This window comes from Streptomyces sp. B1I3, assembly GCF_030816615.1.
Taxonomy (GTDB): Bacteria; Actinomycetota; Actinomycetes; order Streptomycetales; family Streptomycetaceae; genus Streptomyces.
Genome location: NZ_JAUSYD010000001.1, coordinates 2502385 through 2560055 on the forward strand (window position 1 = coordinate 2502385; position 57671 = coordinate 2560055).

The window sequence follows — 57671 nt, forward strand, 5'->3', positions numbered from 1 at the left end:
GCCGCGGTACCAGCTCGCCATCGAGGCGCTGGTCAGCACCACGGCCGATCCGGCCAGGCTGCAAGGGCAGTTGCCCGAGCACCAGCGGATCTGCCGGCTCTGCATCGAGATCAAGTCGGTCGCCGAGGTATCGGCCCTTCTCTCGATCCCCCTCGGCGTTGCCCGAATCCTCGTCGCCGACCTGGCCGAGGCCGGACTCGTCGCTATCCATCAGCCCGGCGGCGACGAGGCCGCCGGCGGCCAACCAGATGTGACACTGCTCGAAAGGGTGCTCAGTGGACTTCGCAAGCTCTAGCGGCGGAGCGGCCCGCTCCACTACCTCGGCGAAGATCGTGGTGGCAGGGGGCTTCGGCGTGGGTAAGACCACGTTTGTCGGTGCCGTTTCGGAGATCAACCCGCTGCGCACCGAAGCCGTGATGACGTCCGCGTCCGCGGGCATCGACGACCTGACCCACACCGGGGACAAGACCACCACCACGGTGGCCATGGACTTCGGACGCATCACCCTGGACCAGGACCTGATCCTCTACCTGTTCGGCACCCCCGGACAGGACCGCTTCTGGTTCATGTGGGACGACCTGGTCCGCGGCGCCATCGGCGCCGTCGTCCTCGTCGACACCCGCCGCCTCGCCGACTGCTTCCCCGCCGTCGACTACTTCGAGAACAGCGGCCTCCCCTTCGTCATCGCCCTCAACGGCTTCGACGGACACCAGCCCTACACGCCCGACGAGGTGCGCGAGGCGCTGCAGATCGGGCCGGACACCCCCATCCTGACGACGGACGCCCGTCACCGCGCCGACGCCAAGAGCGCGCTCATCACGCTCGTCGAGCACGCCCTGATGGCCCGCCTGCGCTGATCCCGCCGCCGCACGGCGAAGGCCCCGCACTCCTCCAAGGAGTACGGGGCCTTCGTGGCGTCCGGGCCGGGAGAGGACCTTACGGGCGGGAGCGGCCTGACGGTCGGGGTCCCGCCGCCGCACGGCGAAGGCCCCGCACTCCTCCAAGGAGTACGGGGCCTTCGTGGCGTCCGGGCCGGGAGAGGACCTCACGGGCGGGAGCGGCCTGACGGGCCTCGGCTGCCGGGTGCGGCGGCCTGAGGGCTGTTCTCTCAGCCCTGCCAGCTGTGCGGGGCACGGAAACCGGGGGTGCGCTCCAGCCGGCGCCATCCGGCGGTGTCACGGCCCCGGCGGGCGGGTGCGTCGGGCTGGGCCGCGGCGCGGGCGAGCAGGACCGCGGTGATGGCCGCGAGTTCCTCGGGGCCCGCCTGGCCCTTCTCGACGCGCAGCACTGACTCGGCGGGGGTAACGCTCATGGGGTCTCCGTCTTCTGGGCAGGTGGTCACGGGCGCCGGCAGGGTCGCTTCGGCGGCCGCGCCTACTGCGGCGGGTTGCCGTGCTTGCGGGACGGCAGGTCGGCGTGCTTGTTGCGGAGCATCGCGAGAGAGGCGATCAGGACCTCACGCGTCTCGGCGGGGTCGATGACGTCGTCGACCAGCCCGCGCTCCGCGGCGTAGTAGGGGTGCATGAGCTCGGCCTTGTACTCCTTGACCATGCGGGCCCGCATGGCTTCGGGGTCCTCGGCGTCCGCGATCTGACGGCGGAAGATGACGTTGGCGGCACCTTCGGCGCCCATCACCGCGATCTCGTTGGTGGGCCACGCGTAGGTGAGGTCGGCTCCGATGGACTGGCTGTCCATCACGATGTACGCGCCTCCGTAGGCCTTGCGCAGGATCAGCGAGATCCGCGGCACGGTGGCGTTGCAGTACGCGTACAGGAGCTTCGCCCCGTGACGGATGATCCCACCGTGCTCCTGATCGACGCCGGGCAGGAAGCCGGGTACGTCCAGGAGAGTGACGATGGGGATGTTGAAGGCATCACACATCTGGACGAAGCGCGCGGCCTTCTCGGACGCCTCGATGTCCAGGACACCGGCCAGCGACTGGGGCTGGTTGGCCACGATGCCGACGACCTGTCCGTCCAGACGGGCCAGGGCGCAGACGATGTTGCGGGCCCAGCGCTCGTGGACCTCGAGGAAGTCGCCGTCGTCGACGAGCTCCTCGATGACCTTGTGCATGTCGTAGGGGCGGTTGCCGTCGGCCGGGACCAGGTCCAGCAGGACGTCGCCGCGCCGGTCGGCCGGGTCGTCGCTGGGCACGACGGGCGGGTTCTCGCGGTTGTTGGACGGGAGCATGCCGATCAGGTAGCGGACCTCGGCGATGCACGTCTCCTCGTCGTCGTACGCGAAGTGCGCGACGCCCGAGGTCTCGGCGTGCACGTCCGCGCCGCCGAGCCCGTTCTGGGTGATCTCCTCGCCGGTGACGGCCTTGACGACGTCGGGTCCGGTGATGAACATCTGCGAGGTCTCACGGACCATGAACACGAAGTCGGTGAGGGCGGGGCTGTAGGCCGCGCCGCCCGCGCACGGGCCGAGCATCACACTGATCTGCGGGATGACCCCGGAGGCACGGGTGTTGCGCTGGAAGATGCCGCCGTATCCGGCGAGCGCGCTCACGCCCTCCTGGATCCGTGCGCCGGCGCCGTCGTTCAGCGAGACCAGCGGCGCCCCGGCCGAGATGGCCATGTCCATGATCTTGTGGATCTTGGTGGCGTGGGCCTCGCCCAGCGCGCCGCCGAAGATCCGGAAGTCGTGCGCGTAGACGAAGACCGTGCGGCCCTCGACCGTGCCCCAGCCGGTGATGACACCGTCGGTGTAGGGCTTCTTCGTCTCCAGGCCGAACCCGGTCGCCCGGTGCCGCCGCAGCTGCTCGACCTCCTTGAACGAACCCGCGTCCAGGAGGAGCTCGATGCGCTCCCGCGCCGTCAGCTTCCCCTTGGCGTGCTGCGCCTCGGTCGCCCGCTCGCTCGGCCCGCGCCGGGCCTGCTCGCGCAGCGCCAGCAGTTCGGCCACCCGGCCACGCGTGTCACTCGGCTCGCCCGGGATTTCGTCCACAACGGTCATGCATCGACCCTACGAACCCGACCGCACGAATCCCGCCGTCCACATCGGACAGTCTCCTGCCCCGTTTCCTGGTGGCACCTGACAGAAGCCGCGCGCCGTGCAGCCTATCCACCAGCTCACGGGGCTGTTCGATTGTGGAGCTCCAACAAAGCGCGGAATATGGCGCGGGTCACATCCGGATGCGCGCGCCACGCCGGGATCCACCGGAGCGGGGGTAGGCGGCACCCCAGAATGGCAGAGGGCGGCGCCGGTTCCGGCGCCGCCCCCTCGCCCGTTCAGTTCCCGCAGTGGAAGCGTGCGCCACCCCAGTCGGCGTGGTCGTTGCCGTTGCCGTCACCGCCGTCGGTGACCACGAGGTCGACGTACCTCGCTCCGGTGACGTCGGCCGTGAGCCGCCATGCCGGGTCCGCCGCCCGCAGCACTGGTGACGTCACCTTCTCCGTGCCGTCTGCCGTGACGGAGAACGTCACGCTGCCACGCGAGGTCTGCGCGTCGTCCACCCCGACGTCCGCGGTGAAAGACGTGCACTTCCCGCCCAGGTAGTAGCGGACCGCGGCCGGGGCGTGTGTGCCGAGCCCCTTCTCGTACGTGACGCCGCCTATCCTCAGCGGGCTGCCGTCGCCACTGCCCGTCCCACCGTTCGACAGATCACGCTCCACCGGTCCCCAGCCGTTCTCGGACGCCGTCCACTCCAGGTCACCGGCCCAGCTGTCGGTGACCGGCGGCGGGGGCAGGGTGCGCACGGTGGTCTGCGCGCCGAGGGTGCGCGGGGTGCCGCCGACCGTGTAGGAGGCGTCGGCGTCCAGGGTGTACGCCCGGTACGCGGCGTCCGCCGGCGGGGTGACGTCCCAGGCGCCCGTGGCCTCGGCGCCCGGGGCGACCGAGTCGAACGCGACGGCGCCGGCGGGACGTGCCGTCCAGCCGGCCGGCAGGTGCAGCGCCATCTCCACCCCGGTGGCGGCGGTGGTCTCGTGGTTGGTGAACACCACCTCGACGGTGCCGGCCTCGCCTGGCACGAGCGTCTCCGCCTCCGCCGCCACGGCCAGGGTCGCGCAGGCGGCCCGCTCACCGGCGGGGGCGGCGCCGAGGTCGGTCACGGTGAATCCGTCGAGGACGAAGTCGGCGCCCTCGGGGGCGTCCCCGCGCTTGCGCAGTCCGGTCCAGGTGTCCCCGCAGCCGGCCGTGAGCGTCTCGGAGAAGTGACCGGTGGTGAGCTGACGGCCGATCGGCGTGTTCCGGGTCTCGGTCGAGCCGGGTACGCCGTCGGCACCGATCCGGTCGTAGCCGTCGACCCATGCGTAGGCCCCGGCGTGGCTGGACACGTAGTCGAACTCGACCTCGTACCGGTGGCCGTCGGCCATCGGTACGGTCCAGGGCGCGGTGCGGTGGACGAGTCCCGCGTTCTCCTCGTGGGACTTGAGGGACTCCTTGCCGCCGAGCACGTCGTCGACGCGCTTTCCGTTCCAGCCGGCCTGCGTGTACGGAGCATGCAGCTGGGAGATGCTGGTGCGGGGGTCGGTGGAACCGCCCGCGTCGCCCTTGATGAACGGCCCCCAGCCCTGGTCGACGTCCTCGAAGTCCTCGTACACGACGGTGTCCGGCCTCGTCGCCGGGGCGTTGGGGACGACGCGTACGTCGTCGGCCCGCACACGGGCGGTGCTGCCTCCGTCCGCCTGGATCCGGAGGGTGGTCCGGCCGCCCGCCGGGGCGGTGAAATTGACCTTCGCCCGCTGGAAGTAGGTGCCGTGCCGCTCGGAGGCGGCGACGTAGTCCCTGGCCGTGGACCGCGTGACGGTGACGGACTTCCCGCCCGCCGAGAGGGTGGTGCGCCGGCTCTTTCCGGGCTCGACCTCGATGAGGGCCGAGGCGGTGTAGCGTGCGCCGGGCTCCAGGCCGGTGATGCTCTGGGCGAGCGCGGCCGTTGCGCCGCCGGCCAGCTCCGCGCCGGTGCGGCCGAGGCTGTCGGTGTCGCGGGTCACGGTGCCGGTCCGGGACCACGCGTCGAGCCCGGCGTCGTTGAAGCCGGGGTCGTCGACGGGGGTGCCCTGGCCCCACCGGGGGTCGGCCGTCTCGGGGGCCTTGCCGGGGTGGAGGACGTACGGCTGTCCGGCGGCGGCCGTCAGCGTGATCCTCCCGTCGACGGGCCGGACCGTGCCGATCTTGACGCGGCCGTTGCCGGTGAGCTTGTAGACGGTGTACGCGCCCTTCCCGGGCACTGCCCAACTCGTCGTCCCACCTTCCTTGTTGTAGTGGTACAGCTTCTTGCCGCCGTCCCACGGCAGGAGGTAGCCGCTGCCGCTGAAAACCTTGCGGCCGTGGTCGTGGAAGGTCCGTTTGCCGTTCTCCACCGAGCCGCGCACCCCGCCGGTGAAGGTGATGTCGTTGCCGTCCCAGCGGATGATCCTCTGCTGCTGGAGGTACTTGGCGGGCAGGTTCCGCTGCCAGATGTTGTCGTAGAAGGCATTCCAGTCGGTCTCGCCGGTCCAGCCCTCGAATTCCTCGAGAGCGCTCTGGCCGAGGACCGGGTCGTCGTTCCAGGTGTCCTTCTCGTTGTTCCGGATGAACCGGATGATCTTGGAGTTGAGGCCCTTGTTCGTCTTCCCGCCGTAGTCCAGGTCGTTGGCCCAGTGCGACCAGAGGGTGCCCCGTTCGAACTTGTCGGACCACTCACTGGCCACGTTCCAACCCTGCTGCTGCATGGTCCGCAGGGTCTGGTCGGCGATCCAGCCGTGCGAGTGGTAGACGTCGACGTAGAGCAGGCTGAGGTTGTCGTCCGTCTCGTCGCGAAGTTGCCGCAGGCGCCCGGCGAGGTCGCCGCTGTTGATGTCGCGGCGCTGGTCGATGTAGTAGCTCTGGTTGAGCCAGTTCCAGCCGGGTCTGCTCCTGTCGACGAGCTGTTCGTCGAAGGCGTGCGCCTCGGGGTAGGACTCGGTGGCGTTGATGTGGACGCCGAAGGTGGCCCCCCACTTCCTGCCCTCCTCGAGCAGGGCGTTGAGGTCGTGGAGGCCGCCGGCCCGCTTGTTGTAGTTCCCGCCGTAGTCGGGGTGGGCGGAGTCGTGCCCCTCGGAGGCGTACCCCTTGAGCACGGCGAGCTGGCCGAGGCCGTCCGTGGCGAGCGAGATCCGCTTGACGTCGTCGAGGGTGCGCAGGAAGGGATGGGTGGCCTGGCCGGCGAAGTTGAACGGGATGTGGGTGACGACCCTGCCGGCGGTGTCCTGGCCGCCCGGCGCCATGATTCCGATGGTCCGGAAGGCGACGGCGCCGTCCTGCCAGTCGACCTTCGTGTCCCCGTTGGCGTCGGGGGTGACGACGACCTTGGCCCAGGGCAGGCCCGTCCCGCTCGCCGGCTCCGGCGCGCCTTCGCCCCGGTAGGTCCACTGCCCCGACCCGACGCCGACGCGGACCGAGCCGTCGGCTTCCTCGCGGGCCCGGTGCAGGAAGCGGGAGTCGTCACCGCCCGTGGGGCCGGAGGGCTTGTCGTACGAGGAGTTGGACTCGATGGCCGCCGCGAGTGATCCGGTGCTGACGATCGCGTAGGCGGCGCCGAGCGGTGCGGGGTCGGACGGGGTGTCCGGGGTGACGCGTGCGAAGACGTCGGCGGTCTTCGTGGAGTCCGGGTCGAGCCGGGTGAAGGCGGTCGCGGCGCCGGGGTCCGTCGAGGCGACGGACATCAGGTCGTGGCCGGGTATGTCGATGGTGCCCACCCGGAAGGCCTCGGTGTCCCGGACGGCGGTCACCGCGAAGGTGGTGGTGCGCCCGGCGACGGAGAGCTCGGCGTCGATCCCGACGCCGGGCAGGCCGGTGAAGGCGAGGGTGTAGTGGGCGGCGGTGGCCGTGAACCGGGGCTCCTTCCCCAGGTGCACCGGGTACTCGGTTCCGTTGAGCGTGACGGTGGTGACGGGCCGTGTACTGCCGGACAGCCGGGCTCCACCGGCCCGCTCGGTGTACGACAGGACGCGCGGGAAGTCGGCGGCGACGGCGACCGACAGCTGCCGGGACGTGAGGACGGCACCGGCGGGGCCGTCGGCCGCGGTGGCGGGAGGCGGGTCCACGGCCGTGGCGGGCAGGGCGGCCCCCGCGAGGGCCAGGACAGCGGCTGAGGCAACGGCGACTGCGGCTGCCGAACGGAATCTGGGCGACATGGGAACTGAGTAACGCCGGGTCCGGCCTCGTGGTCAACGGCTTCCGGCCCCGCGGGCCGTACCAGTCCAACAGCCCCGCGCTTCAGTCCAAGTCCGGTTCCGGAACACGCCTGGCGGGTGGCCAGGCGTGCAACGGCCGGACCGGCACGGTGGCGGAGGCGGGCCGCGGGTCGGGCCTGGCGCTCCGCACGTTCAGTTCCTGTTCACGCCGCGCACGCGTCGATCGACCGAGAGTCGCCAAAAGCCGGGCCACGCCGTCGAGTTGTAAAGAAAGCCGCCCTCTTGAGAGCGCTCTCAGCCGTAACTCTTGACGCTTGCCGCCGGGGTGGCGAGAGTGGTGCGCACCGCAGACGGCCCCCACCGCGTCACCTCCCCCATGATTCCGTCCGCGGCCCCCCACACCTCGGGAGTCCCTCCGTGATTTCGCGCAGAATGTTCCTCACGGGCGCCGCCGCCTCCGCGACCGCGCTCTCCTACCCCCTCTGGGGCAGCACGCTGAGTCCGCGCACGTCGGCAGCGCCCGCCACCTGCGAACTGGCTCTGGAGAACCGTTCGCTGCCCGGCACGGTCAACGCCTACGTGACCGGCCACGAGCAGGGCACCGGCCGCTGGGTGCTGCTGCGTGCCGACGGCAGCGTCTACCGCCCGGACTCGCCCGGCGCCCCGCAGACCCCGCTGCCGGTCGACTGTGCCATCCCGCTGAAGGCCGCGGGCGCCGGCCCGGTCGTCCTGACGCTTCCGCAGATGTACGGAGCACGGGTCTACTTCGTGCGTGACGACAAGCTGGACTTCTACCTGAACCCGGGGCCGTCACTGGTCGAGCCCGCCTTCGCCACGCCCACCGACCCGAACTACGGGCGCACCTGGTCGTTCTGCGAGTTCACGTTCAACCCGCAGCAGATCTACACCAACATCAGCTACGTCGACCTGGTGACGGCCCTGCCGATCGGCCTGACCGTGGAGGGCGACGCCACGCACACGGTGGCACCGCTCCCGGACGGCGCGGTGCAGCGGATAGCCGACGACCTCACCGCCCAGGCCGCCGCCGACGGGCAGCCCTGGGACAAGCTGGTCACCCGTGGTTCCGACGGGCGGGTTCTGCGCGTCGTCTCCCCACAGAACCTGATGGCGCCGTTCTTCGACCGGCCCGACCAGATGCCCTTCCGCGACCTGTTCACCGCGCAGATCGACGAGGTCTGGGCGAAGTACCGCACGGAGGACCTGCGGATCGACCTGCAGGGCGGGCGGGGCACGCTGGCCGGCCGGGTCAGCGGCGACACCCTGACGTTCGAGGGCGGCCACACGTTCACCAAGCCCACCTCGAAGGACATCTTCACCTGCAACCACGGGCCGTTCACGAACAACCCGGGCGACTCCGACGACAAGAAGGCGATCCTCGCCAGGCTCGCGGCCGGCTTCAACCGGTCGATCATGCTGAGCCACCCCAGTCAGCCGAACGGCACCACGGTGGCGGACTACTACAAGGGGGCCGTGACCAACCACTGGTCGCGCGTGGTCCACGCGAACTCCCCGATCGGATACGCGTTCCCGTACGACGACGTCCGCCCGGACGGCGAGCCGGACGTCTCCGGAGCCGCCCACGACGGGAACCCGCGCCGCTTCACGGTGAGCGTCGGCTCCTGACGCACCCCGCGGTCACCACCGGGCCCGCCCGCGTCCGACCGGACGCGGGCGGGCCCGCCGTGCGTGCTCGTCGCGGGCGGCTCAGCAGCCGCCGCAGTTGTAGTACGTCACGTCCCAGTGGCTGCCCTCGTCCGCGTAGATGTTGCCGGAGCCGGACTTGTACTGGGGCGCGCCGTCGCCGCGCAGGCCGATGTAGGTGAAGGCGCCCTTCACGTAGTTGGTCAGGCAGGTGGTCTTGCCGAAGTCCAGCTTGTAGCCGTTCCAGTGCGAGTAGGTGCCGCTCGCGTGCCCGGTCTCGGTGCCACCGGTGATGTTGAGCCCGCAGCCCGTGGCGCTCTTGAGCGTCTGGGCACCCTGCGCGCTGGCAAGGTTGAGCTGGTCGAAGGACGTACAGGTGGAGACGTTCCGGTTGGAGCAGCCGCCGGACGACGACCAGGTGATCCCGGACGACGTGAAGCGGGAGGTCGCCTGGGAGTGGGTCAGCTTGGTGACGGCATGTGCCTCGGTCACGCCGCCGCCCAGGACACCGACGCCCGGCGCGAAGAGCGCGCCGAGGACGAGGGCGAGGGCGGTCAGGGCCGAGCGGAGTCGTGGGCGGGTCAGCATGGAATTCCTCCTGCTCATGACAATTCGGGGGCAGGCCGATCCTGCCCTGTTCTACGCGCGTCCGCCAGGGGGCTGCAGGGATGCATGCGACCCATGGGGCGACTTTCGGACCGGCCTGGACCCTTGCTGTTGAATTTTGAACTACATCGGTCTACAGTAAATGTCGTTGAAGGTTAAACGAACACTTCGACGGTCACTCGTCTGAATCCGTCCCCCGAGGAGGAGCCATGGCTCTGTTCAACCGCAAGAACAACGACGCCCCGTCCACCACCGCCACCCTCGCGGTGGACCCGGCGCTGGCCGCCCTGACCGGTGAGTACACGATCGACCCGGCCCACAGCAGCATCGGCTTCACCGTGCGCCACGCCATGGTCACCAACGTGCGTGGCTCCTTCGGTGAGCACGAGGGCACGCTCAAGCTGGACGGCTCCGACCCGGCCAATTCCTCCGCTTCCGTCGACGTCAGGATCGCCAGCGTCGACACCGGAATCGCCGACCGTGACGGCCACCTGGTCAGTGGGGACTTCTTCGACGCCGAGACGTTCCCCCTGATGACGTTCCGTTCCACCCAGGCCGAGCAGCTCGGCGGGAACACCTACCGGCTCACCGGCGAGCTCACCATCAAGGACGTCACGCGCCCGCTCGCCATCGACCTGGAGTTCAACGGCTCCGCCACCGACCCCTACGGCAACCAGCGCGTGGGCTTCGAGGGCAGCGCCGAGATCCTGCGCTCCGACTGGGGCCTGACCTACAACGCGGCGCTGGAGACCGGCGGCGTGCTGGTCGGCGACAAGGTCAAGCTGAACTTCGACATCTCCGCGATCAAGGCCGCCCCGCAGGCCTGAACCGCCGTACGACGCCGGTCCCCACGACCACGTCGAGTGTCGAGTGTCGAGTCACGGAAACGTACTTGCCGGAAGTACGTTCCCGTCAGCGACCGCAGCCTGTGTCACCGCCTCCGGCGGAGCTTCAGCGCGTTGTCCGTGCGGGTGGTGGGGTTTCCGTCGGGGTCGTTCTGGACGCGCTCGTGCTCGCCGCTGAGCAGCACCTCCCACTCCCCCTCCGGCAGTTCGAGGGACTCCAGGACCTCGTCCGTCGTGGGCAGGTGCACCTCGGGGTGGGGGTTCTTCTCCCAGGCCGGGAAACCCGCGTGGCCGACGACGAGGAACACTCCGCCGGGAGCCACCGCAGAGGCGGCCTGCCGCAGGATCCGCTCGCGCGGCAGGTCACCCATGGAGTGCAGGAACTGGGCGGAGACCAGGTCGTACTCCCCCGCGGGGAAGGAGACGCCCAGGTCGTGCCACTGCCAGTCGATCCGGTCGGCCACCCCCGCCTCCGCCGCGTGGCCGGCCGCCCTCTCCAGCGCCACCCGGGAGATGTCCGTGGCCGTGACCTGCCAGCCCCACCGGGCGAGCCAGACCGCGTCGGCGCCCTCGCCGCACCCCAGGTCGAGCGCGCGCCCCGGCTTCACACCCTCCACCTCGCGGACCAGCACGCTGTTCGGGTTGCCGCTCCAGATCCGGTCGCTCTCGCGGTACCGGTCGTCCCACATCTCGGCGTCGGTGCGCGAGGTGCTGTCGTTGCTCATCGGGTCTCCTGAAATCCATGACGGCGGTCTCCGAGCACACGCTCGGTGACCAGGCGCTCGGCCTCGGCCGAGAAGGGTGCTCGGCGGGCCTCGACCGCCCGGCGGGTGTCCTCGGTGACGAGGTCCGTGTTGATGGCGGCTGCCGCCTTCAGTCCGGCGGCGGCGGAACCGATGACCTGCTCCATGAGGTCGGCGACGTTCCCGGCCACCCACACCCCGGGGACCTCCGTGGCTCCGGCGGGGCCGGCCGCGATGTAGGTGCCGATGACCTGGCCGCCCGTCTCCATCGCGGTGGGCTCCAGCCCGAGGCTCTCCAGGACGCCGGACCGCGCGGTGAAGCGTGGCTGGATCACGACCGCCTCGCGCGGGATCACCGTGCCCCCGGCGAGCCGCACTCCGATGAGCCGGTCGCCGGTCACCTCCAGTCCGGTCACCTCGCCGTCCACCACGGAGATGCCGCGCGCGGCCAGCTGCTCGTACTCCTCGTCGCCGAAATCGGGCCGCTCGTGCCGGAAGAGCGTCACGTCGTCGGTCCACTGCCGCCACAGCAGGGCCTGGTGCACGGCCGTCGGGCTGACGGCCACGATGCCGACCGGCCGGTCGCGGACCTCCCAGCCGTGGCAGTACGGACAGTGCAGCACGTCGCGGCCCCACCGCTCGGACAGGCCGGGAACGGGCGGGAGCTCGTCGGCGAGCCCGGTGGTGACGAGCAGCCGGCGTGCCTCCACGACCCCGCCGTCCTTCCGCACGACCCGGAATCCGCCGCCCGGCAGCTTCCGCGCGGTCACGGCCTCACCCTGGACGATCTCGGCCCCGTAGCCGGCCGCCTCGGCCCGGCCGACGGCCAGCAGCTCCAGCGGCGGGACGCCCTCCCGGCCCAGGTAGTTGTGCGCGTGGGACGCGGGCGCGTTGCGGGGACTGCCCGAGTCGATCACGAGCACGGAGCGCCGCGCCCTCGACAGGGCCAGGGCCCCGCTCAGACCGGCCGCCCCGCCGCCGATGACCACCACGTCGTAGCGCTGAATCTTGTCGCTCATGCGAAACACCTCCATCTACGGGAGATGGTGCGCCCGCGATCCTGATTCGACAAACATGCTTGCCGATTCGGCAAACTGTCACCACGCGTCGCGGAGGACGTTCGCGTCCGATGTCATGCGAGGGCCCGGGCAGGGAAGGCGAGCAGGCATGGACATCACGGCTTTCACGCATGGACGGCGATGGGCCGCACTGCTGGCGGTCGTCCCCGTCGTCGCGGCGTGCGGCGGGGATCCCGGCGCGCGGCCGGACGGGGCACCACCCGCTCTCGCGCGGGGGACACACCTGGTGATCACCACCGACAACGGGGTGCGCCTGCGGCCGGCCGGCGGCGACCGGGCGACGCTCGCCGCCGAGCACACGACCGGCCACTGGTCCCACGGGGACGGCACCTCGGTCCTCGACCTGTCCTGCTCCCGGCACGAGGACCACGCCGGAGACTGTCCCCGCATGCCCGTGATCGGCGTTCCCGCCGGCGTCTCCGTCACGGTCACGGCCAGGAACGCCGGCATCGACGTGGCCGGCATCCCGGCGGGGCTGGACCTCACCACCGTGAACGGGGACGTGACCGTCGCCCGGTCCGGCGAGAGCGACGCGACCGTCCGGCTGGTCACCCGCAACGGCTCCGTCCGTGCCGGCACGCTGCGTTCGGCGAGCCTGCACGCCGAGACCGTCAACGGGGACGTGACGCTCGGCAGCGCCACCTCGCCCTCCCGTCTCACCGCCCTCACGACCAACGGCTCGGTACGGGTCGCCCTGCCCGGCGGAGCGCCCGCCTACGAGGTCGCCGCCACGACGCGGAACGGCCGGACCGCGGTGTCCGTCCCCGTCTCCACGCAGCGGGGCGGGCACGACATGACACTGACCACCGTCAACGGGGACGTCACCGCGACGCGCGACTGACGCCGCCGGACGGCACAGGCGGCACGCGGGACACGGGCGCCCGGACACGGCTCCGCGCGGACAGCCCCTGACCGGCTGCCCGCACGGGCCTGGGGGGTCCAGGGGGCGTTGGGCTCAGAAGCCGCCGCCGCCGTCGAAACCGCCGCCGCCCCCGAAGCCACCTCCGTCCCCGAACCCGCCGAAGCCGCCACCGTCGCCACCGCCGAAGCCGGAGGCATCGAAGTCGGAGCCCGAGACGTCGCCACCGCCCCAGTCACCGCCCGTGCCTCCGCCGAAGTCACCGCCGCCGTACTCCGCCGCGTAGGCCGGGGTCGACAGCATCGAGCCGAGCATCGTGCCGACGAGCAGGCCGGGCAGCAGGCCGCCGCCGAAGTAACCGCCGGCCCAGGGGCCGTACGCCGGGCCGGCCTCCCAGTACGGGCGGCGGCGTCCGTCGCCGACATCCACCGTGCGGCTCATCGGGTCGTCGCCCTCGCGGAGCCGGACCTCGTCCGCGGCGCAGACCGGGACCTCGCGGGACGCGCCGCCGGACGGTGTCCACAGGACGTCCGCGACCGAGGGGCCGTGGCGCGGATCGAAGAAACAGGGCGGCCGGCGGGCGGGCAGCTCACGGTGCTTGCGACGGGCGTCCAGCACGGCGAGGGAGAAGCGGCCGTCCTCCAGGGCCTTGGTGACCCCGCGCACGTCGGAGGGGTGCCGGGCGTCGCCCATCCTGGACTTTGCGTCCTCGTACGAGTTCAGCGCGCGCTCGTAGTCCGCACGCATCGCGTCGTCGGCGCCCGCTTCGGCGGGGTGGAAGTCGAGCCGGTCCAGGGTCTCGCCGTACGCGGTGATGTCCTCGTCCACCACGATCCGGAGCTTCTCGAGCGAGGCCTGCTCCTCCTCCTCCTTGCGCTTGCGGGTGCGGCGGCTGACGGTGAGGGCGGCCGCCCCACCGGCCACGACGACCCCGCCGAGCACGACCAGGCCGGCCAGTGGGACGCCGCTCGCGGCGCCGTTCTCCGCCCCGCCGCCGGACCAGGAGGCGGGGGCACTGCCCCTGGCCTGTTCGACGGCCCGGTCGACGAAGGCGTTGAGCTGGGTCGCGGCGTCGGAGTCCGTGCCGGGGGCCTTCACCGCGGTGGTCAGGTTCTGGACCGCCCGGGTCGGCATCACCTGCGGGTCGGCGCCCGCGTTGAAGCCGTCGCCGAGGCGGACCGCGTAGACACCCGTGATTCCGGTGTCGGCGCGCAGGTTCCGCAGGAGGTTCTCGGGCGGGAACTGGGACGTCGCGGGCAGCACGGCCACGAAGACCGGCTTGTCGGCGTCCTTGATCTTCTTCTCCAGGGCGGCCTCCTGGGAGGCCGACAGCTGTCCGGCCGCCGCCGGGTCGACATACACCGGGCCCTGGCGCAGGGCGCGGGCCGCGTCGTCGATCGTGGAGGTGGCGACCTGGGCAGCGGGGGTCAGGGCCAGCACGGCCGCCGAGAGCATCAGCAGCAGGCAGGCCCACAAGGGGGCGAACAGCCTCTTCCGCATACTCCGAAAGTAACCCGAACGGGCGACGAATGCGTCACCCGCCCGGGTCCCTTTCGTGCGGTTACGCGGCGCGGTAAGCCGTGCGCAGCTTCGCCACCGCCCCGGTCAGGTCGCCGGTGAGCAGCAGGTGGTCGGCCTCGGCGAACGGCCCGGACACCGCCTGCGTGAGCTTTCCGCCCGTCCGCTGCTGGACCAGCAGCCGGGCCTGGTCCACGATCGCCCGGCCCGCCGGGGTCTTCCCGAGGCCCGCCTTCTGCGCGAGATGGGCGGCGACGGCGAGGGCGCCCAGGGTGAGCTCCCCGCCGGTGGGGGCCTTCTTCAGCGTGGTGAGACCCCAGCCGTACGGGAACTGCGGGTCGTACGCCGCGTCGCCGACGTTGATCGGCAGTTGCGACTCGGACTTCGGCCAGGTCACCGGGAGCTGGCCGGTGAAGGCCCGCTTGCCGTAGAGGACGTCGGCGACGCCGTCGCCCTCGGTGCCCGGCAGCCAGGAGGCCACCAGTGCGTCGATGTCGCCGAGCCGGTCGCCGATGAGCTGGGGGCGGCCGGAGACGACGAGGACGGCGCACTTCATGGCGGCGCAGACCGTGTCGACGGCCTTCTTGTCGGCCTCGGTGAGCTCCAGGTCGTGGCCGTTGCCCACGTCCCCGATGCCCTCGGCGTACGGCTTCTCGCCGACGACCACGACGCCGGCGTCGTACCCCTGCGTCGGGGCGGACGCGTCCTTGGAATAGGTGGCCGAGGAGGCGTTCTTCTCGATGCCCTCCAAAATCGTCGTGCCCGTCGTGGTGGCACCCGAGGCACCCTGCCAGCTCACGGTCCAGCCGCCGGCCTGGTTGCCGAGGTCGTCGGCGTTCGAGCCGGCGACGTACACCTTCTGCGACGCCTCGAGCGGGAGGACCGCGCCGTCGTTCTTCAGGAGCACCTGCGACTTGGCGGCTGCCTCACGGGCGACCGCGCGGTGTGCGGCCGAGCCGACCTCGTCCAGGTGCGACGTGTCCGCGTACGGCTTCTCGAAGAGTCCGAGGCGGAACTTCTGGGTCAGGATCCGCGAGACCGCGTCGTCGATCCGGGCCTGCTTGATCCGGCCGGCGGTGACCTCGTCCTGGAGCGTCTTCGTGAAGTCCTGGTACGCGGTCGGGACCATGATCATGTCGAGTCCGGCGTTGATCGACGTGCGGACGTCGCTCGGGTAGTCGCCGGGGATCTGGTCGATGGCCTGCCAGTCGCTGATGACGAAACCCTCGAAGCCCATCCGGTCCTTGAGCACCCCGTTGATCATCTCTGCGTTGGCGTGCATCTTCACCGGACCGGCGTCGTCACCGACGATGTCCAGCGAGGAGTACGACGGCATGACCGTGCCGACGCCCCGCTTCACCGACTCGGCGAACGGCGCGAGGTGCACCGCCTCGAGCTCCTCGCGGGTGACCTTGGTGACGCCCTGGTCGATCGTGTACGAGCCGGTGGTGGACGAGCCGAACTCCGTGCCGCCGTCACCGACGAAGTGCTTGGCGCTGGCCAGCACCTTGTCGTTCCGGCCGAGGTCCTTGCCGGAGGGGTGGCCCTGCATGCCGGTGATGACCGTCTCCATGGACTCGACGAGGGCCGGGTCCTCACCGTATGCCTCGTAGGAGCGGCCCCAGCGTTCGTCACGGGTGACGCACAGGCAGGGGGCGAAGTCCCACGGGATGCCGGTGGCGCGCACCTCGCTCGCGGTGACGGCGCCGGTCTTCTCGGCGAGCTTCGGGTCGCGGCCCGCGCCGATGCCGATGTTGTGCGGCATGATCGTCGAGCCGATGACGTTGTTGTGGCCGTGCACCGCGTCCACGCCGTAGATCAGCGGGATCTGGAAGCGGGTGGCCTGGGCGCGCAGCTGGTAGGCGTCGACCATCTTCGCCCAGGCGGCGGCCGTGTTCGGGGTGGGGACGGATCCGCCGCCGGAGAGCAGCGAGCCGAGGTCGTACGTGGCGATGTCGCCCTGCGACTTCAGCGCGTTGCGCTCGGCCTGGGTCATCTGGCCGGCCTTCTCGGCGGGCGACATGCGGGACAGCAGGTCCGCGACGCGCTTCTTCACCGGAAGCTTCGCGTTCTGGTACGGGAGTCCGTGGGCGTCGATGACGACCTGCGGGTTCTCCTTGGGCGGCTTGGCCCCCGTGACGGTGAGCTCCAGCGGGACCGTCTCCGCCGATTCGGCGCCCTTGTCCTTCGTGGTGGCCACGGAGACGGTGTGCGAGGTGCCGGACGCGGTGCCCGCCGGGAAGGTGTACGTGCCCGTGACGGGCGTGTAGTCCTTGCCGGCCTCGGCGCTGCCGCCCTTGGTCGTGTACGCGACGGTGACGGGCTCCTCGATGGGGACGGAGCCGGTGGTGGCGACGGAGATCTTGATGTCCGCCGCGGCGCCCTCCGTGACCGGGTGCACCGCAGAGTCGATGACGACACTCGACTTCAGGGCGGGGTCGGCCTTCCCGTACAGCTCGACGGCGTCCATGGCGAACGCCCCGGGCGCGCCGGTCGGCAGGGTGAGCGCGTACCCCCACATCTCGTCGAGGCCGAGGACCTGGTCGATGCCGCCGACGGGCTGGTAGTCGGTCCGGTAGACGAAGTCCGCGAACGGGATCTCGACCTGGTGCCAGCCCTCCCAGTCGTCAGTGAACGACGTGGTCCAGAGCTCGGACGCGCCGCCGTTGGCGCCGCCGTCCTTGATCTCGAAGTTGATCCGCCTGCCCGAGCCGGGGGGCAGGGGCGCGGTGTTCTGGCCGTACCACCAGAAGCGGATGCCCTTGTGGGCGGTCCAGTCCTTCGGGGGCTGGTCCACGGCGAACTCGTGGCTGAGCCCGCCGTAGGCGCTGATGTCGTAGGTGCCCTGGAGGACCTTCGCGCCCTCGGGGGCGTCGGCGCGCTCCGTGAACTCCAGCTTCGGCTGGTCGTCCGCGTCGCCGCCCCAGGTGAAGAGGGAGTCGGCGGGCGGGTTGCCGAGCGGGACCTCTCCCTCGAAGCGGTCGACGAGGACGGGTGCCGGCTCGTCCCCCTCGGCCGCCGCACTGGGTACGGCTCCGGCCAGGAGTCCGGCGAGCACGGTGACGGCGGCGAGGGCCGCTGTGGCCGGTCTCGCTCTGTGACGGGCGCGGGCGTGCGGTGTGCGTGGCATGTACGGCTCTCTTCCGTGTGGTCCGGGGGGGGGTGGGCGCTACTTCTGTTCGACCCGCACCCAGTCGATCTCCGCCTTGACGCCGCCCTGCGCGATGCGGTCGACGCTGGACTGCGGGAGGCCCCAGTAGGGCTGGGTGACCTTGTTCCAGCCGGCGGGGTAGGCACCGCCGAGGGCCAGGTTGAGGATCACGTACTGGTTGTGGTCGAAGACCCACTTGCCGCGGGTCGACTCGAGCTTCTGACGGGAGGTCTGCTGGACGATCCGGTCGTCGACGGTGAACGTCATGCCTTCGGGCGTCCACTCGACGCCGTAGGTGTGCCACTGGTCGGCCCGGCCGCCGTTCGGGAAGGTCTGCTGCCTGCCGATGTTGCCGTCGGCGGAGTAACCGGGCCCGTGCAGGGCGGAACTGGTCCAGTCGCCGTAGCCGATGTTCTCCATGATGTCCGTCTCACCGGAGCCGGGCCAGGAGACCGCGGGGTCGTCGACGTCGCTGCCCAGCATCCAGAACGCCGGCCAGAAACCGTCGCCCACCGGCAGCTTCATGCGGGCGCTGACCTTGCCGTAGGTGAAGTCGAATCTGGTGTTGGTGTCGACGCGGCCGGAGGTGAAGTCGAAGGTGCCGTTGGGTGTCGGGGTGCAGCCCTTGCAGTACTTCGACTCCAGGACGAGGGCGCCGTTCTCGGTGCGGATGTTGGCGGCCGAGTCGACGTAGGCCTGCGACTCGCCGTTCACCGGGCCCATCTCCGTACCGGTGCGCACCACACGCCACTTGGAGCGGTCCAGACCCGATCCGGTGAAGTCGTCGAAGAACTTCGTGGTGTACGTGCCGCCGGGGCTCTTGGGCAGCGCCGGATATGCGGCGTTCGCGCTGCCGCCGGTGCCCCAGACCTGGAACTCGTAGAGGGAGTAGCCGAACTGGGCGGTGGACGGAGCGGGGTTGTAGAAGGAGCGGCGCTCCTTGCCGAGCATGCGGACGTAACGGCCGGTGGCCGGGGTCGCCAGGGTGATGGTGTCGTGGCGTCCCACCGCGTCCCCCGGGGACTTCACGTCGGCGCGGCGGGCGGCGGCCTCGGCGGCGGAGGGGCGGTGGACGGTGCGCCAGGTCCTGCTGTCGTCGGACACCTGGATCTCGTAGTCGACGGCGTAGGCCGCCTCCCAGTAGAGGTCGAGGCTGCTGATGGTGGAGGTGGCCCCGAGGTCGACGCCGACCCAGCGGTCGGCGTTCCAGTCGGAGGACCAGCGGGAGCGGTCGGCCTTGAGGTCGGCGGGCCAGCCGCCGTCGGTGACGTAGGCGGGCGAGTTCCCGGCGTGCTGGTAGAGGTTGCCGAGGGCGGGGTGGTTCAGGGCGAGGTTCGTGCGGGTGGCCGACGCGGGGGCCGGCTCACCGCCGTACACCTGGAAGGAGAAGAGCGAGTAGCCGTAGGGGGTGGCCCGCTCCACGCCGCGCATCCGGACGTAGCGGCCGGTGACCTCCTGCGGGTAGGTGTGGGCGGTGACGGCGCCGCCGGTGCCCTCCGTCTCCGTGTAGAAGGGCGTCCAGTTCGTGCCGTCCCTGGAGACCTCGAGGACGTACCGCTTGCCGTAGGCGGCCTCCCACTCCAGCTTCACCTGGTTGATCCGGATGGTGGAGCCGAGGTCGACGCGTATCCAGGCGTCGTCGGCGAAGTTGCTCGACCATCGGGTGGCCGCGTTGCCGTCGGTGGCGGCGCCGGGTGCCACACCCGCGTTCTCGCTGCCGGAGGCGGTGACGGCCGCGGGGTTCGCGGAGTAGGCGGACGCCGCCCGGTCCGTGTCCCAGGCCGCGGCGGCGGCCGTGACCGCGGGGTCGGGAGCGGGGGCTGCGAAGGCCATGGGGGTGGCGAGCGCGACCAGTGCGGCGGCGGTGGCGAACAACGTCGTACGTGAGGGCATGTGGGGGTGCTCCTATACGGGTCGGTCGGTGCGGGCGTTCCGGGTGAGGTGGATCGTGTCGCGGTACCACTTGGCGCTGTCCTTGAGCGTCCGCACCTGTGTGTCGTAGTCGACGCGGACGATGCCGAACCGCTTGTCGTAGCCGTAGGCCCACTCGAAGTTGTCCATCAGTGACCAGGCGAAGTAGCCCCGGACGTCCGCGCCCTGACGACGGGCCTCGGACACGGCTGCGATGTGGTCGGCGAGGTAGGCGGTGCGGTCGGTGTCGGGCACGGAGCCGTCCGCGGCGACGGTGTCGTCGAAGGCGGCCCCGTTCTCCGTGATGACGGTCGGCAGCGCGTAGTCGCGCTGGAGCCGCAGCAGGAGATCGGTGAGCTCGGTCGGGGTGATCTCCCAGTCCATGGCGGTGCGGGGCAGGTCGCGCTCCACCCCGCGGACGACGGGCAGGCCGTCGGCACCGGTCGGTGATCCGTCCTCGGTGACTCCGGAGAACAGGGCGCCCCGGTAGAAGTTGACGCCGAGGACGTCGAGGGGGGTCGCGATGGCGGCGAGATCGCCTTCCTGGACGGGCAGTTCGATGCCCTGGGCCGCGAGGTCCTCGACGATGTCCTGCGGGTAGCGCCCGTGGACGATCGGGTCGAGGTAGAGGCGGGTGCCCATGCCGTCGGCCCGGCGGCAGGCCTCCCGGTCGGCCTCGCTGCCGGTCTCCGGGGTGGCCGTGCCGAGGTTGAGCGTGATGCCGAGTTCCAGCGGGTCGCGGCCGGCCGCCTCGCGCATCTGCCGGGCGGCGAGGCCGTGGCCCAGCAGCAGGTGGTGGACGGCCCCCATGGCGTCGCCCATGTCGGTGCGGCCGGGGGCGTGGGCCCCGTAGGCGTAGCCGAGCATCGCCGAGCACCACGGCTCGTTCAGCGTCGTCCAGTGCTCGACCCGGTCGCCGAGGGCCTCGTACGCGAGCATGGCGTACTCGGCGAACCGCAGGGCGGTGTCGCGGGCCGGCCAGCCACCCGCGTCCTCCAGCTCCTGCGGCAGGTCCCAGTGGTAGAGGGTGATCCAGGGGGTGACGTCCCTTCCCTGGAGCTCGTCGACCAGCCGCTTGTAGAAGTCGAGGCCCTTGGCGTTGGCCGGGCCCCGGCCGCCCGGCTGAATGCGCGGCCAGGCCAGCGAGAAGCGGTAGGTGTCGACGCCGAGGCCCGCGATCAGCTCCACGTCCTCGGGCATCCGGTGGTAGTGGTCGCAGGCCACGTCACCGTGCTCCGCGTTGTGCACGGCGCCCGGCACCCGGCAGTAGGTGTCCCAGATCGACGGGGTGCGGCCGTCCTCCGAGGCCGCACCCTCGATCTGGTACGAGGAGGTGGCCACGCCCCAGCGGAAGTCGGCAGGGAGTCCCTGGACGGCGGCGGGTTGCAGGCTGCTGCGGGGCGTGATGAGGTTCATGGCTCTCCGTAACTGCGGGTGTCCTGTGGGGGGACGTGGGGCGGGGACGGTCAGTGGTGCAGCCAGCAGGCGACCTCGCGGCCCTGGCCGGCGTCCGGCGCGGCGAGCACCGGGACCCGCTCGGAGCACGGCTCGAAGGCCTTGCCGCAGCGGGGGTGGAAGGCGCAGCCGGTGGGCATCGCCGAGAGGTGCGGGGGTGATCCCGGGATGCCGGTGAGCTCCCGGCGGGGGCCGTGCAGGGCGGGGAAGGAGTGCAGCAGCCCCTCGCTGTAGGGGTGGCGGGGGTCGCGGTAGATCTCGGCGGCGCCCGCCTGCTCGACGATCCGTCCTCCGTACATGATCGCGATGCGGTCGGAGAACTCGATCAGCAGCGAGATGTCGTGGGTGATGAACACGACGGAGAAGGAGAGGCGCTCCCTCAGCTCCACCAGTTTGCGCAGGATCTGCCGCTGCATCACGACGTCGAGCGCTGTGGTGGGCTCGTCCATGATGACGATCTCGGGTTCCAGGGCGAGTGCCATCGCGATCATCACGCGCTGGCGCATGCCGCCGGAGAGCTGGTGCGGATAGGCGGCGAGACGGTCGGCGGAGATGCCGACGAGGTTCAGCAGCTCCTCGGCCCGCGCGGTCCGCTCGGCGGCCCGCATGCCGGGGCGGTGCGCCGCGAGTACGTCGGTGAGCTGGCTGTGGACGGTGTGCACCGGGTTGAGCGAGTTCATCGCCCCCTGGAACACGATCGACAGCTCCTGCCAGCGGAAGGCGCGCAGCTCCTGCGGTGTCATCCCGAGGATGTCGACGGTCTCGCCTCCCGGCCGGTGGTAGTGGACGTCGCCGCCGGTGATCACCCCGGGCGGCGAGAGCAGCCGGGTGACGGCGTAGGCGAGGGTGGACTTGCCGGACCCCGACTCGCCCGCCAGGCCGAGGACTTCGCCCCGGTGCAGGGTCAGGTCGATGTCGCGCAGCGCCCGGACGCCGCTCGTGCCGGTGCCGTAGTCGACGTTGAGGCCGCTGATGGTGAGGATCGGCTCGGCGGTCATGCGCTGTGCTCCTTGCTGGGCTTGCCGGGCGACTCGGGGGTGCCGGACGGTGCGGGCGCGCCGTCGGGCGGGGCCGCGGCGGTGCGGGCCACCGGGGTGAAGGCGGGCGGCACGGGCTCTTCGGGGGCGGCGGTACGGGCCACGGGGGTGAAGCCCACCCTCATCCGGACCTTCCGGGAGGCGCCCGTCGCGGTGCGCAGGCGCGGGTTGACGAACTCGTCGATGCCGAAGTTGATGAGCGAGAGGGCGGTGCCCAGGAGGGCGATGCACAGGCCGGCCGGGACGAACCACCACCAGGCGCCCTGGGCCAGGGCCTGGTTGGACTGGGCCCAGAACAGCACGGTCCCCCAGTTCCAGTGGGAGATGTCGGCGACGCCGATGAAGGCGAGGGTGATCTCCGAGAGGATCGCGAAGATGACGGTGCCGACGAAGCCGGACGCGATGACGGCGGTGAGGTTCGGCATGACCTCGAACAGGATGATCCGCCAGGTGGACTCGCCGGTGGCACGGGCGGCCTCCACGTAGTCGCGGCGCCTGAGCGACAGGGTCTGGGCGCGCAGGACCCGTGCCCCCCAGGCCCAGGAGGTGAGGGCGATGACGGCGGCGATCAGCAGGTCCCCGGTGTCCTCGACGAAGCTCGCGATGATGATGATCAGCGGCAGGCCCGGGATGACGAGGAAGATGTTGGAGAGCATCGAGAGGATCTCGTCGGCGGCTCCGCCGAGGAATCCCGCACTGACCCCGATGAGTACGGACAGTACGGTCGCCAGGATGCCGGCGAGGAATCCGACGAGCAGCACCCCACGGGTGCCGACCAGGATCTGCGAGAGGACGTCCTGCCCGGTCTGCGTCGTACCGAACCAGTGGCCGCTGGACGGCGGTTGCAGCAACTGGTCGCTCATCGCGTCCGGGTCGTACGGGGCGAGCCAGGGACCCGCCACGGCGAGGATCACGAAGAACACGAGGATCAGCAGCCCGGCGCGGGTCTTCCCGCCGCGCAGGAAGCGCAACCTGGCCCGGGACGCGGCGGGGGCGTCGTCCGGGACGACGACGTCGGTGGTGGTGACGGCCATGATCAGGGCCTCTCTTCCGGAACGGGCCGGAACAGGGAGCGTGGTCTGCTGCGTGCAGCCGCGAGGCGGAGGAGGGAGGCGACGCGGAGCGTGTGGACCGACGACGACGCCGCTGGGGGTCGCCCCTGGCCCACGGGGCCTCGGGCGAGTGCGTGCCAGGCCGTGCGACCGTGGCCTGTCCCGGAAAAGGGGCCCACTACGCCTCCTTGCGGGTGCGCGGGTCGAGGAGGGCGTAGGCCATGTCGGCCAGCAGGTTCGCGGCGAGCACGGAGAGCGTGATGATCAGGAAGACCCCCTGCATCAGCGGGTAGTCCTTGGCCCCGACGGCCTGGAAGAGCTGGTAGCCGATGCCCGGGTAGGAGAAGACCATCTCGACCAGCAGGGTGCCGCCGACGATGAAGCCCAGCGAGAGGGCGAAGCCCGAGATGTTGGGCAGGACGGCGTTGCGGGCGGCGTAGGAGAACATCACGCGCCGCTCGGACAGCCCCTTGGCCTGCGCCACCATGACGTAGTCCTCGGAGGAGACCGTCACCATCATGTTCCGCATGCCGAGGATCCAGCCGGCGACGGCGCTCAGCACGATCGTCACGCCGGGGAGCACCCCGTGGTAGAGCGCGCTGGAGATGAACGGCCAGTCGAAGGCCGGGACCAGGGAGTTGTCGTATCCTCCGGCGGCCGGGAAGATCTGCCACTTCACCGCGAACAGCGCGATGGCGATGAGGCCCAGCCAGAAGTACGGGATGGCCGAGATGAAGGTGGTCACGGGCAGCAGCCCGTCCAGCCAGGAGCCGCGCCGCCAGCCGCTGTAGACGCCGATGCCGGTGCCGAGCAGGAAGCTGATCAGTGTGGTGATGCCGACCAGCGCGAGCGTCCAGGGCAGCGACTGGGAGATGACCTCGCCGACCGGGGTCGGGAAGAAGGTGAAGGAGAGCCCGAGGTCGCCGTCGAGCAGGTGGGACCAGTAGTCGGTGTACTGCGACCAGATGGACTGGTTCTCGTCGAGCCCGAACAGCGCCTTCAGCGAGGCGATGGCGCTGGTGTCGAGCTGCCCCTGGTAGCGGCTCATCAGAGCCTCGACGGGGTCGCCCGGCATCAGGCGCGGGATCAGGAAGTTGATGGTGACGGCGGCCCACGCGGTGATCGCGTAGAAGGCGAGCCGCTGGAGGATGTACTTCACTTCGCTGCTCCCTCGGCGGTGGTGCCGTCGTACAGCCAGCAGGCGGCCCACTGGCCGTCCGCCAGGTCGAATCGCGGCGGCAGTTCGGTGCGGCAGCGCTCCATGGCCTTCGGGCAGCGGGGGTGGAAGCGGCAGCCGGCCGGCGGGGCGATCAGCGAGGGGGGCTCGCCGCTTCCGGTCTCCTCCTGGGCCTCCTCGTCGGCCACCCGGTCGGGGTCCGGCGCGGAGGCGATCAGCAGCTGCGTGTAGGGGTGCGCGGGGCGCTGGGTGACGGTCTCGCTGTCCCCGCCCTCGACGATCCGGCCCGCGTACATCACCAGGGTCGTGTCCGCGAAGTAGCGGGCTGAGGCGATGTCGTGGGTGATGTAGAGGATCGCCAGGTGCAGACGCTCCTTGAGGTCGCGCAGCAGGTTGAGGACGCCGAGCCGGATCGACACGTCCAGCATCGAGACCGGCTCGTCGGCCAGCAGGACCCGGGGGTCGGCGCCGAGCGCGCGCGCTATCGCGACGCGCTGGCGCTGCCCTCCCGACAGCTCGTGCGGGAACTTGTCCAGGAACTGACGGGGAGGAGTCAGCTGGACGCGCTCCAGCAGGGCCGCCAGGTTCATCTCCAGCTCCGTGTCCCCGCTCCCCGCCCGGCCGTGGATCCTCAGGGCCCGGGTCAGGTGGTAGCGCACGGTGTGCACCGGGTTGAGCGAGGCGAACGGGTCCTGGAAGATCAGCTGGACCTGCTTGACGTAGGTACGGAAGGACCGGCCACGCCCGGCTTTCACCGCCGTGCCGCCCAGCTCGATCTCGCCCGCGGTGAGCGGGTGGAGCTGGGCCAGCAGCCGTGCGACGGTGGACTTGCCCGAGCCGGACTCCCCCACCAGAGCCGTGACGGTGCCGCGCCGGAGCTGCAGCGAGACGTCGTCGACGGCGTGGACGGTGCGATGCCTGCGGGCGAGGAAGTCGCCGGCGGTGCGCCGTACGGGGAAGTGCTTGGTGACTCCGCGTGCTTCGAGGACCACATCGGTCCCGGTGCGCACGTCTGCGGACTGTTCGGTGGTCATGGCCGGTTCTTCCCCGTACTTACTTGGCGGGCTTGAGGTTCAGCACGACTTCCAGCGCGTCGGGCTGGGTGTGCTGCGGCGCGGCGTACGGGTCGGCCTCGGTCGGCCAGCCCACCCAGTTCTTCGTGGAGTACTCGGCGCCGATGGGGGCCGCGGCCGTCGGGATGACCGGGGCCTGCTCGACCATGATCTTCTGCAGGGCGTTCATGGCCTCGGTGCGTGTGGCGTCGTCCGTGGCGTTGGCGTACTGCTTGAGCAGGGAGGTGGCCTCCGGGCTCTTGAAGCGCCCGAAGTTGCCGAGCTGGGCGGTCTTGCCGACGGGCTGGAGGATCGCCCCGTCCATGATGTTCTGGTACATGTCGTACGGGGTGGCGCCGCTGTTGGTCCAGTGCAGGGTGGCGTCGAAGTTGCCGGTGGCGACGTCGGTGCCCCAGGCCTCCGCGGTCTGCGTCTTGACCTTGGCCTCGATACCCAGCTGCTTGATGTTGTCCTTGATGATGGACAGCCCGGTGATGTAGTCGTTCCAGCCGGCCGGGTCGGTGAAGGTCAGCTCCACCGGCTTGCCGCTCGGGTCCTTCAGGACGCCGCCGCCGAGCTTGAAACCCGCCTCGTCGAGGAGCTTCTTGGCTCCGGCCACATCGGGCTTCGTGGTGGTGTTCTTGTACTCCGGCGCGATGAACGGCTCACCGGCGGGCAGCGGGATGCCGGTCGGGTTGGTGATCTCCGGGTAGAGGGTCGCCTCGGCCTGGACGTGGATGGCCCTGCGGTCGACGACCATGGCCATCGCCTTGCGCAGCGCCGGGTTGTCGAACGGCTTGCGGGCGGTGTTGAACCACAGGCCGTGGATGCCGAGGCCGGAGGGGAACCAGAGCTTGTGGTTCTCGGGATCCTTGGCGACGTACAGCTGCTTGTAGTTCGGCATGAAGACGAACGACCACTCGACCTTGCCGTTCGCCAGGGCCGTGGTCGCCGCGCTGTTGTCGTTGTACGCCGTGTAGCGCAGCTCCTTGACCTTGGTCTCGCCCTTCCAGTAGGTGGGCGTGGCGGTCAGGGTGGTGGTCTGCGGGGTGAACGTCTTCAGCTTGTACGGGCCGGAGCCGACCGGCGTGCGGTTGGGCCAGGTCTCCGGGTTCTCGACCTTCTCCCAGATGTGCTTGGGCACGACGTAGGTCGAGATGATCTTGTTCTGGTTGACGAACTGGGATTCCTTGAAGGTCAGGACGACCTTGTTCCCCTCGACGGTGACGCCGTCGTACGGGATGCCGTTGCCGTTGAGCGCCGGGTGCTTCTTCAGCAGCTCGAAGGTGAAGGCGGCGTCGGCGGCGGTCAGCGGCTTGCCGTCGGCCCACTTGGCCCGCTCGTCGAGCGTGAAGGTGACCTTGGTGAAGTTGGACTCCCAGGTCCAGTCGGTGGCGAGCCAGGGGTCGGCCTTGTCGGTGGGGCGGATCTGGTTCGTCATCGCCAGCGGCTCGTAGATCATGTAGCGGTAGCCGAGGGTGGCGCTCGCCGAGGTCGCGAGGAACGGGTTGCTGTTGTTCGTCTGCGGCCCGTCCGGCTTGCCGAGGGTCAGGACACCGGACGCACCGGCTCCGCCCCCCTTGTTGGCACCCGAGTTGGCGGACGAGCAGCCGGCGGCGAGCGCGACCACGGCGGTGGCGGCTGAGAGCGCTCTCAGGGTGTGGCGACGGCGTACGGACATGGCGACTCCAGAAGGACTGCGGGTCTGGGAGATCCGGGAGGTGGGCAGCGCTCGACGCGCCGGATACGGGCAGTGCGGGGTGGGGCGGGTCGCGCCACGGGCGGTGCGGCGCGGGCGGTACCGGCGGTGCGGGTCGGGGGCTGAGGGCGGGCGCGGGCCGTGGAGCAGGCCCTGTCCGTTACGGCGCCGAGTGGCGCACGACCAGTTCGGTGGGCAGCACGACCGGTCCGTCCGGTACGGCGGTGCCGCCGAGGTGGGAGAGCAGCAGCCGCGCCGCGGCCTCGCCCATGCGGCGCGTGGGCTGGCGCACGGTGGTCAGCGGCGGTTCGGTGTGCTCGGCCATCGGGATGTCGTCGAAGCCGACCACCGCGATGTCGTCGGGGACCCGGCGGCCGGCGGCCCGCAGGGCCCTGAGCACCCCCGCAGCGGTGATGTCGTTGTGGGCGAAGACCGAGTCGAACTGCGCACCTTCGGCGAGGAGTTCCTCCACGGCGAGGCGGCCGGAGCGTTCGGTGAAGTCCCCGCGCACGATGAGGTCGGTGGGCAGGACCGCACGGAATCCGGCGAGTCGGTCGCGCACGCAGCCGAAGTGCTCGGGCCCCGTGACGACGAGGGGTCTGGTGCGTCCGCCGGCCCGCAGATGACGGGCGGCCGACGCGCCCCCCTCGTGGTTGGTGGTCACGACGGAGGGGAATTCCGGGTGGTGGCCGCGATCGTCGATGAGCACGATCGGCAGCCCGGACCGGTGCAGTTCGGTGAGGTGGTCAAGGGTGTTCTCGGGTTCGACGACGACGAGTCCGTCGAAGGCGCGCGCCGACACCTGGCTGGTGAAGCGCTCCACGGACTCCGCGCCCCGGTTGCAGGTGAAGAGCAGCAGTCCGTAGTCGGCGGCCTCGACGGTGTCGACGACGCCCTGCAGCAACTCGCCCATCCACGGCCAGGTGAGCGAGGGCACCAGCATCCCGACCGTGCGGCTGCTGCCGCGGGCCAGCCCGACGGCGCCCGAACTGGGCACATAGCCGAGGTGTGCGATCACTTCACGAACACGGGCAGCCGTGGAACCGTCCACTTCCCCCTTGAGGTTGACGACCCGTGACACGGTCGTCTTGCTGACGCCGGCCTCGCGGGCGACATCAGCGATGGTGACACGCAACGGGGCCTCCAAGGACAAGGCGGGACAGGGCGGAGCAATCCGGCGGCCACGGCTTCGGTACCGGTTCCGCAACCGGTACCGGAACCGGTACCGGCGTTGCGGCTGGAGTTAACCCCGCCGGAACAGAGGCGTCAATACTTCACGCCGAGATTGGTCCGTACCCATCGGCGGAGCAGGTCCGGGGTGCCGTGTGTTCACTCCTTGAACGCAAGAGCCTCTTGACGCGAGCACGTAAGAGCAGTTCACTCACGGCTCGTTCGACGGCACCACCCCCACACCTCTGCCGAGAAGGGCAGCAGCCATGATCCGAACAAGCAGAGCGATGAGAGTCCTCGTCGCGACGGCGCTCGCGACCGCGGGCCTCGCCGGGTTCGCCTCCGGTACGGCGCAGGCCACGGGTGAGAGCGTGAACATCGCGCTGACCACCACGGACGACTCCGGCGGGCGCCATGTCACCCGCGGCCTCCAGGCGCAGACCCCGATCTCCTTCGGTGCGGGCAACGGCAACCAGGGCACGGCCGTCACCGTCGACGAGAACACCCGCTACCAGACCTTCACCGGCGGCGGCGCCTCGTTCACGGACACGGCGGCCTGGCTGATGAAGGGCAGCGGAGCCCTCAGCCAGGCGACCCGCGACGCCACCATGAAGAAGCTCTTCTCCCCCACGGAGGGCATCGGGCTCTCGTTCGTACGCAATCCCATGGGCGGATCCGACCTGGCACGGTTCGGCTACACCTACGACGACATGCCCGCCGGGCAGACGGACCCCACCCTCGCCAACTTCTCGATCGCACACGATCTGCAGGACGTCCTGCCGCTCACCGCGCAGGCGAAGCAGCTCAACCCGGCCCTGACGACCGTCGCCTCACCGTGGACGGCGCCGGCGTGGATGAAGGACAGCGGGCAGCTCGACGGCGGCTGGCTCAAGGCCGAGAACTACGGGGCGTACGCCAACTACTTCGTGAAGTACCTCCAGGCGTGGAAGGCCCAGGGCGTCCCCGTCGACTACGTCACCGCGCAGAACGAGCCCACCTGCTGCTCCGGCTATCCGTCGATGAGCTGGAACGGCTCGGGGCTCGCCTACTTCACCAAGGACGAACTGCTGCCGAAGCTCCGGTCCGCCGGCCTGGCGACCAAGGTCCTGGCACACGACTGGAACTGGGACAGCTACGACGCGTACGCCGCCCCCACGGTCGACGACGCGGCGGTGCGCAGCCACCCCAACTTCGGCGGGATCGCCTGGCACGGCTACGGCGGCGATGTCGCGAAGCAGACGGCGGTGCACGACCGGTACCCCCAGCTGGACGCCTTCCAGACCGAGCACTCGGGCGGCACCTGGATCGCCGACCAGCAGCGCGAGGACATGCTCAACATCATCGACTACACCCGCAACTGGGCGAAGTCGGTGACCAAGTGGTCCCTCGCCGTGGACCAGAACCGGGGCCCCCACAACGGCGGCTGCGGCACCTGCGACGGGCTGGTCACCGTGCACAACGGAGACAGCAGGCACGGCCAGGTCGACTACACGGTCGAGTACTACACGATGGGCCACCTGACGAAGTTCGTCCGGCCCGGCGCCTCCCGGATCGCCTCCACCGCCAGCTCCACCGTGCCCAACGTCGCCTGGCGCAACACCGACGGCTCCAAGGCCCTGATCGCCTACAACGGCTCCGCCTCCGCACAGCAGGTGACGGTCAACTGGGGCGGCAGCACGTTCACCTACTCGCTGCCGGGCCGCACCTCGGCGACCTTCACCTGGTCGGGCACCCAGTCCGGTTCCTCGGGCGCCGGCGGTGCCCTGACCGGTCTCGGGGGCAAGTGCCTGGACGCCACCGGCAACACCGGCGCGGACGGCACGCCCGTACAGCTGTGGGACTGCACCGGTGCGGCCAACCAGCGCTGGACGGTCGCGGGTGACGGCTCCGTCAAGGTGCTCGGCGCCTGCCTGGACGTGACGGCGGGCTCCACGGCCGACGGAGCAAAGGTCCAGCTGTACACCTGCAACGGGTCCGGCGCACAGCGCTGGAGATACGACCCCGCCACCGGGGACGTGGTCAACACGGCGGCGAACAAGTGCCTCGACGTGGTGGACCGCTCCTCGGCCAACGGGGCCCGTACGCAGATCTGGAGCTGCACCGGAGCCGCCAACCAAAAGTGGCACCTCGGCTGACACGCGAGCCTCGCGGCCGGTGCCCCGGCCGCGAGGTGGCGCCCGGCCCGGAGCCGTGACGGGTTCCGGGCTCTCCCGGGGGCCCGCCACGACCCGGACGCGGCCGTCCCCTAGTCGGTGGGCTCCACGCCGGCCCGCAGCAGGCCGTAGGTGTAGGCGTCCTCCAGGGCCTGCCAGGACGCGGCGATCACGTTCTCGGCCACGCCCACCGTCGCCCAGTCACCGGATCCGTCACCCGTGGTGATCAGTACGCGGGTGGTGGACTCGGTGCCGGTGCGGCCCTCCAGGATGCGGACCTTGTAGTCGACGAGCTCCAGCTTGGCCAGCTGCGGGTAGATCCGCTCCAGGCCGACGCGCAGCGCCCGGTCCAGGGCGTTGACCGGGCCGTTTCCCTCGGCGGTCGCGACGATCCGCTCCCCCTTGGCCCAGAGCTTCACCGTCGCCTCGTTGGCGTGGGTGCCGTCCGGGCGGTCCTCGACGATGGCCCGCCAGGACTCGACGCGGAAGTAGCGGCGGGGCCTGCCCTCGACCTCCGCGCGCAGCAGCAGCTCGAAGGAGGCGTCGGCCGCCTCGTAGGTGTACCCCTTGAGCTCGCGTTCCTTGACCCGCTCGACGACGCGGCCGACGAGCGCCCGGTCGCCGCCCAGGTCGATCCCGAGCTCCTTGCCCTTGAGCTCGATCGAGGCGCGGCCCGCCATGTCGGACACGAGCATCCGCATGGTGTTGCCGACCAGCTCCGGGGCGATGTGCTGGTACAGGTCGGGGTCGACCTTGATCGCGGAGGCGTGCAGTCCGGCCTTGTGGGCGAAGGCGGACACTCCCACGTACGGCTGGTGCGTGGAGGGCGTGAGGTTGACGACCTCGGCGATGGCGTGCGAGATCCGGGTCATGTCGGCGAGCGCGCCCTCGGGCAGGACGGTCATGCCGTACTTGAGTTCCAGGGCCGCGACGACGGGGAAGAGGTTGGCGTTGCCGACCCGCTCGCCGTACCCGTTGGCGGTGCACTGCACATGGGTGGCGCCCGCGTCGACGGCGGCCAGGGTGTTGGCGACGGCGCAGCCGGTGTCGTCCTGGGCGTGGATGCCGAGCCGGGCGCCGGTGTCGGCCAGGACGGTGGCGACGACGGCCTGCACCTGCGCGGGGAGCATGCCGCCGTTGGTGTCGCACAGGATGACCACGTCGGCGCCGGCCTCGGAGGCGGCGCGGACGACCGACTTGGCGTACTCCGGGTCGGCGCGGTAGCCGTCGAAGAAGTGCTCGCAGTCGACGAAGACCCTGCGCCCCTGTTCCCGGAGGTGGGCGACGGTGTCGCGGACCATCTCCAGGTTCTCCTCGAGGGTGGTGCGCAGGGCCAGTTCCACGTGCCGGTCGTGGGACTTGGCGACCAGGGTGATCACGGGGGCGCCCGATGCCAGGAGCGCCTGGACCTGGGGGTCCTCGGCGGCCTTGCCGCCGGCCCTGCGCGTGGCGCCGAAGGCCACGAGCTGGGCGTGCCGGAAGGTGATCTCCTGCTGGGCACGGGCGAAGAACTCGGTGTCGCGGGGGTTGGCGCCGGGCCAGCCGCCCTCGATGAAACCCACGCCGAAGTCGTCCAGGTGCCGGGCGATGGTCAGCTTGTCCGCGACCGTCAGGTTGATGCCTTCACGCTGCGCCCCGTCGCGCAGGGTGGTGTCGAAGACATGGAAACTGTCGTCGGAGGCCGTGGCCTTGGTGGTCATGCTGATCTGACTCCTGTCGGGTGAGCGGATCCGGACGAATCGGCTCCACTTGCCCCCATCATCTCGCGTGCCTCGCCCCGGCCGTGGTGAGGGCCGGAAAACGAAAAAACCCCTCGCGGGTGCGAGAGGTCTGCGCGCGGGTCTGGGGCATGATGTCCGCTCCGTACGTGGTGGTACGGGACGGTCACTGCGGACCGGCGCGCCTGCTGCCGATAATCATGGCGGACGAGGACACGCACGCAGTCTTGCACAGCCCGGCCGCCGTGGACCCCCCTGTCTCAGGATGCGGGCGGGATGTCCGCCGCGCCGGAGGCCGGGAGCGTCTCGTCCACATAGGCGCGCATCTGGTCCAGGACCTGTGCCCGCCCGGTGCCGGGGATGCCGACGGTGACGTGGACGCTGAACCCGTCCAGGAGGGCCCTCAGCCGGGTCGCGGCCCGGCCGGTGTCGACGGCGCGGAACTCCCCGCGCGTGACGCCTTCGGCCAGCAGCTCCACCAGGTCACGGTGCCAGGCATCCTCGATCGCGGCCTGCCGGGAGCGGGCGTCGTCGTCCGCGTTCCGCGAGCGGTTCCAGACCTCCAGCCAGAGCGTCCAGTGCGGGTCGCGGTGGCCGGCGGGGACGTACAGGGCGATGTAGGCGTCGAGGCGCTCGCGGACGGTGCCCGGGCCGCCGAGCACGGCCCGGCGTTCGGCACCGAGCCGTCCCTCGCTCCACTCCAGGGTCTGCAGCAGCAGCTCGTCCTTGGTCCGGAAGTAGTAGAGGAGGTGTCCGCTGCTCATGTGGACCGCGCGGCCCAGGCCGGCCATCGTGAGGCCGTCGAGGCCGCGTTCGGCGACGGTGGCCATGACGGCGGCCAGCACGTCCTCCCGGGGCGGGGCGATGTTGCGGCGGCGCGGGGTGTCGGGCACGGTCTCAGATCCTGGGTTGCTGCTGCGTGATGCAGTGGATGCCTCCACCACCGGCAAAGATCGTACGGGCGTCGACCGGTGTCACCGTACGGCCGGGGAACAGGTCGGCGAATACGGCCGCCGCCTCGTCGTCCCTCGGGTCGTCGAAGGCGCAGAGGATCACACCGTCGTTGCAGAGGTAGTGGTTGATGTAGGAGTAGTCCGCCCAGTCGCCGTCGGGGCCCCGCGGTGTCGTGGGGGCCGGGATCTCCACGACCTCCAGCGGGCGTCCGCCCGCGTCGGTGGCTGCGCGCAGGAGGCGTACCGTCTCGCGGGTGATTTCGTGGTCCGGGTGGGCCGGGTCCGGCTGCACGTGGGCGACCACCAGGCCGGGGCGGGCGAAGGCGGCCACGATGTCGACATGGCCGAGGGTGCCGTACGTGCCGTAGTCGCCGGTCAGGCCGCGCGGCAGCCAGACGGCCTTCTCGGTGCCCAGCCGGGCGTGGATCTCGTCCTCGACGGCCTGCCGGGTCCAGCCGGGGTTGCGTTCCCTGCCGAGCTGGACGGTCTCGGTGAGCAGGACGGTGCCCTCGCCGTCGACGTGGATCGCGCCGCCCTCGTTGACCAGGGGCGAGCTGTGCACGGGGACGCCGGCGAGCTCCGCGACCGTACGGGCGATGTGCCGGTCGTGCTCCCAGCGGGCCCAGCCCTGAGCGCCCCAGCCGTTGAACGTCCAGTCGACGGCGGCCAGCCGGCTGCCGTCGGTGACGAAGGTGGGGCCGATGTCCCGCATCCAGGCGTCGTCCAGCGGGCGGACGGCGATCTCGATGTCCGGCCCGAGGAGGGCGCGGGCGCTGTCCTCCTGGCCGGGGCCGGCGATCACCGTGACGGGTTCGAAACGGCGTACGGCGCGGGCGACGGCGGCCCAGGCCCGGCGCGCCTCGTCCAGCTCGGCGCCGGTGGCGAAGGTGGGGTTGGGGCCGGGCCAGGCCATCCACGTGCGCTCGTGCGGGGCCCACTCGGGCGGCATACGGAAGGTCATGGCGGTTCCTGGTTCTCTCGTGCGGGTGGGCCGGATCGGGGAGGGGGTCAGGTGCGTGCGGCTGCGAGGCGGAGGAGGGAGTCGACGCGGAGCGATCGGTGCCCCTCGCCGCCCGGGCGAAACCGCGAGCCCGGGAGGCCGGCGACGACGGGTCCCCCGGCCCTCTCGCCGGGATGTGCCTGCCAGGCCGCGTGAGCCCGGCACGGCCCCGACGCGCGGGGTCTAGAGGAAGTAGAGGCGGTTGAGCGTGACGGAGTCGGCGGCCGGTGAGCGCAGCGGATCGCCGTCGAGCGTGACGAGGCCGGTCTCACCGTCTACGCAGACCTTCCCGGTACGGGAGTTGAGGCGCAGGTCCGCCGGTCCGATGCCGCGTGTGCCGCGGACCGCGACCCTGCGGCGGCGGGTGGGCATGAGATCGGCGCCCAGCTGGGTGGCGGCCTCCGCGACGAAGGCGACGGAGAGATCGGCGGCGGTGGCCCCGTGGGCGCCGAACTGCGGTCCCAGGACGAGGGGTTCGCAGGTGTCCGTGGCGGCGTTGGGATCGCCCGTGACGCCGTACGCCGGGAAGCCGGACTTCAGGACCAGCTGGGGCTTCGCACCGAAGAACTCCGGATGCCAGAGCACGATGTCCGCGAGCTTGCCGGTCTCGATGGAGCCGACTTCGTGGGCGAGGCCGTGGGCGATGGCGGGGTTGATGGTGAGCTTGGCGATGTAGCGCAGCACCCGGGCGTTGTCGTCGCCGGGGCCGTCGCCCTCCATGGGGCCGAGTTCGCTCTTCATCTTCGCGGCCATGGCGAAGGTGCGGCGCACGGTCTCCCCGGCCCGCCCCATGCCCTGCGCGTCGGAGGAGGTGATCCCGATGGCACCCAGGTCGTGCAGCACGTCCTCGGCTCCCATCGTGCCCGCCCTGATCCGGTCGCGGGCCATGGCGGCGTCACCGGGCAGGTCGGTCTTGAGGTCGTGGACGGAGACGATCATGCCGTAGTGCTCGGCCACCGCGTCCCGTCCGAAGGGGAGCGTCGGATTGGTGGAGGACCCGATGACGTTGGGGACGCCGGCCATCTTCAGCACGTTGGGTACGTGTCCGCCGCCGCAGCCCTCGATGTGGAAGGCGTGGATCGTGCGGCCTTCGAGCACGCTCAGGGTGTCCTCGACGGACAGGCACTCGTTCAGCCCGTCGCTGTGCAGGGCGACCTGGACGTCGTACTCCTCGGCGACCCGCAGCGCGGTGTCCAGGGCACGGGTGTGGGCGCCCATGTCCTCGTGGACCTTGAAGCCGCAGGCGCCTCCCTCGGCGAGGGCCTCGACCAGCGGCGCGTCGTGGGAGGAGGAACCGCGGCCCAGGAAGCCTATGTTGACGGGCCAGGCGTCGAACGCGTTGAAGGCGTGGCGCAGGGCCCAGGGTGAGTTGACGCCGACGCCCCAGACGGGCCCGAACTCCTGGCCGATGACGGTGGTGACACCGGAGGCCAGCGATGCCTCCATGATCCGCGGGGAGAGCAGGTGGACATGGGGGTCCACGGCTCCCGCCGTCGCGATCATGCCCTCGCCGGAGACGATGGTCGTGCCGGTGCCGACCACCACGTCGACACCGTCGAGGGTGTCCGGGTTGCCCGCCCGCCCGATCGCGGCGATCCGGCCCTCACGGATGCCGATGGACACCTTCCGGATGCCCAGTACGGCGTCGATGACCAGGACGTTGCTGATGACCACGTCGCAGGTCCCGCGGACGGCGGCGGCCTTGAGGTGCAGGCCGTCACGGGCCGTCTTGCCGAAGCCGGCGAGGAACTCGTCGCCCTGCTTCTGGGCGTCGGACTCCACGCGGACGGTCAGCCCGGAGTCGCCGAGCCTCACCCGGTCCCCGGCGCGCGGACCGTGCACGGAGGCGTACTCGTAGGGATCCATCAGTGGTCCTCCTCCCCCGGTGCGGGGATCGTCGCGGTGTCCGGCTGGGCCCCGGCTCCGAGATAACCGCAGGCCGCCGCTCTGCGCAGTGCCTCCGCCTTCGCTCCCGGCGCGTCCAGCGGTCCGTCGACGAGCCCGGCGAAGCCGATCGCGATCCGGTCCCCGCCGATGGGGACGAGGGCGACGCGCACGGACTCCCCCGGACCGAAACGGACGGAGGAGCCGGCGGGCACGCCCAGCCGCATCCCGTACGCCGCCGCTCGGTCGAAGTGGAGCCGGGGGTTGGCCTCGAAGAAGTGGAAGTGGGACGTCACGCTGACCGGGACGGTCGCCGTGTTGCGGACGGTGAGCCGCACGGAGGGCTCGGGTTGGGGCGTCGCGGGGCCCGGAACGAGTGCGCCGGGGGCGTCGGCGCCCAGCGAACCGGCGCCGAGGGGGCGGCTGACGACCGCGAGCCGGGAGCCGTCGTCGAACACGGCCTCCACCTGGACCTCGGTGACCACCTCGGCCACACCGGGCAGCACGTCGTCCGGGCCCAGCACGGTGCGGGCGGCCTCGATCGCCTCCGCCAGCCGGCGTCCGTCCCTGGCCGCCTCGCAGACGGTGTCCGCGATCAGCGCCGTCGCCTCGGGGACGTTGAGGCGCAGGCCACGGGCGCGCCGCGCCCTGGCCAGCTCGGCGGCGCCGAAGAGCAGCAGCCGGTCGCGCTCGGTCGGGGTCAGTCGCATGTCACCACACCTCCAGGTTCGAGCAGCACTCTAACCATGGTTAGAGTGCTGCTCAAAACCGGGTACGGCGCAGTGGGTACGGCGAAGGCCGCGCCCCGATGCGGGGCGCGGCCTGTGGAGAGGACGGGTCGACCGAATTCTGCGGTGCGGAGCGTGCCGGGCTCGCCTGCCCGCTCGCCTGCCGGGAGAGCCGCGCCTCGACGCGTCGCCGTCGGTCGCCACGGCTCCTGCCCCGAACTCCCGGCTCCGTCCGGGGCGGGGGGCGGGCCGCACCTTTTTCCGCCCTGCGACGCGCGGATTCCGGGCCCGGCTCCCTGCCCCGGCCCGATCCGGGCGAAGACCCTAGCCGAGCGGGTGCATCCAGCCGTGCGTGTCCTCGGCGATGCCCCGCTGGATGTCCAGCAGGCGCTCGCGCAGCTTGAGGGTCACCTCGCCGGGCGTGCCGTCACCCTGGACCCATTCGCCGTCCGCGGACTTCACGGTGCCGACGGGCGTGATGACGGCCGCGGTGCCACAGGCGAAGACCTCGGTCAGGGTGCCGTTCGCGGTGTCGGCGCGCCACTGGTCGATGGAGACCCGGCCTTCCTCGGAGGCGTAGCCGAGGTCCCGGGCGACGGTGAGGAGGGAGTCGCGGGTGACTCCTGCGAGCAGCGAGCCGGTGAGGGAGGGGGTGACGATCCGCTTGCCGCCGTCCTCCTGCTCGTACACGAAGTAGAGGTTCATGCCGCCCAGCTCCTCGACCCACTTGTGCTCGACGGCGTCGAGGTAGGCGACCTGGTCGCAGCCCTTCGCGGCGGCCTCGGCCTGGGCGAGGAGGGAGGCGGCGTAGTTGCCGCCGGTCTTGGCGTCGCCCATGCCGCCGGGGACGGCACGCACCCGGTCCTGGGAGAGCCAGATGGAGACCGGCTTCACGCCGCCGGGGAAGTAGGCGCCGGCCGGCGAGGCGATGACGATGAAGAGGTACTCGTTGGCGGGCCGCACACCCAGCCCGACCTCGGCGGCGATCATGAACGGGCGCAGGTACAGGGACTCCTCGCCGCCGTGCGGCGGGACCCAGGCCTCGTCCTGCCGGACCAGCGCGTCGCAGGCCTCGATGAACGTCTCGACGGGGAGCTCGGGCATCGCGAGGCGGGCGGCGGAGCGCTGGAAGCGCGCGGCGTTGACCTCCGGGCGGAAGGTCGCGACCGTCCCGTCGGGCCGGCGGTAGGCCTTGAGGCCCTCGAAGATCTCCTGCGCGTAGTGCAGGGTCATGTTGGCCGGGTCGAGCGACAGCGGGCCGTACGGGACGAGCTGGGCGTCGTGCCAGCCCCGGCCTTCGGTCCAGCTGATCGTCACCATGTGGTCGGTGAAGTGCCGGCCGAATCCGGGATCGGCCATGGCCGCCTCCCGCTCCGCGTCGGACAGCGGGTTCGAGGAGGGCTTGAGCTCGATCGTGGGCGTCGTCATGAGTGCGTGTCCTTCACCGGTCTTGTGTGTGATGGACCGCGCTCACGCCCGCTCCCGTCCGACTCGCATCGGGCAGGTCGTAGGACGTCCGAGCTCTACCGCGAGCCACGGCCCCGCGTTCGATTATCGCTCGGGGGCGGCTCTGCACGAAATGGCACGTTTGCGGTGACGTGAAAACACGGTCCAGGGGTCGATGGTGGCACCCGGGGACCGCGAGGTGAAGCCGCCGGGTGCGGATGCGACCCGGCGGCTTCGAAGTGGAGGCGTCGGGTCAGCTCGCTACGCGTACCGCGAGCGCGTCGCCGATCTCGTCGGTGGTGCGTGCGGCGGCTCCGTCGCGCTCCGCGAGGTCGGCGGAGACGGCCTCCTCGATGCGGGCGGCCTCGGTCTCGTGACCGAGGTGGCGCAGCAGGAGGGCGACGGAGAGGATCGTGGCGGTCGGGTCGGCCTTGCCCTGGCCCGCGATGTCGGGTGCGGTGCCGTGGACGGGCTCGAACATGGACGGGAAGGCGCCCGTCGGGTTGATGTTCCCGGACGCGGCCAGGCCGATGCCCCCGGTCACGGCAGCGGCGAGGTCGGTGAGGATGTCACCGAAGAGGTTGTCCGTGACGATGACGTCGAAGCGCTCGGGCTGGGTGACGAAGAAGATCGTCGCGGCGTCGACGTGCAGGTAGTCGGTGGTGACCTCGGGGTACTCGGCCGCGACCTTGTCGAAGATGTTCTTCCACAGGTGGCCCGCGTACACCAGGACGTTGTTCTTGTGGACCAGCGTCAGCTTCTTGCGCGGACGGGCGGCGGCACGCGCGAAGGCGTCACGGACGACGCGCTCGACACCGTAGGCGGTGTTGACGCTGACCTCGGTGGCGACCTCGTGCTCCGTACCGGTGCGCAGGGAACCGCCGTTGCCCGTGTAGGGGCCCTCGGTGCCCTCACGGACGACGACGAAGTCGATCTCGGGGCGACCCGCCAGCGGCGTCGCGGTGTTCGGGAAGAGCTTCGACGGCCTCAGGTTGACGAAGTGGTCGAAGGCGAAGCGCAACTTCAGCAGCAGCCCGCGCTCCAGCACGCCCGAGGGCACGGACGGGTCACCGATGGCGCCGAGGAGGATGGCGTCGTGGCTCTTGAGAGCCTCGAGCTCCGCGTCCGGGAGGGTTTCACCGGTGCGGTGCCATCGCTGGGCGCCGAGGTCGTACTCCTTGGTCTCCAGCTTCACATCCTGCGGGAGAACAGCGTTGAGAACCTTGAGGCCCTGGGTCACGACCTCCTGGCCGATACCGTCGCCGGGGATCACTGCGAGATTGATGCTGCGAGACATGGAGGCACCCTAATACTCGTCCCACCACATGACATTCGCCGTCCAGTATTCGGACGCACGGGTTGTCGCGCGGCGGGTCCCGGCTGTCAGTGACCCGTGGATCCGCCGTTGTCCCGGCGGTCGAGGGCCCGCTGCAGGGCGGCGGCTGCGTTCTTGCGCTCGGACTCGGCGGAGCGCGGGGTGTGGCGGACGCGGCGGACAGAGGTCTCGGCCATGAGGGATCGACTCCTTGAGATCGCGTGGATTTCGGGATCGGGACTTCGCGTGACGTGATGTCGGGATCGAGATCGTGACGTCGAGGCGCCGGAAGGGGCGGGGAGCCGGTGCCGCAGGGGTTGCCTGCTTCGGGGCACGTGCTCACGACCGCCGGTCGCTGGATCGCGCGAATCGTTCGGCTCCTACAAAGCTAGGACAGCGGGAGCCATCTGTCTCCACAGATACTCGGACTTCCTACTATCTGAGACGGGGCCCTCGCCCGGAGCGGGTCTCCGGGTCCGGGGCACACCCCCTGACGCGCCCGTCCCGCCGCTGCGGCTGGACGCTCAGAGCGGGACGGTGAGCTGGGCCTGGACATGGGCCCGCAGGACGCCCGCCATGTCCGTCACGCCGCCCCCCAGGAGCCACTGCACCTGGAGCCCGTCCATCAGGGCGATCAGCTGCTGCCCCGCGGCGTCCGGCGCGACGCCGGCCCGGAGCGCACCGTCCGCGAGGGCCTGCGCATAGGCGAGCTCCGCCCCGGAGACCGAATCGCGGTAGCGCCGCACGAAGTACGCGTGGGCGGGGTGATCGGCCGCCGTGGCTTCGGTGGAGACGACCGAGAACAGCTCGACGATCCCGCGCCGGGTGGCGTTCAGCGCCGCGAGCTCGGCGTACCTGCGCAGCCGGCCGACGCCGCTGGTCCCGCCGAGCGAGAGCCACTCCCCGTCCACCTCGTCGCGGTGTTCGAGCACCGCGAGCAGCAGGGACTCCTTGGTCGGGAAGTGGTGCAGCAGACCGGGGTGGGAGATTCCGCACCTGCTCGCGATCGTGCGCAGGGACGCACCCCGGTAACCCGCCTCGCCGAACAGGGCCATGGCCTGGTCGAGGATCTCGCGACGCCTCGCGCGGCCCTTCGCGTAGCCACGCCGCGCTTCGGCCGCCACTCGCCACTCCCACGGTTCGGTCCGCCGGCGTGTCCGGCCGGCACGACAGTCAGATTCGCACACCCGAAGATACCTACCGAGTGGTCGGGATTGACTCTATGGTGGACCGGAACCGTGTCGCGAAAGGACCCCCCGTGGCCCCCTCCCTGCCCTACCTCGACCCCGCGCTGCCCGTCGCCGAGCGGGTCGACGACCTCCTCGGCCGCATGACGCTGGCCGAGAAGACCGGCCAGATGCTCCAGCTCAACGCCAAGGACGGAGTACGGCACCTCGTCGAGGACCTGCACGTGGGGTCGATCCTCCACGCCGCGCCCGACCGGGTCCTGGAGGCGGCGGCGCTCACCGAGCACACCCGCCTGCGCATCCCGCTGCTGGTCGCCGAGGACTGCATCCACGGCCACTCCTTCTGGGAGGGCGCCACCATCTACCCCACGCAGCTCGGCATGGCCGCGACCTGGGACGCCGGTCTCGTGGAGCGCATCGCCCGGGCCACGGCCGTCGAGGTCGCGGCGACCGGCGTCCACTGGACGTTCTCGCCCGTGCTCTGCATCACCCGGGACCTGCGCTGGGGCCGGGTCAGCGAGACGTTCGGGGAGGACCCCTTCCTCATCGGCGAACTCGCCTCGGCGATGGTGCGCGGCTACCAGGGCGGGGGCCTGGACGACCCGACGGCGGTCCTCGCCTGCGCCAAGCACTTCGCGGGCTACTCCGAGACGCAGGGCGGCCGCGACGCGAGCGAGGCCGACATCTCGCGGCGCAAGCTGCGCTCCTGGTTCCTGCCCCCCTTCGAGCGGGTCGCCCGCGAGGGCTGCCGCACGTTCATGCTCGGCTACCAGTCCATGGACGGGGTGCCCGTCACGGTCAACGACTGGCTCCTGAACGAGGTGCTGCGCGGCGAGTGGGGTTACACCGGCACGCTGGTCACGGACTGGGACAACGTCGGCCGCATGGTGTGGGAGCAGCAGATCTACGGCGACTACACCCAGGCCGCCGCCGCCGCGGTCCGCGCCGGCAACGACATGGTGATGACCACGCCCAAGTTCTTCGAGGGGGCGCAGGAGGCGGTCGCCCAGGGCATTCTCGACGAAGCGAACATCGACGCGGCGGTCCGGCGCATCCTGACCCTCAAGTTCGAGCTGGGCCTGTTCGAGAACCCGAGGCACCCCGACGCCGCCCGGCAGGCCGCCGTCATCGGCAGCGCCGGGCACGCCGAGCTGAATCTGGAGGCCGCCCGCCGCTCCCTGGTCCTGCTCACCAACGACGGCACCCTGCCCCTGGCCGGCGGCCTGCGGCCGGGCGAGGGCGGCCGCGCCGCCGCGGGCCCCGGCACGGCACCGCGCACGGTCGCCGTCATCGGGCCCAACGCCGACGACGCGCAGACCCAGCTCGGCGACTGGGCCGGCTCCTCGGGCCAGGCGGACTGGCTGCCGGACGGTCACCCGCGCCCCATGATCCGCACGGTGCTCGACGGCTTCCGCGAGCACGTCCCGGCCGACTGGACCGTCTCGTACGCCCGCGGGGCCGAGATCCTCGGCGTGGGACCCGACCCGGAAGGAGCGTTCTTCCCCGACGGGCAGCCCCGCCCCGATGTCGTCGTCCCCGCGGAGCCGTCCGAGTCCCTGATCCGTGAGGCGGTCGCGGCCGCCGAGGCCGCCGACCACGTCGTCGCCGTGGTGGGTGACCGCATCGAGCTGATCGGCGAGGGGCGTTCGACCGCGACCCTGGAACTCGTCGGCGACCAGGTCGCGCTGCTCGACGCGCTCGCCGCGACGGGCAAGCCGCTCGTCGTCGTGGTCATCAGCTCGAAGCCGCTCGTCCTTCCGCCCTCGGCACTCGGCGCGGCGGCGATCGTGCACGCCTTCAACCCGGGCATGCAGGGCGGCCGGGCCGTCGCCGAGCTGCTGCTCGGGCTCGTCGAGCCGACGGGGCGCCTGCCCCTCTCCTTCGCCCGGCACGCCGGCCAGCAGCCGACGTACTACAACCAGATCCGCGGCCAGCACGGCACCCGGTACGCCGACCTCACCCAGTGTCCGGCGTTCGTGTTCGGCGAGGGACTGAGCTACACCACCGTCACGTACACGGATCTGGAAGTGCTCACACCGGCCGTCGGACCGGACGACACCGTGCGGGCACGCGTCACCGTCCGCAACACCGGAGCCCGCCCGGCTCTGGAGACGGTGCAGGTGTACCTCAGCGACACCGTGACGTCCGTGACGTGGGCCGAGAAGGAGCTGAAGGCCTACCGGCAGGTCACGCTCGCCCCGGGCGAGGAGCGCGAGGTACAGCTGGAGCTGCCGGTGTCCGAGTGCACCCTCGTGGACGCCAGGGGCGACCGCGTCGTCGAGCCGGGTGCCTTCGAACTGCTCGTCGGCCCGTCCTCCCGCGACGACGCCCTGCTGCGGGCCGGCTTCACCGTGAAGGGCTGAGACGGGCGCCGCGCCGTACCGCGGTCAGAGCACGTCGCCCTCGCGCCAGTCGAAGAGCAACCGGTGGGACGGCGAGGGCGACGGCCGCCCGGGGACCGGCCGCACGTACGTACTGCCCTCCTCCCCGGGCAACGGCACGGTCCCGTCCGGCCCGAGCACGGCGATCCGGCCGGGCCAGGCCTGCCAGCCGCGCGCCGCGTGGAACAGGGCCCCGGAGGCGGAAGCGGACAGCGCCCCGAAGGCGTAGGCGCCGTCGAGAACCCGCTCGAGTGCGTCCATCACACGGCTACCGAGCCCCTCGCGGCGCCGGTCGGCGCGGACGGCGACGGCTTCCACGTAGCCGATCCGGTACGAGCGGCGGTCGTGGATCACGCGGCGCTGGATCACGCTGCCGTGCGCGAGGAGCCCGCTGCCGTCGGCCACGCAGGCGTGGACGCCGCCCAGGGTGTGGTCCCAGTCGTCGTCGGAGAAGTCCCCGTCGAACGCGGTGTCCAGGAAGGCGCGGATCCCGGCCAGGTCCGCGGGGGCCAGCTCATAGGTGTGGGCGCTGCGCACGAGCGGCTCGGTCATGTCCCCAGCCTGCCGCACGCGGCCGGCCCCGGAGATGGAAACCGCCCCCCGGCCGGCGGGGGGAGCCGGTCGGGGGGCGGAGTCGGGGGCGGGGCGCCGGCAGCGGCACCCCGGGGGCGTCAGCCCTGGTGGGGGTAGGTGTACTCGGTCGGCGGGACCAGCGTCTCCTTGATGGCGCGGGTCAGCGTCCAGCGCTGCAGGTTCTGCGGGGCGCCCGCCTTGTCGTTGGTGCCGGAGGCACGGCCGCCGCCGAAGGGCTGCTGGCCGACGACGGCGCCGGTCGACTTGTCGTTGATGTAGAAGTTGCCCGCGGCGTAGCGGAGCTTGTCCATCGTGTACGCGGCCGCCGCGCGGTCGTTGGAGATGACCGCACCGGTCAGCGCGTAGTCGGAGACCGACTCCATCTGCTCCAGCATGCCGTCGTACTTCTCGTCCTCGTAGACGTGGACGGCGAGGATCGGGCCGAAGTACTCGGTCGTGAAGACCTCGTTGGCCGGGTCGTCGCACACGATGACCGTGGGGCGGACGAAGTAGCCGACGGAGTCGTCGTACGTCCCGCCCGCGACGATCGTGCAGGACGGGTCGGCCGCGGCGCGGTCGATGGCGGCCTTGTTCTTCGCGAACGAACGCGCGTCGATGACGGCGCCCATGAAGTTCGACAGGTCGGTGACGTCACCCATGGTGATGGAGTCGACCTCGGCCGTGAACTCCTCCTTGAAGCCGGAGTTCCAGATGGACGCCGGAATGTACGCGCGGGAGGAGGCGGAGCACTTCTGGCCCTGGTACTCGAACGAGCCGCGGGTCAGCGCCGTCTTCAGGACGGCACGGTCGGCGCTCGGGTGCGCGACGACGAAGTCCTTGCCACCGGTCTCGCCGACCAGCCGCGGGTAGGTGCGGTAGTTGGCGATGTTGTTGCCGACGGTCTTCCACAGGTGCTGGAAGGTGGGCGTCGAGCCGGTGAAGTGGATGCCCGCCAGGTCGCGGTGGTTCAGCACCACGTCGGAGACGGCGATGCCGTCGCCGGTGACCAGGTTGATGACGCCCTTGGGCAGCCCGGCCTCCTCGAGGAGCTGCATCAGCAGCACTGCGGCGTGGGTCTGCGTCGGGGACGGCTTCCACACCACGACGTTGCCCATGAGGGCGGGTGCGGTGGGCAGGTTCGCGGCGATGGCCGAGAAGTTGAACGGCGTGATCGCGTAGACGAAACCCTCGAGCGGGCGGTGGTCCATGCGGTTCCACACACCGGCGGAGTTGGCCGGGGGCTGCTCGGCGAGGATCTGGCGCGCGTAGTGCACGTTGAAGCGCCAGAAGTCGACGAGCTCGCACGGGCAGTCGATCTCGGCCTGCTGGGCGGTCTTGCCCTGCCCGAGCATCGTGGAGGCCGCGAGCGTCTCGCGCCAGGGGCCGGAGAGCAGCTCGGCGGCGCGCAGGATGATCGCGGCGCGGTCGTCGAACGACATGGCCCGCCAGGCCGGAGCGGCGGCGAGGGCCGCGTCGACGGCGTCCTGGGCGTCCTCCTCCGTGGCGCCGGCGAAGGTGCCGATCACGGCCCGGTGGTTGTGCGGCTGCACGACGTCGACGCGCTCGCCGCCGCCCATGCGCTTCTCGCCGCCGATCGTCATCGGCAGGTCGATGGGGTTCTCGGCGAGCTCCTTGAGCTTCGCCTCGAGTCGTGCCCGCTCCGGGCTGCCGGGGGCGTAGCTGTGGACCGGCTCGTTGACCGGCGCGGGGACCTGGGTGACAGCATCCATGAGTGCCTTGTCTCCTTGGTTGAGGTGGGTGGTCGGCCGGAAAGGTCAGCCCTTGGTGACGACGGAGCGGGCGAAGAAGAGCAGGTTGGCCGGCTTCTCCGCGAGGCGGCGCATGAAATAGCCGTACCAGTCGGTGCCGTATGCCGTGTAGACGCGCATCCGGTGGCCCTCGGCCGCGAGCCGGACGTGCTCGTCGCTGCGGATGCCGTACAGCATCTGGAACTCGTACTCATCCAGTTTGCGCCCTGCCTGGCGGGCGAGCTCCTGCCCGATGGCGATGAGCCGCGGGTCGTGGGAGCCGATCATCGGGTAGCCCTCGCCCAGCATGAGCGTCTTCAGGATGCGCACGTACGCCTTGTCGATCTCCGCCTTGTCCTGGTACGCGACGGAGGCGGGCTCCTTGTACGCGCCCTTCACCAGACGGACCCGGCTGCCGGCGGCGGCGAGGCGGCGGGCGTCGTCCTCGGTGCGGAACAGGTAGGACTGGATGACGCAGCCGGTCTGCGGGTGGTCCTTCCGCAGCTCCTCGTGGATGGCGAACATCGAGTCGAGGGTGGTGTGGTCCTCCGCGTCCAGCGTGACCGTGGTGCCGATCGCGGCGGCGGCCTCGACGACGGGCCGGATGTTGGCGAGGGCGAGCTCGTGGCCGCCCTCCAGCGACTGGCCGAACATCGACAGCTTGACCGACATCTCCGCCCGGGTGCCGAGGCCGAGCTCCTTCAGGCGGCCGATGAGCTCCAGGTAGGCATCGCGCGCGGCGGCGGCCTGCTCGGGGGTGGTGATGTCCTCACCCACGACGTCCAGGGTGACCTCGAGGCCCTTGGCGGCCGAGTCCTGGATGACAGGGACGACCTGGTCGACCGTCTCGCCGGCGATGAACCGGCCGACGACCTGCTTGGTGCCCGGGGCGGCCGAGATGAAACGACGCATCTTGTCGCTGCGGGACGCGGCGAGAATCACGGGACCCAGCACGGGGCACCTCCACGGATGAGTACGGACGAGGGCCGAACCGGAAGGTGTGTGAACGGACCGGGACGGCACGGAGAACCACTGTGAAATCTAGGGATCGTCCCGGTCCCGTGCCATCGACACCTGTCACGCATCTGTGGCCGCCACCTCAGACATATGTCTGAAGGGGTGCGAGAATGGCCGGGTGAAGGGCGATTACCAGGAGCTGGTGGACGAGATCTCCGCGCTGCTCGGCGCCCCGGCCACGCTCGAGAACCGCGATTTCGGCCTGGTCGCCTTCGGGGCCCACGACAGCGACGACGACACGGCCATGGACCCCGTCCGCACCCGCTCGATCCTCACCCGGCGCTCCACCCCGGCGGTCCGAGCCTGGTTCGAGGGCTTCGGCATCACCCGCGCGACCGGACCGGTCCGCATTCCGGCCGCCCCGGAGGCGGGCGTGTACCGGGACCGGATCTGCCTCCCGGTACGCCATCGGAGTGTCGTCCTGGGCTACGTGTGGCTCCTCGACGCGCACCCCGGACCGACCGACGAGCGGCTCGCGGCGGCGATGGACGTGGCCGCCCGTATCGGGGCGCTGCTCTTCGACGAGACCCGGGCGGGCGCGGACCTGTCCCGCGAGTTCGGTTCGGCGCTCACCGCGGGGCGGGGCCGGCAGCGGGAGACGGCGCTGGCCGCCCTGCGCGAGGCACTCGGGGCGGACGCGGACGGGCTGCACACCGTGGTGTGCGTGACCCCGTGGCCGGACGAGCTCCCGTCGGTGCGCACGGTGCCGTCGGCGGCGGCCCTCGCCCCGGTCGCGGGGGCGGGCCCCCGGTCCCTGGCCGCGCTGATCCGGCTGCGCGCCCCCGACTCCCTGGACCCCGCGACGACAGCGGCGGAGCGGTTGCGCGCCGCCGCCGGCCCGGACGCCACCGGCGGGGTGGCGGCGGCCCGCCGGGGACTGGCGGAGCTGGCCGACTCCTGGCACGAAGCCCTGTCCGCCGCCCGCGCCGCCTCGGCGGAGACCCGCCTCGGCCCGGTCGCCGACTGGTCGGCCATCGGCCCGTACCGGCTGCTGACCGGACTGCCCCGGACCCCGGGCGCCGTGCCCGACCCTTCCGTGCGTGCCCTGTTGGCCCCGCCGCACGCGGAACTGGCCCGTACCGCCGAGGCGTTCCTCGACCGCGCGGGCCAGGCGAGCCGCACGGCCGCGGAACTGGGCATCCACCGGCAGACGTTGTACTACCGGCTCGCCCGGGTCCAGCAGCTCACCGGTCTCGACCTCAACGACGGCGAGGACAGGCTGCTGCTGCACATGGCGCTGAAGTCGGCCCGGCTCTGATGCCCTTCCCCCGGATGAGTACGCGACGGGCCGGGCCTGAGTACGGCGGCGGAGGGCGCAGTCCCGTGCGGACGGTGAACTGGGTGCATGAGCAACAGCGTTCGGACGTACGCCCCCCGCCCCGTCACCACCCACGCCCGCCCGGAGCCCGACCCTCGGTGGTGGGTCCTGCCGCTGGCCGGGACGGCGCTGGCACCCGTTCTCGCGGTCGTGGTGACGCGGGCGGACCATCTGTTCGCCGGCCGGCCGTTCCTGCTGGCCGGCTGCCTGGTGCTCGCGTACGCGCTGATCGCACCGAGCTGGTTCCTCCCCCGGACCGCGGACCGCAGGCGCCGGCGGGGGGACCTCGTCCTGGCCGGCTGCGCGTGCGCCGCGGGATTCCCGTCGCTGATCACCGCGTTGGGCTGGGTCGTGTTCTTCGTCATGCTGTGCACGGGAAACGTCAGCGGCTGACACGACCAAGACGCCCGGCATATGGCCGCACCCGGCGGGCAGGGGTTTCCCTGCCCGCCGGGTGCGGTGTCAGCACGGAGCGGTGGATCAGTCGGTGAGGTTCACCGAACGGGCCGAGGTGGCGCCGATCTCCTCGGCGATCTCGGTCAGGACCGACTGGGGCACGGTGTCGTCGACGGTGAGGACGACGAGCGCCTCACCACCGGCGTCCTGCCGGGAGACCTGCATGCCGGCGATGTTCAGGCCGGCCTCGCCGAGGATCTTGCCGACCGCGCCGACGACGCCGGGACGGTCCTCGTACCGCAGGACGACCATGTGGTCGGCGAGCGCCAGATCCACGTCGTGCTCGCCGATGGCGACGATCTTCCTCAGGTGCTTCGGGCCGGCCAGCGTGCCGGACACCGCGACCTCCTCGCCGTTCGCCAGGGTGCCGCGGACGGTGACCACGTTGCGGTGGTCCGGCGACTCGGAGCTGGTGGTCAGGCGGACCTCCACACCACGCTCCTGGGCGAAGAGCGGGGCGTTGACGTAGCTGACGGTCTCGTCGACGACGTCCTCGAACACACCCTTGAGCGCGGAGAGTTCCAGCACCTTCACGTCGTGCTGGGTGATCTCGCCGTAGACCTCGACGTCGAGGCGGGCAGCGACCTCGCCCGCGAGCGCGGTGAAGATCCGGCCGAGCTTCTCGGCGAGCGGCAGCCCGGGACGCACGTCCTCGGCGATGACACCGCCCTGGACGTTGACCGCGTCGGGCACGAGCTCACCGGCGAGGGCGAGACGGACCGACTTGGCGACGGCGATGCCGGCCTTCTCCTGCGCCTCGTCGGTGGAGGCGCCGAGGTGCGGCGTGCAGACGACCTGGTCGAACTGGAACAGCGGGGAGTCCGTGCAGGGCTCCTTCGTGTACACGTCCAGACCGGCGCCGGCGACCCGGCCCTCCTTGAGTGCGGAGGCGAGCGCATCCTCGTCGACGATGCCGCCGCGGGCCGCGTTGACGATGCGCACCGAGGGCTTCACCTTGTGCAGCGCCTCGTCGCCGATCAGGCCGAGCGTCTCGGGGGTCTTGGGCAGGTGCACCGTGATGAAGTCGGAGACCTCGAGCAGCTCGTCCAGCGTGAGGAGCTTGACGCCCATCTGCGCGGCGCGCGCGGGCTGCACATAGGGGTCGTACGCGACGATCTTCATGCCGAAGGCCGACATGCGCTGCGCGACCAGCACGCCGATGCGGCCGAGGCCGACGACACCGAGGACCTTCTCGCTGAGCTCGACACCCGTGTACTTCGAACGCTTCCACTCGCCGTTCTTCAGAGCGGTGTTGGCCTGCGGGATGTTGCGCGCGGTGGCGACGAGCAGGCCGCAGGCCAGCTCGGCCGCGGTGACGATGTTCGACGTCGGCGCGTTGACGACCATCACACCGGCCTTGGTGGCCGAGGAGACGTCGACGTTGTCCAGACCGACGCCGGCACGGGCGACCACCCTGAGCTTCTTCGCGGCGGCGATGGCCTCGGCGTCGACCTTGGTGGCGGAGCGCACCAGGATGGCGTCGACGTCGGCGATCGCGGGGAGCAGTTCGGCGCGGTCCGCGCCGTTGCAGTGCCGGATCTCGAAATCCGGACCCAGAGCGTCGACCGTGGCGGGCGACAGCTCTTCAGCAATGAGTACGACAGGTTTCGAGCTCACGTGTGTCCTCACAAGTCCAGTGCGGACGGCCGTCCCGACGGCCGCAGGCGGTGGAGGGGCTAGCCGCGTGGAAGACGCACGACACTGTGGGCCCTGACGCGTGTATGTGTTGAGAAGTGTAGTCATGCGGCCGGACACATTCTGCGCCCCGGTGGAAGGATCACCCGCACGGGGTGGACGGTCTGTACAGACGTACGGAGCCGTTCCCTGCCACCACCTCTCCCCGCAGTGACACGGGGTGTGAGGCCGGCCTTGCGCCGAGGGCGGACCCGCGTGCGGGCCCGCCCCCGGCGAGAACTCAGGCTTCCTCGTTGTCGACCCAGCTCATGAGCTTGCGCAGCTCCTTGCCGGTGGTCTCCAGCAGGTGGTCGCTGTCGGCCTTCTTGTACTCGTTGTACTTGGGGAGGCCGTTGTGGTACTCGGCCATCCACGCCTTGGCGAAGGTGCCGTCCTGGATCTCGGTGAGGACCTTCTTCATCTCGGCCTTGGTGGCGTCCGTGATGATGCGCGGGCCGGTGACGTAGTCGCCCCACTCGGCGGTCTCCGAGATGGACCAGCGCATCTTCTCCAGGCCGCCCTCGTACATGAGGTCCACGATGAGCTTCAGCTCGTGCAGGCACTCGAAGTACGCGATCTCCGGCTGGTAGCCGGCCTCGGTCAGGGTCTCGAAACCGGCCTTGACCAGGGCGGCGGTGCCACCGCAGAGGACGGCCTGCTCACCGAACAGGTCGGTCTCGGTCTCCTCGGTGAAGGTCGTCTTGATGACGCCGGCGCGGGTCCCGCCGATGCCCTTCGCGTAGGAGAGGGCGAGCGCCAGGCCCTTGCCGGTGGCGTCCTGCTCGACGGCCACGATGCACGGGACGCCGCGGCCCTCCTCGTACTGGCGGCGGACCAGGTGGCCCGGGCCCTTGGGGGCGACCATGCAGACGTCGACGTTGGCCGGGGGCTTGATGAAGTCGAAGCGGATGTTCAGGCCGTGACCGAAGAACAGCGCGTCCCCGTCCTTGAGGTTGTCCTTGACGGACTCCTCGTAGACCTGGGCCTGGATCGGGTCCGGAACGAGGATCATGATGACGTCGGCCTCGGCGGAGGCCTCGGCCGGGGTCACCACGCGCAGGCCCTGCTCCTCGGCCTTGGCCTTGGACTTCGAACCCTCGTGCAGACCGACACGGACGTCGACACCCGAGTCACGCAGCGACAGCGCGTGGGCGTGGCCCTGGCTGCCGTATCCGAGGACCGCGACCTTCCGGCCCTGGATGATGGACAGATCGGCATCGTCGTCGTAGAACAGCTCGGCCACTGGGTCTTCTCCTTGGTGTGCAGGTGTTGCGTCCCACCGTACGGCGGGGTGCTTCGGATACGTTGCCGGGTCTCGCCATGCGAGCGGCGGGGCTGCCCGGAATGCTTACGCCGTGCGGTCGAGTGCGCGCAGGGAACGGTCGGTGATCGAGCGCGCGCCGCGCCCTATGGCGATGGTGCCGGACTGGACGAGCTCCTTGATGCCGAACTGCTCCAGCATCTTGAGCATGGCCTCCAGCTTGTCGGCGCCCCCGGTCGCCTCGATCGTGACGGCCTCGGGGGAGACGTCCACGGTCTTGGCGCGGAACAGCTGGACGATCTCGACGATCTGGGAGCGGGTCTCGTTGTCGGCGCGGACCTTGACCAGGACGAGCTCCCGCTGGATCGCGGCGGAGGGCTCGAGTTCGACGATCTTCAGGACGTTGACCAGCTTGTTGAGCTGCTTGGTCACCTGTTCCAGGGGCAGGCCCTCGACATTCACGACGATGGTGATGCGCGAGATGTCGGGGTGTTCGGTGGTGCCGACCGCGAGCGAGTCGATGTTGAAGCCGCGGCGGGAGAACAGGGCCGTGATCCGGGCGAGGACGCCCGGCTTGTTCTCGACCAGGACGGAGAGCGTGTGCTTGGTGGACATGGAGTCGGTCTCTCTCTGTCTCTCAGTCGTCTTCGTTGTCGCCGAAGTCGGGGCGGACACCGCGGGCTGCCATGACCTCGTCGTTGGAGGTGCCTGCGGCGACCATCGGCCACACCATGGCGTCCTCGTGGACGATGAAGTCGATGACGACCGGGCGGTCGTTGATCGCGTTGGCCTCGGCGATGACCTTGTCCAGGTCGGCCGGGTCCTCGCAGCGGATCGCGTAGCAGCCCATGGCCTCGGACAGCTTGACGAAGTCCGGGACGCGGGTGCCCTTGGCGGCGTTGCCGTCCGCGTCCGGGCCCGAGTGCAGGACGGTGTTGGAGTACCGCTGGTTGTAGAACAGGGTCTGCCACTGGCGGACCATCCCGAGCGCGCCGTTGTTGATGATGGCGACCTTGATCGGGATGTTGTTGAGCGCGCAGGTGGTGAGTTCCTGGTTGGTCATCTGGAAGCAGCCGTCGCCGTCGATCGCCCAGACGGCGCGGTCCGGCATGCCGGCCTTGGCGCCCATCGCGGCCGGAACCGCGTACCCCATGGTCCCGGCGCCGCCGGAGTTCAGCCAGGTGGCGGGCTGCTCGTAGTTGATGAAGTGGGAGGCCCACATCTGGTGCTGGCCGACACCCGCCGCGAAGATCGTCCCCTCGGGGGCGAGTTCGCCGATGCGCTGGATGACCTGCTGCGGCGAGAGACTGCCGTCGTCCGGCAGGTCGTAGCCGACCGGGTAGGTCTCGCGCCAGCGGTTGAGGTCCTTCCACCAGGCGCTGTAGTCGCCGGTGTTGCCCTCGGTGTGCTCGGCCTGGACGGCCTGGACGAGGTCGGCGATGACCTCGCGGGCGTCACCGACGATCGGGACGTCGGCGGCGCGGTTCTTGCCGATCTCGGCCGGGTCGATGTCCGCGTGGACGATCTTGGCGTACGGGGCGAAGCTGTCCAGCTTGCCGGTGACCCGGTCGTCGAACCTGGCCCCGAGCGCGACGATCAGGTCGGCCTTCTGCAGCGCGGTGACGGCGGTGACCGATCCGTGCATGCCGGGCATTCCCACGTGCAGCGGGTGGCTGTCGGGGAAGGAGCCGAGCGCCATCAGCGTGGTGGTGACGGGCGCTCCGGTGAGCTCTGCCAGGACCTTCAGCTCGGCGGTGGCACCGGCCTTCATGACGCCGCCACCGACGTAGAGCACGGGGCGCTTGGCCTGCGTGACGAGCTTGGCGGCCTCGCGGATCTGCTTCGCGTGCGGCTTGGTGACCGGGCGGTAGCCGGGCAGGTCCATGGACGGCGGCCAGCTGAAGGTCGTCTTCGCCTGCAGCGCGTCCTTGGCGATGTCGACGAGGACCGGTCCCGGGCGGCCGGTGGAGGCGATGTGGAAGGCCTCGGCGATCGTGTGCGCGATGTCCTCGGCGCGGGTGACCAGGAAGTTGTGCTTCGTGATCGGCATCGTGATGCCGCAGATGTCGGCTTCCTGGAAGGCGTCCGTGCCGATGGCCGCGGAGGCCACCTGGCCGGTGATCGCGACCAGGGGCACCGAGTCCATGGCCGCGTCGGCGATCGGGGTGACCAGGTTGGTCGCACCGGGACCCGAGGTGACCATGCAGACACCGACCTTGCCGGTGGCCTGCGCGTAACCGGTGGCCGCGTGACCGGCACCCTGCTCGTGGCGGACCAGGATGTGGCGGACCCGGGTGGAGTCCATCAGCGGGTCGTACGCCGGAAGGATGCAGCCGCCGGGGAGCCCGAATACGGTGTCGGCGCCGACTTCCTCGAGAGAGCGGATGAGGGACTGCGCGCCCGTGAGGTGCTCAACGGTGGCGGAGGACGGTCCGCCGTTACGGGCCCGCGGCTGGGGATGGTGGGCCCCGGTGGCCTGCTCGGTCATCGGCATTCTCTTCTCGAAGCTGAGGGTTTATGCAGCGTATATGTGGGGTTTTGAGAGGTACCGGTGCAACAAAAAACCCCCCGTGCCGTGAGGCAAGCGAGGGGAGCGCGCCGGTGCGGTCTGCGGGGTGTCCATGAGTGACCCTGCTTCAGCCGACGCGCTTTCCAAGTACGAGAATTCGGGTGCGCATGGCATTGACCCTCTCTCCGGCACGCATACGGTGTCAAGTGGGTGGGACGGGCGTCTCAGCATGTGAGCGGCTCTGGAGTGGCAGCGGACCGCCGGCCAGCACCGGCCGGACAGCCGGAGCGCTGCCCGGCACCGGGTACTTCCCCCTGATCAGGGTGCGTCGCAGCCGGTACTCGTCCAGCGGGCCGGCGAACGCCATGCCCTGGCCGTGCGTACACCCCATGGTGCGCAGTACGCGCACCTGTTCGGGCATGTCGACTCCATCGGCCATGGACTGGACACCGAGGTCGCCGGCGATGCGCAGCAGCCCACCGGTGATCTTGTGGAGCCGCGCGGACTCCACCACCCCCTCGACCAGCCCCCGGTCGAGCTTCAGCACGTCGATGGGGAGCCGCCGCAGGGCGTTGATCGCGGCATACCCGCTGCCGAAGCCGTCCAGCGCGATCCGCACCCCGAGCCTGCGCAGCGCGACCAGTCGCTGTTCCAGCTCGTCGAACGAGATCCGCGGGTCGCTGCCGGACACTTCGAGCATCAGCGCTCCGGAGGGCAGCCCGTGCCGGGTGAGCAGCGCCTCGACCGAGCCGAAAGGCAGGGTCCGGTCCAGCAGCCGCCCGGCCGGCACCCGTACGCAGACGGGGACCGGGTGGCCGGACCTGGCCCGGTCGGCGGCCTGCTCCACGGCCTCCTCCAGCAGCCAGCTGCCGAGCTCGGCGGCACGGTCGCCGTCCTCGGCGACCCGCAGGAACTCGGCGGGGGTGAACAGGATGCCCTGGGCGGAGCGCCAGCGCGCCTGTGCGGCGACGGCGGCGACCGTGCCGCTGGCGAGGTGGACGACGGGCTGGTGCAGCAGGGCGAACTCGCCGTCGCGCAGGGCGGTGCGCAGTCGCGCCGCGAGCGAGGCACGGCGGACGACCTCGGCCTGCATCTGCGGGGCGTACAACTCGACACGGTCCTTGCCGCCGGCCTTCGCGCGGTACATGGCGAGGTCGGCGTTGCGCATCAGGTCCTTGGGCGTGATGGAGGGCTCGGCGAAGGCGACCCCGATGGAGGCGGCGACCCGGACCTCGCCGTCGCCGATCCGGTACGGCCGGGAGAGCGTGAGCCGCAGCCGGTCGGCGATCTCGTGGACCTGGTCCTCCCGGGCGGCCTGGTCGCGGGTGCCGTCGCCGACGATGAGCGCGGCGAACTCGTCCCCTCCGAGCCGGGCCGCGGTGTCCGTGGCGCGTACGGAGTCCTGGAGACGACGGGCGGCCTGGACGAGGAGCTCGTCACCCGCCTGGTGGCCGATGGAGTCGTTGACCGCCTTGAAGCCGTCCAGGTCGATGAAGAGCACCGCGGTGCCCGGGTCCCCGGCGCGCCGCCCGCCGAGCGCCTGGCCGACCCGGGCGGTGAACAGGGCGCGGTTGGGCAGGTCGGTGAGGGGGTCGTGCTCGGCGTTGTGCTGCAACTGCGCCTGGAGCCTGACCCGCTCGGTCACGTCCCGGCTGTTGAGCAGCAGGCCGCCCTGGTGGCGGTTGACGGTGGACTCGACGTGGAGCCAGTCGCCGGTGCCCGATCTGAAGCGGCACTCGATCCTGGTGGTGGGCTCGTCCGGGGGCGGGGCCGCGAGGAACCGCCGGAGCTCGTGGACGACTCCCCCGAGGTCCGCCGGGTGGATGATCGAGGCGAGCTCCGTGCCGACGAGGTCCTCGGCCTCCCGGCCGTAGACGCCGGCCGCCGCAGGGCTGACGTAGCGCAGCACACCGGTGGGCGCGGCGATCATGATGACGTCGCTGGAGCCCTGGACCAGGGACCTGAAGTGGTTCTCCTTCTGGGCCAGTTCCTGGGTGAGTGCGATGTTGTCGATGAGCATGATGGCCTGGCGGACCACCAGTGCCAGCACGACCGCGCACCCCGTGAGGACCACGAACCGGTCCACCCGGTGCCCCTGGACCACGTTGTACAGGATGCCGAGCGTGCACACGGCCGCGGCGAGGTACGGCGTGAGCGCGGCCAGGGACCCTGCGATCGGGCGGCCGGCGGACCGCGCTTCGCGGCTGGTTGCGACAGCGTTGTCCTGGACGGGGCGCGCGCCCCACGGCGCGTAGGCGAGGAGCAGGGAGCCGGTGAACCAGCCCGCGTCCAGCAACTGGCCGGACTGGTAGGAGGAGCGCAGCAACGGCGAGGTGAAGAGGGCGTCGCACACCACGGTCAGGGCGAGCCCGGCGATGGCCACGTTCACCGCGGAGCGGTCGACGTTGCCCCGCCGGAAGTGCAGTGCGAGCACCATGGAGACCAGCACGATGTCCAGAAGCGGGTAGGCCAGCGAGAGTGCGGCCCTGGCCACGCTCTCGCCCCCGGCGTTGGCGATCCGGGCGGTGTGGGCGAGCGCCAGGCTCCAGGAGAGCGTGAGCAGGGACCCGCCGATCAGCCAGGCGTCCAGGGCCAGGCAGATCCAGCCGGCCCTGGTCACGGGGCGGCTGGCGAGGACCAGGAGGCCGACGATGGCCGGCGGCGCGAAGCAGAGGAAGAACACGTCGGCGACGGACGGGGAGGGCACGGAGCGCCCCAGCACCACCTCGTACCACCCCCAGACCGCGTTGCCTCCGGCGGCCATGGCGGAGGAGAGCGAGAACAGGAGCCAGGCGGGCCGGAAGCGGTTGCCGCTCCCGCGGGCGTGGAGGAAGCACGAGACAGCGGCGATCAGGGCTGCGGCGCTGAGGCCGAAGTCGCCCATGAACAAGGCGAGTCCGGGGGATCCCCAGCCGAGGGCGGCCCCGACGCCGTATCCGGCGCAGACGAAGGCGAGGACGAGCTGGGAGCGCGGCCCCGCACGGCGTCCGGCGTCCGGCTGCCCGGCCGCCCGCGGGCCGGCCGCGGGCTGCCCGGAGACCGGTTGCGCGGGCACCGGCTGTTCCGGCGCCGGCTGTCCGGAGACCGACTGCCGGGAGAGCAGGGCCCCTAGGGCGCTCACCGGAGAGCTCCCCGGGCGGGCCCCGGTGCCGTAGGCACCTGTGGCCGCTCCCGCTCGCCGCGCCGCGTCCGATCGCCTCTCCGCCGGCTGAACATCGCCCGTCGCCCCCTCGCGTCCGCTTGCTCCCGACGCCGTCCCTGCCGCGGCGCGACCCCCTTGTGGACGATACACCAGAGCGGTCACAGAGGGACATAGTCCCTCTACTCTGCGTGACCGAACGAGGTGTTGTCGCGACTGTGCGCGGCCGAATCGTTCCGCAGCGTGGTCAGGCGGTCGTGAGGACCAGGTTGTCGAGGGGCTCTCCCACCGCGAACCGGGTCAGCTGTGCGGCCAGCAGCCGCCTGGCCCGCGGGAGGAACGCCGAGGTGCTGCCGCCCACGTGCGGGGTGATGAGGACGTGGGGAGCATGCCAGAGCGGGTGGCCGGCGGGCAGGGGTTCGGGGTCGGTGACGTCGAGCGCCGCCCGCAGCCGCCCGGACTCCAGTTCGGCCAGCAGGGCCGCGGTGTCCACGACGGGCCCCCGCGCCACGTTCACGAGCAGCGCGCCGTCCCGCATCGCGGCCAGGAACCCGGCGTCGACCAGCCCTTGGGTGGATGCGTTCAGCGGGGTGGACAGAATCACGACGTCCGCCTCGGGCAGCAGCCGGGGCAGCGCTTCGAGCGCGTGTACGGGGCCGCGCCCGGTGGTCCGGGCCGAGCGCGCGACGCGCACCACCCGCGCGCACTCGAAGGGTTCGAGCCGGTCCTCGATGGCGGCACCGATCGATCCGTAGCCCACGACGAGCACCGACTTGTCGGCGAGCGCGGGGTAGAAGCCGGACCGCCACTCCTCCTTGCTCTGGCCTTCCGCGAAGCCGGGGAAGCCGCGCAGGGAGGCGAGCACGAGCGCGAGGGCGAGTTCGGCGGTGGACGCCTCGTGCACACCCTTGGCATTGCACAGCTTCACACCGGCGGGCAGCAGACCCAGCCCGGGCTCCACGTGGTCGATGCCCGCCGAGAGGGTCTGTACGACCCGGACCGCGTCCATGCCCTTGAGCGGGCGGACCGCGACCTCGGGGCCCTTCATGTAGGGAACGACGTAGAAGGCGCAGTCCGCGGGGTCCGCCGGGTAGT

General features: G+C 71.1%; 43 protein-coding genes (2 of these 43 only partly in view). 9 read left to right on the top strand and 34 right to left on the bottom strand.

Annotated elements, in window-relative coordinates; translation table 11 throughout:
- Nucleotides 1-295: the final stretch of a DUF742 domain-containing protein gene (locus tag QFZ58_RS11360; protein ID WP_307124802.1), read on the top strand. It extends 365 nt beyond the left edge of the window; only the last 295 of its 660 coding nucleotides appear in the window; the start codon falls outside the window, past its left edge; it ends in the stop codon at nt 293-295.
- Nucleotides 276-857, top strand: coding sequence for an ATP/GTP-binding protein (locus QFZ58_RS11365; protein ID WP_014048542.1), 582 nt, complete (start codon nt 276-278; stop codon nt 855-857). Before QFZ58_RS11360 ends, QFZ58_RS11365 begins: the two co-directional genes overlap by 20 nt.
- Before the next feature lie 251 nt (nt 858-1108).
- Here QFZ58_RS11365 and QFZ58_RS11370 read toward each other — a convergent pair whose 3' ends face one another.
- From QFZ58_RS11370 to QFZ58_RS11380, 3 genes are all read right to left on the bottom strand, one after another.
- A complete protein-coding gene (locus tag QFZ58_RS11370) occupies nt 1109-1312 on the bottom strand; it encodes an acyl-CoA carboxylase subunit epsilon (RefSeq protein ID WP_307124803.1) in 204 nt (67 codons plus the stop codon).
- Between the two features lie 62 nt (nt 1313-1374).
- Entirely contained in the window at nt 1375-2958 is a 1584-nt protein-coding gene (locus QFZ58_RS11375; RefSeq protein WP_307124804.1) for an acyl-CoA carboxylase subunit beta, read from the bottom strand.
- Nucleotides 2959-3233: 275 nt separating this feature from the next.
- Complete coding sequence (locus QFZ58_RS11380; RefSeq protein ID WP_307124805.1) at nt 3234-7100, bottom strand: endo-alpha-N-acetylgalactosaminidase family protein; 3867 nt, start codon at nt 7098-7100, stop codon at nt 3234-3236.
- A 432-nt stretch (nt 7101-7532) separates the two neighbouring features.
- On the opposite strand from QFZ58_RS11380, the gene QFZ58_RS11385 reads away from it, so the two are divergent.
- Nucleotides 7533-8744, top strand: coding sequence for a glycoside hydrolase family 64 protein (locus QFZ58_RS11385; RefSeq protein ID WP_307128827.1), 1212 nt, complete (start codon nt 7533-7535; stop codon nt 8742-8744).
- Nucleotides 8745-8825: 81 nt separating this feature from the next.
- On the opposite strand, the gene QFZ58_RS11390 is transcribed toward QFZ58_RS11385, so the two are convergent.
- Nucleotides 8826-9350 (bottom strand): hypothetical protein, encoded by a 525-nt coding sequence (locus QFZ58_RS11390; protein ID WP_307124806.1) that lies wholly within the window; start codon nt 9348-9350, stop codon nt 8826-8828.
- A 227-nt stretch (nt 9351-9577) separates the two neighbouring features.
- Between QFZ58_RS11390 and QFZ58_RS11395 the strand changes: the two genes are divergently transcribed.
- The gene (locus tag QFZ58_RS11395; protein ID WP_307124807.1) at nt 9578-10195 is read left to right on the top strand and encodes a YceI family protein; all 618 of its coding nucleotides are present in this window, start codon (nt 9578-9580) and stop codon (nt 10193-10195) included.
- Nucleotides 10196-10299: 104 nt separating this feature from the next.
- Here the strand turns inward: QFZ58_RS11395 and QFZ58_RS11400 are convergent, their stop codons facing one another.
- Entirely contained in the window at nt 10300-10938 is a 639-nt protein-coding gene (locus QFZ58_RS11400) for a cyclopropane-fatty-acyl-phospholipid synthase family protein (protein WP_307124808.1), read from the bottom strand.
- Nucleotides 10935-11975: an NAD(P)/FAD-dependent oxidoreductase gene (locus QFZ58_RS11405; RefSeq protein WP_307124809.1), complete on the bottom strand. Its 1041-nt coding sequence runs from the start codon at nt 11973-11975 to the stop codon at nt 10935-10937. The genes QFZ58_RS11400 and QFZ58_RS11405 overlap by 4 nt, the downstream gene beginning before the upstream one ends.
- Nucleotides 11976-12123: 148 nt before the next feature.
- Here QFZ58_RS11405 and QFZ58_RS11410 point away from each other — a divergent pair, with 148 nt between their 5' ends.
- Nucleotides 12124-12876, top strand: coding sequence for a DUF4097 family beta strand repeat-containing protein (locus QFZ58_RS11410; protein WP_307124810.1), 753 nt, complete (start codon nt 12124-12126; stop codon nt 12874-12876).
- 114 nt (nt 12877-12990) lie between these two features.
- On the opposite strand, the gene QFZ58_RS11415 is transcribed toward QFZ58_RS11410, so the two are convergent.
- From QFZ58_RS11415 to QFZ58_RS11460, 10 genes are all read right to left on the bottom strand, one after another.
- The gene (locus QFZ58_RS11415) at nt 12991-14394 is read right to left on the bottom strand and encodes a hypothetical protein (RefSeq protein WP_307124811.1); all 1404 of its coding nucleotides are present in this window, start codon (nt 14392-14394) and stop codon (nt 12991-12993) included.
- Between the two features lie 61 nt (nt 14395-14455).
- Entirely contained in the window at nt 14456-17542 is a 3087-nt protein-coding gene (locus QFZ58_RS11420) for a glycoside hydrolase family 3 N-terminal domain-containing protein (RefSeq protein ID WP_307124812.1), read from the bottom strand.
- 39 nt (nt 17543-17581) lie between these two features.
- A complete protein-coding gene (locus tag QFZ58_RS11425; protein ID WP_307124813.1) occupies nt 17582-19456 on the bottom strand; it encodes a discoidin domain-containing protein in 1875 nt (624 codons plus the stop codon).
- 12 nt (nt 19457-19468) lie between these two features.
- Nucleotides 19469-20890, bottom strand: a complete 1422-nt coding sequence (locus tag QFZ58_RS11430) for a GH1 family beta-glucosidase (RefSeq protein ID WP_307124814.1) — start codon at nt 20888-20890, stop codon at nt 19469-19471.
- Nucleotides 20891-20940: 50 nt separating this feature from the next.
- Nucleotides 20941-21927 (bottom strand): ABC transporter ATP-binding protein, encoded by a 987-nt coding sequence (locus QFZ58_RS11435; protein WP_307124815.1) that lies wholly within the window; start codon nt 21925-21927, stop codon nt 20941-20943.
- Complete coding sequence (locus QFZ58_RS11440; RefSeq protein WP_307124816.1) at nt 21924-23000, bottom strand: ABC transporter permease; 1077 nt, start codon at nt 22998-23000, stop codon at nt 21924-21926. Before QFZ58_RS11440 ends, QFZ58_RS11435 begins: the two co-directional genes overlap by 4 nt.
- A gap of 196 nt (nt 23001-23196) precedes the next feature.
- Nucleotides 23197-24177 (bottom strand): ABC transporter permease, encoded by a 981-nt coding sequence (locus tag QFZ58_RS11445; RefSeq protein ID WP_307124817.1) that lies wholly within the window; start codon nt 24175-24177, stop codon nt 23197-23199.
- Nucleotides 24174-25229, bottom strand: coding sequence for an ABC transporter ATP-binding protein (locus QFZ58_RS11450; protein ID WP_307124818.1), 1056 nt, complete (start codon nt 25227-25229; stop codon nt 24174-24176). The genes QFZ58_RS11445 and QFZ58_RS11450 overlap by 4 nt, the downstream gene beginning before the upstream one ends.
- Nucleotides 25230-25248: 19 nt before the next feature.
- Entirely contained in the window at nt 25249-26928 is a 1680-nt protein-coding gene (locus QFZ58_RS11455) for an ABC transporter substrate-binding protein (protein WP_307124819.1), read from the bottom strand.
- A gap of 178 nt (nt 26929-27106) precedes the next feature.
- Nucleotides 27107-28081 (bottom strand): LacI family DNA-binding transcriptional regulator, encoded by a 975-nt coding sequence (locus QFZ58_RS11460; RefSeq protein WP_307124820.1) that lies wholly within the window; start codon nt 28079-28081, stop codon nt 27107-27109.
- A gap of 301 nt (nt 28082-28382) precedes the next feature.
- On the opposite strand from QFZ58_RS11460, the gene QFZ58_RS11465 reads away from it, so the two are divergent.
- Nucleotides 28383-30251 carry a ricin-type beta-trefoil lectin domain protein gene (locus QFZ58_RS11465; RefSeq protein ID WP_307124821.1) on the top strand — a complete coding sequence of 623 codons (1869 nt, stop codon included), beginning with the start codon at nt 28383-28385 and terminating at the stop codon, nt 30249-30251.
- A gap of 110 nt (nt 30252-30361) precedes the next feature.
- Here the strand turns inward: QFZ58_RS11465 and cimA are convergent, their stop codons facing one another.
- The 9 genes from cimA to QFZ58_RS11510 form a co-directional block, all read right to left on the bottom strand.
- On the bottom strand, nt 30362-31969 hold the full coding sequence (gene cimA / locus QFZ58_RS11470) for a citramalate synthase (RefSeq protein WP_307124822.1): 1608 nt from the start codon (nt 31967-31969) through the stop codon (nt 30362-30364).
- A 278-nt stretch (nt 31970-32247) separates the two neighbouring features.
- On the bottom strand, nt 32248-32880 hold the full coding sequence (locus tag QFZ58_RS11475; RefSeq protein ID WP_307124823.1) for a TetR/AcrR family transcriptional regulator: 633 nt from the start codon (nt 32878-32880) through the stop codon (nt 32248-32250).
- 4 nt (nt 32881-32884) lie between these two features.
- Complete coding sequence (locus QFZ58_RS11480) at nt 32885-33901, bottom strand: agmatine/peptidylarginine deiminase (protein ID WP_307124824.1); 1017 nt, start codon at nt 33899-33901, stop codon at nt 32885-32887.
- A gap of 222 nt (nt 33902-34123) precedes the next feature.
- Complete coding sequence (locus tag QFZ58_RS11485; RefSeq protein ID WP_307124825.1) at nt 34124-35806, bottom strand: urease subunit alpha; 1683 nt, start codon at nt 35804-35806, stop codon at nt 34124-34126.
- Nucleotides 35806-36534, bottom strand: a complete 729-nt coding sequence (gene ureA, locus QFZ58_RS11490) for an urease subunit gamma (RefSeq protein ID WP_307124826.1) — start codon at nt 36532-36534, stop codon at nt 35806-35808. Before ureA ends, QFZ58_RS11485 begins: the two co-directional genes overlap by 1 nt.
- A gap of 342 nt (nt 36535-36876) precedes the next feature.
- Nucleotides 36877-37980, bottom strand: coding sequence for a branched-chain amino acid aminotransferase (locus QFZ58_RS11495; protein ID WP_307124827.1), 1104 nt, complete (start codon nt 37978-37980; stop codon nt 36877-36879).
- A 271-nt stretch (nt 37981-38251) separates the two neighbouring features.
- Entirely contained in the window at nt 38252-39295 is a 1044-nt protein-coding gene (locus tag QFZ58_RS11500) for a 3-isopropylmalate dehydrogenase (protein ID WP_307124828.1), read from the bottom strand.
- Between the two features lie 86 nt (nt 39296-39381).
- Nucleotides 39382-39510, bottom strand: coding sequence for a hypothetical protein (locus QFZ58_RS11505; protein WP_307124829.1), 129 nt, complete (start codon nt 39508-39510; stop codon nt 39382-39384).
- 327 nt (nt 39511-39837) lie between these two features.
- Nucleotides 39838-40437 carry a TetR/AcrR family transcriptional regulator gene (locus QFZ58_RS11510; protein WP_307124830.1) on the bottom strand — a complete coding sequence of 200 codons (600 nt, stop codon included), beginning with the start codon at nt 40435-40437 and terminating at the stop codon, nt 39838-39840.
- A 98-nt stretch (nt 40438-40535) separates the two neighbouring features.
- Between QFZ58_RS11510 and QFZ58_RS11515 the strand changes: the two genes are divergently transcribed.
- Nucleotides 40536-42863: a glycoside hydrolase family 3 N-terminal domain-containing protein gene (locus tag QFZ58_RS11515; RefSeq protein ID WP_307124831.1), complete on the top strand. Its 2328-nt coding sequence runs from the start codon at nt 40536-40538 to the stop codon at nt 42861-42863.
- A gap of 24 nt (nt 42864-42887) precedes the next feature.
- Here the strand turns inward: QFZ58_RS11515 and QFZ58_RS11520 are convergent, their stop codons facing one another.
- The 3 genes from QFZ58_RS11520 to QFZ58_RS11530 form a co-directional block, all read right to left on the bottom strand.
- Nucleotides 42888-43433, bottom strand: coding sequence for a GNAT family N-acetyltransferase (locus QFZ58_RS11520; protein WP_307124832.1), 546 nt, complete (start codon nt 43431-43433; stop codon nt 42888-42890).
- 119 nt (nt 43434-43552) lie between these two features.
- The gene (gene pruA / locus QFZ58_RS11525) at nt 43553-45184 is read right to left on the bottom strand and encodes an L-glutamate gamma-semialdehyde dehydrogenase (protein WP_307124833.1); all 1632 of its coding nucleotides are present in this window, start codon (nt 45182-45184) and stop codon (nt 43553-43555) included.
- A gap of 45 nt (nt 45185-45229) precedes the next feature.
- Nucleotides 45230-46156 (bottom strand): proline dehydrogenase family protein, encoded by a 927-nt coding sequence (locus QFZ58_RS11530; RefSeq protein ID WP_307124834.1) that lies wholly within the window; start codon nt 46154-46156, stop codon nt 45230-45232.
- 181 nt (nt 46157-46337) lie between these two features.
- Between QFZ58_RS11530 and QFZ58_RS11535 the strand changes: the two genes are divergently transcribed.
- Nucleotides 46338-47477, top strand: a complete 1140-nt coding sequence (locus QFZ58_RS11535; RefSeq protein ID WP_307124835.1) for a CdaR family transcriptional regulator — start codon at nt 46338-46340, stop codon at nt 47475-47477.
- An 87-nt stretch (nt 47478-47564) separates the two neighbouring features.
- Nucleotides 47565-47930: a hypothetical protein gene (locus QFZ58_RS11540; RefSeq protein ID WP_307124836.1), complete on the top strand. Its 366-nt coding sequence runs from the start codon at nt 47565-47567 to the stop codon at nt 47928-47930.
- Nucleotides 47931-48017: 87 nt separating this feature from the next.
- Here the strand turns inward: QFZ58_RS11540 and serA are convergent, their stop codons facing one another.
- The 6 genes from serA to QFZ58_RS11570 all read right to left on the bottom strand — a co-directional run.
- Nucleotides 48018-49610: a phosphoglycerate dehydrogenase gene (serA, locus tag QFZ58_RS11545; RefSeq protein WP_307124837.1), complete on the bottom strand. Its 1593-nt coding sequence runs from the start codon at nt 49608-49610 to the stop codon at nt 48018-48020.
- A gap of 298 nt (nt 49611-49908) precedes the next feature.
- Nucleotides 49909-50910 carry a ketol-acid reductoisomerase gene (ilvC, locus tag QFZ58_RS11550; protein ID WP_307124838.1) on the bottom strand — a complete coding sequence of 334 codons (1002 nt, stop codon included), beginning with the start codon at nt 50908-50910 and terminating at the stop codon, nt 49909-49911.
- Between the two features lie 105 nt (nt 50911-51015).
- Complete coding sequence (gene ilvN, locus QFZ58_RS11555) at nt 51016-51543, bottom strand: acetolactate synthase small subunit (RefSeq protein WP_104789338.1); 528 nt, start codon at nt 51541-51543, stop codon at nt 51016-51018.
- A gap of 22 nt (nt 51544-51565) precedes the next feature.
- Nucleotides 51566-53422: an acetolactate synthase large subunit gene (locus tag QFZ58_RS11560; RefSeq protein WP_307124839.1), complete on the bottom strand. Its 1857-nt coding sequence runs from the start codon at nt 53420-53422 to the stop codon at nt 51566-51568.
- 217 nt (nt 53423-53639) lie between these two features.
- Complete coding sequence (locus QFZ58_RS11565) at nt 53640-56492, bottom strand: EAL domain-containing protein (RefSeq protein WP_307128828.1); 2853 nt, start codon at nt 56490-56492, stop codon at nt 53640-53642.
- 331 nt (nt 56493-56823) lie between these two features.
- Nucleotides 56824-57671, bottom strand: partial view of a 2-hydroxyacid dehydrogenase gene (locus tag QFZ58_RS11570; RefSeq protein ID WP_307124840.1) — the 3' portion only. It continues 103 nt past the right edge of the window; only the last 848 of its 951 coding nucleotides appear in the window; its start codon lies off the right edge, out of view — the gene reads right to left on this strand; its stop codon occupies nt 56824-56826.

Bases quoted from the DNA above. Each gene is read 5' to 3' on its own strand.
- QFZ58_RS11370 (WP_307124803.1), bottom strand. From the start codon at position 1,312: ATGAGCGTTACCCCCGCCGAGTCAGTGCTGCGCGTCGAGAAGGGCCAG.
- QFZ58_RS11375 (WP_307124804.1), bottom strand. From the start codon at position 2,958: ATGACCGTTGTGGACGAAATCCCGGGCGAGCCGAGTGACACGCGTGGC.
- QFZ58_RS11380 (WP_307124805.1), bottom strand. From the start codon at position 7,100: ATGTCGCCCAGATTCCGTTCGGCAGCCGCAGTCGCCGTTGCCTCAGCC.
- QFZ58_RS11385 (WP_307128827.1), top strand. From the start codon at position 7,533: ATGTTCCTCACGGGCGCCGCCGCCTCCGCGACCGCGCTCTCCTACCCC.
- QFZ58_RS11390 (WP_307124806.1), bottom strand. From the start codon at position 9,350: ATGCTGACCCGCCCACGACTCCGCTCGGCCCTGACCGCCCTCGCCCTC.
- QFZ58_RS11395 (WP_307124807.1), top strand. From the start codon at position 9,578: ATGGCTCTGTTCAACCGCAAGAACAACGACGCCCCGTCCACCACCGCC.
- QFZ58_RS11400 (WP_307124808.1), bottom strand. From the start codon at position 10,938: ATGAGCAACGACAGCACCTCGCGCACCGACGCCGAGATGTGGGACGAC.
- QFZ58_RS11405 (WP_307124809.1), bottom strand. From the start codon at position 11,975: ATGAGCGACAAGATTCAGCGCTACGACGTGGTGGTCATCGGCGGCGGG.
- QFZ58_RS11410 (WP_307124810.1), top strand. From the start codon at position 12,124: ATGGACATCACGGCTTTCACGCATGGACGGCGATGGGCCGCACTGCTG.
- QFZ58_RS11415 (WP_307124811.1), bottom strand. From the start codon at position 14,394: ATGCGGAAGAGGCTGTTCGCCCCCTTGTGGGCCTGCCTGCTGCTGATG.
- QFZ58_RS11420 (WP_307124812.1), bottom strand. From the start codon at position 17,542: ATGCCACGCACACCGCACGCCCGCGCCCGTCACAGAGCGAGACCGGCC.
- QFZ58_RS11425 (WP_307124813.1), bottom strand. From the start codon at position 19,456: ATGCCCTCACGTACGACGTTGTTCGCCACCGCCGCCGCACTGGTCGCG.
- QFZ58_RS11430 (WP_307124814.1), bottom strand. From the start codon at position 20,890: ATGAACCTCATCACGCCCCGCAGCAGCCTGCAACCCGCCGCCGTCCAG.
- QFZ58_RS11435 (WP_307124815.1), bottom strand. From the start codon at position 21,927: ATGACCGCCGAGCCGATCCTCACCATCAGCGGCCTCAACGTCGACTAC.
- QFZ58_RS11440 (WP_307124816.1), bottom strand. From the start codon at position 23,000: ATGGCCGTCACCACCACCGACGTCGTCGTCCCGGACGACGCCCCCGCC.
- QFZ58_RS11450 (WP_307124818.1), bottom strand. From the start codon at position 25,229: ATGACCACCGAACAGTCCGCAGACGTGCGCACCGGGACCGATGTGGTC.
- QFZ58_RS11455 (WP_307124819.1), bottom strand. From the start codon at position 26,928: ATGTCCGTACGCCGTCGCCACACCCTGAGAGCGCTCTCAGCCGCCACC.
- QFZ58_RS11465 (WP_307124821.1), top strand. From the start codon at position 28,383: ATGATCCGAACAAGCAGAGCGATGAGAGTCCTCGTCGCGACGGCGCTC.
- cimA (WP_307124822.1), bottom strand. From the start codon at position 31,969: ATGACCACCAAGGCCACGGCCTCCGACGACAGTTTCCATGTCTTCGAC.
- QFZ58_RS11480 (WP_307124824.1), bottom strand. From the start codon at position 33,901: ATGACCTTCCGTATGCCGCCCGAGTGGGCCCCGCACGAGCGCACGTGG.
- QFZ58_RS11485 (WP_307124825.1), bottom strand. From the start codon at position 35,806: ATGGATCCCTACGAGTACGCCTCCGTGCACGGTCCGCGCGCCGGGGAC.
- ureA (WP_307124826.1), bottom strand. From the start codon at position 36,534: ATGCGACTGACCCCGACCGAGCGCGACCGGCTGCTGCTCTTCGGCGCC.
- QFZ58_RS11495 (WP_307124827.1), bottom strand. From the start codon at position 37,980: ATGACGACGCCCACGATCGAGCTCAAGCCCTCCTCGAACCCGCTGTCC.
- QFZ58_RS11500 (WP_307124828.1), bottom strand. From the start codon at position 39,295: ATGTCTCGCAGCATCAATCTCGCAGTGATCCCCGGCGACGGTATCGGC.
- QFZ58_RS11505 (WP_307124829.1), bottom strand. From the start codon at position 39,510: ATGGCCGAGACCTCTGTCCGCCGCGTCCGCCACACCCCGCGCTCCGCC.
- QFZ58_RS11515 (WP_307124831.1), top strand. From the start codon at position 40,536: ATGGTGGACCGGAACCGTGTCGCGAAAGGACCCCCCGTGGCCCCCTCC.
- QFZ58_RS11520 (WP_307124832.1), bottom strand. From the start codon at position 43,433: ATGACCGAGCCGCTCGTGCGCAGCGCCCACACCTATGAGCTGGCCCCC.
- pruA (WP_307124833.1), bottom strand. From the start codon at position 45,184: ATGGATGCTGTCACCCAGGTCCCCGCGCCGGTCAACGAGCCGGTCCAC.
- QFZ58_RS11540 (WP_307124836.1), top strand. From the start codon at position 47,565: ATGAGCAACAGCGTTCGGACGTACGCCCCCCGCCCCGTCACCACCCAC.
- ilvN (WP_104789338.1), bottom strand. From the start codon at position 51,543: ATGTCCACCAAGCACACGCTCTCCGTCCTGGTCGAGAACAAGCCGGGC.
- QFZ58_RS11560 (WP_307124839.1), bottom strand. From the start codon at position 53,422: ATGCCGATGACCGAGCAGGCCACCGGGGCCCACCATCCCCAGCCGCGG.